General features: G+C 41.1%; 44 protein-coding genes and 1 tRNA gene (1 of these 45 running past the window's edge). 3 read left to right on the top strand and 42 right to left on the bottom strand.

From position 1 onward, the window contains the following. Nucleotides 1-329: transposase (locus F601_RS12885; RefSeq protein WP_155979157.1), on the top strand; the 329-nt coding region annotated here is incomplete at its 5' end. Here F601_RS12885 and sufB read toward each other — a convergent pair. The 8 genes from sufB to F601_RS0105090 all read right to left on the bottom strand — a co-directional run bounded on the left by sufB (nucleotide 295) and on the right by F601_RS0105090 (nucleotide 9,041). Continuing rightward, nucleotides 295-1,710, bottom strand: a complete 1,416-nt coding sequence (gene sufB, locus F601_RS0105125) for a Fe-S cluster assembly protein SufB (protein WP_018164596.1) — start codon at nucleotides 1,708-1,710, stop codon at nucleotides 295-297. The two genes, F601_RS12885 and sufB, sit on opposite strands and share 35 nt — an antisense overlap. A gap of 274 nt (nucleotides 1,711-1,984) precedes the next feature. Further along, nucleotides 1,985-2,419 carry a Fe-S cluster assembly sulfur transfer protein SufU gene (gene sufU / locus F601_RS0105120; protein ID WP_018164595.1) on the bottom strand — a complete coding sequence of 145 codons (435 nt, stop codon included), beginning with the start codon at nucleotides 2,417-2,419 and terminating at the stop codon, nucleotides 1,985-1,987. Beyond that, nucleotides 2,406-3,638: a cysteine desulfurase gene (locus F601_RS0105115; protein WP_026183114.1), complete on the bottom strand. Its 1,233-nt coding sequence runs from the start codon at nucleotides 3,636-3,638 to the stop codon at nucleotides 2,406-2,408. The genes sufU and F601_RS0105115 overlap by 14 nt, the downstream gene beginning before the upstream one ends. A 51-nt stretch (nucleotides 3,639-3,689) precedes the next feature. Next, nucleotides 3,690-4,952: a Fe-S cluster assembly protein SufD gene (gene sufD, locus F601_RS0105110; protein ID WP_018164593.1), complete on the bottom strand. Its 1,263-nt coding sequence runs from the start codon at nucleotides 4,950-4,952 to the stop codon at nucleotides 3,690-3,692. A 34-nt stretch (nucleotides 4,953-4,986) separates the two neighbouring features. Continuing rightward, entirely contained in the window at nucleotides 4,987-5,757 is a 771-nt protein-coding gene (gene sufC, locus F601_RS0105105; RefSeq protein WP_018164592.1) for a Fe-S cluster assembly ATPase SufC, read from the bottom strand. 198 nt (nucleotides 5,758-5,955) lie between these two features. Next, the gene (locus F601_RS0105100; protein WP_018164591.1) at nucleotides 5,956-7,113 is read right to left on the bottom strand and encodes a glycosyltransferase family 4 protein; all 1,158 of its coding nucleotides are present in this window, start codon (nucleotides 7,111-7,113) and stop codon (nucleotides 5,956-5,958) included. A gap of 1 nt (nucleotide 7,114) precedes the next feature. Further along, entirely contained in the window at nucleotides 7,115-7,867 is a 753-nt protein-coding gene (gene mecA, locus F601_RS0105095; RefSeq protein ID WP_018164590.1) for an adaptor protein MecA, read from the bottom strand. 334 nt (nucleotides 7,868-8,201) lie between these two features. Next, nucleotides 8,202-9,041, bottom strand: a complete 840-nt coding sequence (locus F601_RS0105090) for an undecaprenyl-diphosphate phosphatase (protein WP_018164589.1) — start codon at nucleotides 9,039-9,041, stop codon at nucleotides 8,202-8,204. A 281-nt stretch (nucleotides 9,042-9,322) separates the two neighbouring features. Here F601_RS0105090 and F601_RS0105085 point away from each other — a divergent pair, with 281 nt between their 5' ends. Both F601_RS0105085 and F601_RS0105080 read left to right on the top strand, forming a co-directional pair. Next, on the top strand, nucleotides 9,323-10,888 hold the full coding sequence (locus F601_RS0105085) for an ABC transporter substrate-binding protein/permease (protein ID WP_018164588.1): 1,566 nt from the start codon (nucleotides 9,323-9,325) through the stop codon (nucleotides 10,886-10,888). Then, entirely contained in the window at nucleotides 10,888-11,628 is a 741-nt protein-coding gene (locus tag F601_RS0105080) for an amino acid ABC transporter ATP-binding protein (RefSeq protein ID WP_018164587.1), read from the top strand. The genes F601_RS0105085 and F601_RS0105080 overlap by 1 nt, the downstream gene beginning before the upstream one ends. 123 nt (nucleotides 11,629-11,751) lie before the next feature. On the opposite strand, the gene F601_RS13085 is transcribed toward F601_RS0105080, so the two are convergent. From F601_RS13085 to F601_RS0104915, 34 genes are all read right to left on the bottom strand, one after another. Beyond that, nucleotides 11,752-11,946, bottom strand: coding sequence for a hypothetical protein (locus tag F601_RS13085; RefSeq protein WP_074485590.1), 195 nt, complete (start codon nucleotides 11,944-11,946; stop codon nucleotides 11,752-11,754). A gap of 39 nt (nucleotides 11,947-11,985) precedes the next feature. Further along, nucleotides 11,986-12,876, bottom strand: coding sequence for an SPFH domain-containing protein (locus F601_RS0105075; protein WP_018164586.1), 891 nt, complete (start codon nucleotides 12,874-12,876; stop codon nucleotides 11,986-11,988). Between the two features lie 367 nt (nucleotides 12,877-13,243). Continuing rightward, entirely contained in the window at nucleotides 13,244-14,494 is a 1,251-nt protein-coding gene (gene ilvA, locus F601_RS0105070) for a threonine ammonia-lyase IlvA (RefSeq protein WP_018164585.1), read from the bottom strand. Nucleotides 14,495-14,699: 205 nt separating this feature from the next. Next, on the bottom strand, nucleotides 14,700-15,722 hold the full coding sequence (ilvC, locus tag F601_RS0105065; protein WP_018164584.1) for a ketol-acid reductoisomerase: 1,023 nt from the start codon (nucleotides 15,720-15,722) through the stop codon (nucleotides 14,700-14,702). A gap of 119 nt (nucleotides 15,723-15,841) precedes the next feature. Continuing rightward, nucleotides 15,842-16,324 carry an acetolactate synthase small subunit gene (ilvN, locus tag F601_RS0105060; protein WP_018164583.1) on the bottom strand — a complete coding sequence of 161 codons (483 nt, stop codon included), beginning with the start codon at nucleotides 16,322-16,324 and terminating at the stop codon, nucleotides 15,842-15,844. Then, nucleotides 16,317-18,020 carry an acetolactate synthase large subunit gene (locus tag F601_RS0105055; protein ID WP_018164582.1) on the bottom strand — a complete coding sequence of 568 codons (1,704 nt, stop codon included), beginning with the start codon at nucleotides 18,018-18,020 and terminating at the stop codon, nucleotides 16,317-16,319. Before F601_RS0105055 ends, ilvN begins: the two co-directional genes overlap by 8 nt. Before the next feature lie 136 nt (nucleotides 18,021-18,156). Then, nucleotides 18,157-19,884: a dihydroxy-acid dehydratase gene (ilvD, locus tag F601_RS0105050; RefSeq protein ID WP_018164581.1), complete on the bottom strand. Its 1,728-nt coding sequence runs from the start codon at nucleotides 19,882-19,884 to the stop codon at nucleotides 18,157-18,159. 254 nt (nucleotides 19,885-20,138) lie between these two features. Further along, on the bottom strand, nucleotides 20,139-21,806 hold the full coding sequence (locus F601_RS0105045; RefSeq protein WP_018164580.1) for a DAK2 domain-containing protein: 1,668 nt from the start codon (nucleotides 21,804-21,806) through the stop codon (nucleotides 20,139-20,141). Continuing rightward, a complete protein-coding gene (locus F601_RS0105040; RefSeq protein WP_018164579.1) occupies nucleotides 21,806-22,171 on the bottom strand; it encodes an Asp23/Gls24 family envelope stress response protein in 366 nt (121 codons plus the stop codon). The genes F601_RS0105045 and F601_RS0105040 overlap by 1 nt, the downstream gene beginning before the upstream one ends. 154 nt (nucleotides 22,172-22,325) lie before the next feature. After that, nucleotides 22,326-22,514 carry a 50S ribosomal protein L28 gene (rpmB, locus tag F601_RS0105035; protein ID WP_018164578.1) on the bottom strand — a complete coding sequence of 63 codons (189 nt, stop codon included), beginning with the start codon at nucleotides 22,512-22,514 and terminating at the stop codon, nucleotides 22,326-22,328. Between the two features lie 214 nt (nucleotides 22,515-22,728). Continuing rightward, nucleotides 22,729-22,814, bottom strand: a tRNA-Leu gene (locus tag F601_RS0105030). Nucleotides 22,815-22,866: 52 nt separating this feature from the next. Beyond that, nucleotides 22,867-23,796, bottom strand: coding sequence for an alpha/beta hydrolase (locus tag F601_RS0105025; RefSeq protein ID WP_018164577.1), 930 nt, complete (start codon nucleotides 23,794-23,796; stop codon nucleotides 22,867-22,869). Nucleotides 23,797-23,856: 60 nt separating this feature from the next. Continuing rightward, the gene (gene pyrG, locus F601_RS0105020; protein WP_018164576.1) at nucleotides 23,857-25,461 is read right to left on the bottom strand and encodes a CTP synthase; all 1,605 of its coding nucleotides are present in this window, start codon (nucleotides 25,459-25,461) and stop codon (nucleotides 23,857-23,859) included. A gap of 201 nt (nucleotides 25,462-25,662) precedes the next feature. Further along, the gene (locus F601_RS0105015; RefSeq protein ID WP_074485576.1) at nucleotides 25,663-27,516 is read right to left on the bottom strand and encodes a proline--tRNA ligase; all 1,854 of its coding nucleotides are present in this window, start codon (nucleotides 27,514-27,516) and stop codon (nucleotides 25,663-25,665) included. 101 nt (nucleotides 27,517-27,617) lie between these two features. Continuing rightward, complete coding sequence (rseP, locus tag F601_RS0105010) at nucleotides 27,618-28,880, bottom strand: RIP metalloprotease RseP (protein ID WP_018164574.1); 1,263 nt, start codon at nucleotides 28,878-28,880, stop codon at nucleotides 27,618-27,620. Between the two features lie 121 nt (nucleotides 28,881-29,001). Further along, a complete protein-coding gene (locus tag F601_RS0105005) occupies nucleotides 29,002-29,796 on the bottom strand; it encodes a phosphatidate cytidylyltransferase (protein ID WP_018164573.1) in 795 nt (264 codons plus the stop codon). Between the two features lie 14 nt (nucleotides 29,797-29,810). After that, nucleotides 29,811-30,563 (bottom strand): undecaprenyl pyrophosphate synthase, encoded by a 753-nt coding sequence (gene uppS, locus F601_RS0105000; protein WP_018164572.1) that lies wholly within the window; start codon nucleotides 30,561-30,563, stop codon nucleotides 29,811-29,813. A 198-nt stretch (nucleotides 30,564-30,761) separates the two neighbouring features. Then, complete coding sequence (gene yajC / locus F601_RS0104995) at nucleotides 30,762-31,118, bottom strand: preprotein translocase subunit YajC (protein ID WP_018164571.1); 357 nt, start codon at nucleotides 31,116-31,118, stop codon at nucleotides 30,762-30,764. A 103-nt stretch (nucleotides 31,119-31,221) separates the two neighbouring features. Beyond that, nucleotides 31,222-31,566: a thioredoxin family protein gene (locus F601_RS0104990; protein WP_018164570.1), complete on the bottom strand. Its 345-nt coding sequence runs from the start codon at nucleotides 31,564-31,566 to the stop codon at nucleotides 31,222-31,224. Nucleotides 31,567-31,638: 72 nt separating this feature from the next. Further along, nucleotides 31,639-32,517, bottom strand: a complete 879-nt coding sequence (gene aguB, locus F601_RS0104985; protein WP_018164569.1) for an N-carbamoylputrescine amidase — start codon at nucleotides 32,515-32,517, stop codon at nucleotides 31,639-31,641. Between the two features lie 24 nt (nucleotides 32,518-32,541). After that, nucleotides 32,542-33,621, bottom strand: a complete 1,080-nt coding sequence (gene aguA, locus F601_RS0104980; RefSeq protein ID WP_018164568.1) for an agmatine deiminase — start codon at nucleotides 33,619-33,621, stop codon at nucleotides 32,542-32,544. Then, a complete protein-coding gene (gene nspC / locus F601_RS0104975; RefSeq protein WP_018164567.1) occupies nucleotides 33,621-34,748 on the bottom strand; it encodes a carboxynorspermidine decarboxylase in 1,128 nt (375 codons plus the stop codon). The genes aguA and nspC overlap by 1 nt, the downstream gene beginning before the upstream one ends. Further along, on the bottom strand, nucleotides 34,748-36,007 hold the full coding sequence (locus F601_RS0104970; protein ID WP_018164566.1) for a saccharopine dehydrogenase family protein: 1,260 nt from the start codon (nucleotides 36,005-36,007) through the stop codon (nucleotides 34,748-34,750). Before F601_RS0104970 ends, nspC begins: the two co-directional genes overlap by 1 nt. Beyond that, nucleotides 36,004-36,864, bottom strand: coding sequence for a polyamine aminopropyltransferase (gene speE / locus F601_RS0104965; protein ID WP_018164565.1), 861 nt, complete (start codon nucleotides 36,862-36,864; stop codon nucleotides 36,004-36,006). The genes F601_RS0104970 and speE overlap by 4 nt, the downstream gene beginning before the upstream one ends. A 303-nt stretch (nucleotides 36,865-37,167) precedes the next feature. Further along, the gene (locus F601_RS0104960) at nucleotides 37,168-38,622 is read right to left on the bottom strand and encodes an aminotransferase class I/II-fold pyridoxal phosphate-dependent enzyme (RefSeq protein WP_018164564.1); all 1,455 of its coding nucleotides are present in this window, start codon (nucleotides 38,620-38,622) and stop codon (nucleotides 37,168-37,170) included. 718 nt (nucleotides 38,623-39,340) lie between these two features. After that, a complete protein-coding gene (locus F601_RS0104955) occupies nucleotides 39,341-39,937 on the bottom strand; it encodes a P-loop NTPase family protein (protein ID WP_018164563.1) in 597 nt (198 codons plus the stop codon). 55 nt (nucleotides 39,938-39,992) lie between these two features. Then, a complete protein-coding gene (gene galE, locus F601_RS0104950) occupies nucleotides 39,993-40,991 on the bottom strand; it encodes a UDP-glucose 4-epimerase GalE (protein WP_018164562.1) in 999 nt (332 codons plus the stop codon). A gap of 503 nt (nucleotides 40,992-41,494) precedes the next feature. Continuing rightward, nucleotides 41,495-42,967 (bottom strand): UDP-glucose--hexose-1-phosphate uridylyltransferase, encoded by a 1,473-nt coding sequence (galT, locus tag F601_RS0104945; RefSeq protein WP_018164561.1) that lies wholly within the window; start codon nucleotides 42,965-42,967, stop codon nucleotides 41,495-41,497. Nucleotides 42,968-43,047: 80 nt separating this feature from the next. Beyond that, nucleotides 43,048-44,220, bottom strand: a complete 1,173-nt coding sequence (locus F601_RS0104940) for a galactokinase (RefSeq protein ID WP_018164560.1) — start codon at nucleotides 44,218-44,220, stop codon at nucleotides 43,048-43,050. 147 nt (nucleotides 44,221-44,367) lie between these two features. After that, complete coding sequence (locus tag F601_RS0104935; protein WP_018164559.1) at nucleotides 44,368-45,198, bottom strand: carbohydrate ABC transporter permease; 831 nt, start codon at nucleotides 45,196-45,198, stop codon at nucleotides 44,368-44,370. Then, nucleotides 45,179-46,072, bottom strand: coding sequence for a carbohydrate ABC transporter permease (locus F601_RS0104930; protein ID WP_018164558.1), 894 nt, complete (start codon nucleotides 46,070-46,072; stop codon nucleotides 45,179-45,181). The genes F601_RS0104935 and F601_RS0104930 overlap by 20 nt, the downstream gene beginning before the upstream one ends. A 94-nt stretch (nucleotides 46,073-46,166) precedes the next feature. Further along, nucleotides 46,167-47,471: an ABC transporter substrate-binding protein gene (locus F601_RS0104925; RefSeq protein ID WP_018164557.1), complete on the bottom strand. Its 1,305-nt coding sequence runs from the start codon at nucleotides 47,469-47,471 to the stop codon at nucleotides 46,167-46,169. 391 nt (nucleotides 47,472-47,862) lie between these two features. Then, on the bottom strand, nucleotides 47,863-50,874 hold the full coding sequence (lacZ, locus tag F601_RS0104920) for a beta-galactosidase, LacZ type (RefSeq protein WP_018164556.1): 3,012 nt from the start codon (nucleotides 50,872-50,874) through the stop codon (nucleotides 47,863-47,865). 12 nt (nucleotides 50,875-50,886) lie between these two features. Then, nucleotides 50,887-53,029 carry the 3' portion of an alpha-galactosidase gene (locus tag F601_RS0104915; RefSeq protein WP_018164555.1) on the bottom strand. 125 nt of this gene lie beyond the right edge of the window, so the window shows 2,143 of its 2,268 coding nt (coding positions 126-2,268); its start codon lies off the right edge, out of view; its stop codon occupies nucleotides 50,887-50,889.

Raw genomic sequence — 53,029 nt, 5'->3', positions numbered from 1 at the left:
AAGAAGGCTCTCGTATCTACGCCAAACGGAAAATCGATGTCGAACCCGTTTTTGGCCGATTGAAGAGTGTTTTTGGCGTTCGCAGAGTTCACGTTAGAGGTAATCAAGCCGTCCAAACGGAAGTCGGCTTCCTCTTCATGAGTATGAATCTCACAAAATTGGCCAAGAATCTAGGCTCAAAAACATCACATACTCAAAAACCACACAGTGATTCTTTCATCTTGATTGTTTTCGAGACGGAAATCACTGTGTGGTTTTATTTTGAAGCTAGTTTTTGCCCAGCCTCTATTCAAATTAGCCCACGCTCCCCTCCATTTCATAGGAGATGAGTCTGTTGAGTTCGACGGCGTATTCCATTGGAAGTTCTTTTGTGAATGGTTCTACGAATCCCATGACGATCATTTCTGTGGCTTCTTGTTCTGAGAGGCCACGGCTCATGAGGTAGTAGAGTTGTTCTTCTGAAATTTTTGAGACCTTAGCTTCATGCTCAAGGGCTACTTGTGAGTTGTGGATTTCGTTGAATGGGATGGTATCTGATTTAGAGATGTCATCCATGAGGATAGTATCACATTCAATATGACTGACTGATTTTTTAGAGTCTTTATTGAAGGTAACTTGTCCACGGTAGTCAACTTTTCCTCCTGATTTAGCAATTGATTTTGAAACAATTGAGGAAGAGGTATGCGGTGCGTTATGAATCATTTTAGCACCTGTATCTTGGTGTTGCCCTGCATTGGCAAAGGCAATAGAGAGCATAGTTCCACGCGCTCCTTCTCCGTCCAAATAAACAGATGGGTATTTCATAGTTGTTTTGGCACCAAGGTTTCCGTCAATCCATTCAACAGTAGCATCTTTAAGGGCACGCGCACGTTTTGTAACAAGGTTATAAACGTTATCTGACCAGTTTTGAATGGTTGTGTAGCGCATGTAAGATCCCTCAAGGGCAAAGATTTCAACGATTGCCGCATGGAGACTGTTTGAAGAATAAGTTGGGGCAGTACAGCCCTCAACGTAGTGAACACTTGCTCCTTCGTCAACAATAATTAAGGTGCGTTCAAATTGACCCGTATTTTCATTGTTGATACGGAAATAAGTTTGAAGCGGGATATCCACTTTAACACCTTTAGGGACATAAATGAAGGTTCCGCCAGACCAAACGGCAGAGTTTAGCGCAGCTAATTTATTATCCGTAGGAGGAACAAGTTTAGCAAAATACTGCTTGAAGAGGTCTGGATATTCTTTGAGGGCTGAGTCTGTATCCGTAAAGATGATACCTAGCTTCTCAAACTCTTCTTTCATGTTATGGTAAACCACTTCTGATTCATATTGGGCTGAAGCTCCGGCCAAGTAAGCACGTTCTGCTTCAGGGATTCCGATACGTTCAAAGGTTTCCTTGATTTTTTCAGGGACATCATCCCAGTCACGGGCTGGTTTATCAGATGCTTTTTGATAGTAAATAATATCATCAAAGTTGATGTCTGATAGGTCGGCTCCCCAGGTTTGCATTGGCATCTTTTTGAAAGCCGCCAGTGATTTGAGACGGAAGTCTAGCATCCATTCAGGTTCACCCTTGGCTGCTGATAATTCACGAACCACTTCTTCGCTCAAACCTTTTCCTGTTGAGTAGACAGGGGTAACATCGTCATGAAAACCAAATTTATATTCACCAAGGTCAATTGGCTTTGGTTCTACTTTTTCATTTTCTGACATATTCTGTTCTCTTTCGTTTTTTCTATTTCACAGTTGCTCTAACCAAGTCGGCTAGCTATGAACTGTTACTATCTATTTCTCTTAAGTTTAAAAGACTTCAATCTCTACTGCTGCTTTCGCTCCTGGTGCGATTACATCTCACTACGTTCCACTCTCCTCCTTCAGCGCTTGCTAAAGCAAGGCGTTTCAGGACGCTAGTTTCCAGTGAAACTAGCTCGGAGACTGACTAAGTCGCTTCAAGCAGTATAATCGACTGCTTTCGCTCCTGGCGCGATTACATCTCACTACGTTCGATGGATTTTTTGAGGGCATTCCAGGCAAGCGTTGAGCATTTGATGCGTTGTGGGAATTTTGACACGCCAGCTAAGAAGCTAGCTTCTCCTAGTCTTTTCTGACTGTCAGCTTTTTCACCTTGGACCATTTTAGAAAAAATGTCTGCTAATTCCAAGGCCTGGTCCTTTGTTTTGCCAATAACGGCATCTGTCATCATGCTGGATGAAGCTGTAGAGATAGTACAGCCATCACCCGCAAAGGCAATATCCGAAATGACATCACCGTCAAACTTAACAGACAAATTAATAACATCACCACAAGTAGGGTTATTTAGGTTAATTTGTTCAACATCTTCCAGAACCCCGTGATGGTGAGGATTTTTAGAATGATCAGCAACCACTGCCATATAAAGGCTATCTAATCTAGAAAGTGCCATTGAAAAACTCCTTTGTTTTTAAAATCGCATCAACAAGCTTATCACAGTCAGCTTTTGTGTTGTAAATGTAAAAGCTGGCGCGGGCAGCTGATGAGATTCCCAGATGATTAATGAGGGGCTGAGCACAATGATGACCAGCTCGAACAGCTACCCCTTCATAATCTAGGGCAGTCGCCACATCATGTGGATGTAAGCCATCAATGTTAAAAGCTATAACCCCTGCATGCTGGCTTGGATCTTGAGGGCCATAGACAGTCAATCCCTCAATAGCCTGCAATTTTGGCAAGACATAATTAACCAATTCTTGTTCATAGGCATGAATTTGGTCCATACCAAGTTCAGTAAGATAGTCAAGAGCAGCTCCCAAGGCAATGGCACCTGCAATATTAGGTGTGCCAGCCTCAAATTTCCAAGGTAATTCCTTCCAAGTAGCTTCCTGTTCATAGACAAAATCAATCATCTCGCCACCAAATTCAACAGGCGACATTTGATTAAGGATTTCTTCCTTACCATAAAGGACACCGATCCCTGTAGGAGCTAGCATTTTATGCCCTGATAAGGTATAGAAGTCACAATCTAGGTCTTGAACGTCAATAGCCATATGAGGGGCTGATTGAGCACCGTCAACTACCATGTAGGCACCAACGCCATGAGCCAGCTCTGCTATTTCCTTAACAGGTGCAATAGCACCTAGAACATTTGAGACATGGGCTAGGCTGACGAACTTTGTCTTTGGTGACAATTTGCTGCGCAGATCATCCACATCAAGGGCACCATCTTTAATGTAAGCATAGACCAACTTAGCTCCTGTCTTGCGACAAGCCTCTTGCCAAGGGATGATGTTTGAATGGTGCTCCATGATGGAAATGAGAACCTCATCACCCTCCTGCAAAATCTCTTCTGCGAACTTGGCTAGCCAGTTAAGACCTGTTGTAGTGCCACGCGTGAAGAGAACTTCCTTAGTTGACTTGGCATTAATAAAGCTACGTACTTTTTCACGACTAGCTTCATAGGCTGCCGTCGCACGCTCTGCTAGGGTATGAACTCCACGATGCACATTGGCATTGGTGGTGTGATAGTAGTCATTTAGAGCATCTAAGACCTGCTGGGGCTTTTGCGTAGTAGCAGCATTGTCAAGATAAACAAGAGGTTCGTCGTTGACAATTTGATCTAATATGAGAAAATCCTGACGAATTTTTTTTATATCTAACAATAAAATCTCCTCTTTCTTACTTTCTATTTTGACACACCTATTAGGTGTCCAAAACTATTAACGTTTATCTAATTTGCTATCTAAGACTGCAACCATTTCGTCACGAACATCTTTGACTGGAATTTCAGTAATAACTGATCCCAGGAATCCACGGATAACTAAGCGCTCTGCAGTATCCTTGTCCAAGCCACGGCTCATGAGGTAGTACATGTCTTCTGGGTCAACTTGACCGATTGAGGCAGCGTGTCCAGCCGTGACTTCATTCTCATCAATGAGGAGAATTGGGTTGGCATCTGAGCGGGCCTGGTCAGAAAGCATAAGAACACGACTCTCTTGTTGAGCATCTGCTCCTTTAGCTCCCTTGATGATATGACCAATACCGTTGAAGGTCAGTGTCCCACGCTCAAGGATAACTCCATGTTGAAGGATATGGCCCACAGAATTGTGTCCATAGTTTGTGACGCGCGTGTCAATCCCTTGAACCTGACGACCTGATGAAGCTGCCACAACCTTAAGGTTAGCATGGCTGCCATTTCCGATTAAGTCTGAATCAAAGTCCGCGATGACATTACCTTCATTCATAACACCAAGTGCCCAGTCGATGGTAGCATCATTACCATGACGACCGCGACGGCTGATGTAGGTTGTCACATTATCACCCAAACGGTCGATAGAAGCAAACTTAATTTGGCTACCATCCAAGGCGACAACCTCAACACCAATATTAGCAGTCGCTTTTTCCTGACCTTGACCAATGGTTTCAAAACGCTCCAAGTAGCTGAATTTTGAATGACGGCCAGCGATGATAAGGATATGTTTGTTCAATGGCACAGCTGATGAGCTATCTTGGTAAAAGAGACCTTCGATAGGCTGGTCAATTTCAACATTATCAGGGACATAGAGAACAGCTGCGCTATTAAAGTATGCAGTATGATAAGCAGCAAGTTTGTCTTCGTCAAATGGACGAGCAGATCCAAAATGCTTTTCAATGACCTCTGGAATTTCTTCCAAGGCTGAGTAAAAATCTGTGAAAACAACACCTTTGGCTAATAAGTCAGCTGGTACTTGTTCAAAGACAGTCTGTGTACCCACTTGAACCAATTTCAAGTTGTCTCCAGTTGCAGTAAAATCTGGTACATTAGCAGACGCTTCACTGTCAGCGATTGTCCCGTCACCAAGATTCCAGCGGTGGAACTTGACACGTTCAATAGTTGGTAATTCTAGCTCTGCCATTTTTTCAAAAGCCGCCAAACGACGATCTTGCAACCAAGCTGGTTCAGCGTGGGCTTGTGAAAAGTTTATGATTGTTTCTTTAGTCATAGGTCCTCCTTTATCTTTTAGAAGTCAATGACTTTTAAACTTCTTCGCTGTACTCAAGGCCAAGTTCTTCAGCCAATTTAGCGTAACCTTCTTTTTCCAAGCGAGCAGCAAGGCTAGCGTCACCTGAGAGAACTACACGACCATCCATCATGATATGAACCACATCTGGAGTAATGTAGTTGAGGAGACGTTGGTAGTGAGTGATGATCATAGCACCAAAGCCTTCACCACGCATGGCATTAACACCTTTTGAAACCACTTTAAGGGCATCAATATCAAGACCTGAGTCAATTTCATCAAGAAGGGCAAATTTAGGTTCAAGCATAAGGAGTTGAAGAATTTCATTACGTTTTTTCTCACCACCTGAGAAACCTTCATTGAGGTAACGCTCTGCCATTTCTTCTTTCATGCCAAGAAGTTCCATTTTTTCATCCAATTTTGTGATGAAATCCATAACTGAGATTTTATCCTCGTCTTCTTTACCAGCATTCATAGCTGCGCGGATAAATTCTGCATTTGTGATTCCTGGAATTTCTGATGGGTATTGCATAGCAAGGAAAAGTCCCAAGCGGGCACGTTCGTCAACTTCCAGGTCTAGGATATTTTGACCATCAAAAAGAATTTCACCTTCAGTCACTTCATAGTTTGGGTTACCCATAATAGCTGCTGAAAGTGTTGATTTACCAGTACCATTTGGTCCCATGATAGCCGCAATTTCACCAGTCTTAAGCGTCAAGTTCACGCCTTTAAGAATTTCTTTATCTTCGATAGACACATGAAGATTTTTTATTTCAAGTACAGACATTTGTACAACTCCTTTTTCATTTATAGCTGCACAGAGAACTCCCCGTGCGGTGTTTTTGGAAAAATCAGACAGTTTATACTGCTAAAAACTGTTAAATTTCTGATATCTAGCCCTCAAGCTCCCTTGATGAAGTAGCTGCTAGGATATCAGTACATTTAAAATTATAACAAAAAAAGCCTTAATAGGCTTTCCTTATGTTTACTTTTTCCTGGTTTTCCATTTGAGAAGAGTCGCCTGTCGATAGTCACTATTCCCAATGAATTTCAGAAGATTAAAGAGCGGTGTTCGTCCTACTCCCCAGATTTCTATACCCTCAATCAGGATTTCTATACCAAACAGAAGTCCCACCATAAGTAAGACACCACCAATTGGACTAGAAAGATTAAGCAAGAGAGATGTTAGGGAGAAAAGCATAGCGATTCCATAAACGACCAATACTGCTCCGCGATGGGTGAAGCCCATAGCCAAGAGACGGTGATGGAGATGCATTTTATCTGGTTCATAGAATTTCTGGCCAGATAAGGTTCTACGGATGATTGCAACACCGGTATCAATAATTGGGACTCCTAAAATAATAACAGGAGTTACAACTGCAACAGCGGTAGCATTTTTCAAACCCTGAAGAGACAAAACTGAAATCAAGAAACCTATCAAGAGGGCCCCTGTATCTCCAAGGTAGATAATAGCTGGGTTGTAATTATAAGGGAAGAATCCTGCAATTGAAGCAATCAGTACAAAGATTGTCAGCGTCAAAAAGAGGTTTGGCATAGGTAAAAAGAACTGGGAAACAATACCCATGGTCAGCAAGCTGATAATAGCAACACCACTAACCAATCCATCCAATCCATCCATTAAGTTAACTGCATTTGTGATACCGACAATCCAAATAATGGTAAAGATAAAGGTAAAGAAACCGTTAAATTCAAGCAAAGGTCCCCCAAACGGAATCTTAAAACTATCAAATCTAAAGTCTGTAAAGAACCAGATAACCAGAGCACCTACTACAATACCTAAGAGCTTCAGTTTAGGTGATAATTCTACAATATCATCAATCAATCCAGTTACAGCAATAATGACAGCCCCTACTGTTATAGGGAGAATAAAATCAAAATAGGTTTGCCCTAAAAAATTTCGTTCTGTCACAAAGGGCATGATAATCAAGGTACTGATTAAAAAAGAAATTAGAATCGCCAATCCCCCTGCAGTTGGCATAGGAACCTTATTAATACGTCTTGCATTCGGGTTATCAACAGCCCCAATTCGAAAAGCTAAGAATCTAACCAAAGGAGACAAAATCAGGGAAATTAAGAAAGCTCCTATCAAGACCAGGATATATTCAATGGTAAAAGAATTCATATTACACCAAATCTATCAATTGTAGTTTTTGAACAGCATCATCCATTAACAGCTGAACGCCATGTTCTTGGAGATAAGCGCGTGTTTTAGTACCAGGAGCTGCATGTTCTAACATACGAGCATACATGACATTAGCAAAATAACTTGGTTTATTAACTAAATTAAGCAAAACAGTCATATGATAAGCATCAGACTGTTTATATAACTCTGAAGCTTCAACAGGAAAATCAACCGTTTTAGAAAAAAGTACAGCATCTTCCAGACTAGCAAAATCCAACACATAGTGAACGTAGTCAGCTGGTTCCACTGCTTCCTCAGACTCTTCAACAGCCTGCTCATTCATAGCTTCGTCCGCGACAGCTTCCATTATTTCTTCGATTTTTTCAAGCTTTTCATGGGCATCCGTGTCACCTTTAGAGCGCATGCTTTGTTTCAATGTCTTGAAAAAATCTTCTGGGGACATATTTGATACATCACCAAGATCTGCTAAATCTTCAAAGTTTAAATCTTTATTAATTTCAGACTTAGTCACAAAGACATCAATACGATCTTTCCTTGGTGTCACGCGAAAACTGAGCATACCACTGTTTTTGAAATTATCAGGCAGATCAAGTTCATCCATAACGTTATAGAAAAACTCCTCAGTCTTTTCTTGAGGGATAAGGAAGTCCTTAAGCTCCATGCCATGTTCTTCCAAATCCTCCATGCTAATTGTTATTTTCAGTGTCGTCTCACTGATTTGTTTCATTTCCATACTAATTCACCTCGCACGAGTAGTTATTTCATTATACAGTAAATATGACCATATTTCAATTTCAAGGCTAGTCTTGGTAATAGCAGAGCTAGTAATAACCCGTTAATACTCTTTTAAAAACAAAATGATAGACGTCAGTTTCGACTTGCCCTACCCTAGTACTTTCGTCTTACTTCCTTGACTGATTTTGATTTTATTTGAGTATAAAACCACTTAAAAAGCTGTTTATCTTCTGTTAGAAATCTCCGATTTCAACTATTCTTTATAGTAAAAAAGACTGGACACAAGGTCCAATCCCTAAATAGTTTCATCAAGTAATGATAATGGAAGTTTCTTAAAAAATCCAAGTCACAAAAGAATAGATTAACAAGATTGTTCCAAGGACAATACGGTATTTCCCAAAGACAGTAAAATCGTGTTTTTTAACGTAATCTGTTAAGAACTTAATGGCATAGAGACTGACAACAAAGGCTGTCACACTAGCAACCAATAGGATAAGAACTTGTCCAAAGTTAAGGATATTGCCATCTAAAAAGAATTTAACTGCTTTAAGACCACTGTAACCAAACATTGTTGGAATAGCTAAAAAGAAAGTGAAGTCTGTTGCAACAGCACGACTAGTCCCAACAATAATAGCCCCCAAGATTGTGGCACCTGAACGACTCGTACCAGGAACAATTGCTAAAACTTGAAAAATACCAATCATGAGCGCTGTCTTATAAGACATACGAGCCAAGCTTGTTACTTTTGGTTCTGTGTCAGCATTGCGTTTTTCAATCCAAATAAAAGCAATCCCGTAAACAATCAAAGCAATGGCAATTGGTACCATAAAGTTAAAGTGAGCTTCAAACCAATCATCAAAAGGAAGAGCAATAATAATTGATGGAATACAAGCAATGGCAACCTTTAACCACAACTGCCAAGTCAAACGCACCTCACGCGCTGATTTCCCTGGCTGGAATGGATTTAAACGTTCAAAATAAATCACAATAACGGCTAAGATAGCACCCAATTGAATAACAATGTTAAACATGTCAATAAAATCTTGACTTTGATTAAGAGTCATAAACTCTTGTACCAAGATCAGATGTCCTGTACTAGATACAGGAAGCCACTCAGTGATTCCTTCAACAATCCCTAGAAAAAGAGCTTTTAATAATTCAATAATCAGCATGATATCTCCTCAAAAATATGTTCCCCTCATTATAACAAAATTTTGAATAAATAGACGGCTTTAACCTTAAATTTATATTTCTAAACTTATATACTTCCATACATTTTATAGAACAATGGGTAACCAGTATCTTTTACAAAAATATAAGCTAGCAACGATTGACTGATAATTGAATTTTTTACCAAAAAATGTCTAAATATTCCGATTCAAAGACCACTTATATTGAAATCAAGGCTCTTTTCCTGTAAAATATAAGCATATTACTAAATTAGGAGTTTTTAATGAAAAAAGTACTTTTAAGCTTATTCGCTGCTGTACTACTTGCCTTTGGCGGCATGTCAACCGTACAAGCAGACGAGTACCTCCGTGTTGGGATGGAAGCAGCTTACGCTCCTTTCAACTGGACACAGAACGATGATTCAAACGGAGCTGTTCCAATTGAAGGGACAAATCAATACGCTAACGGTTATGATGTTCAAATTGCTAAAAAAATTGCTCAATCAATGGACAAGGAACTGTTGGTTGTTAAAACATCATGGACAGGATTGATTCCAGCACTTACATCTGGAAAAATTGACATGATTGCTGCTGGTATGAGCCCAACTGAGGAACGTAAACAAGAAATTGCCTTCTCAGATGCCTACTACACTAGTGAACCAGTTTTGGTCGTTTCAACAGATGGGGATTTTGCTAATGCTAGCACAATTGAAGATTTTTCAGGTGCTAAAATTACTGCACAACAAGGTGTTTGGCACGTCAACCTTCTACCTCAACTAGTTGGTGCCAACGCACAAACACCGATGGGTGACTTCTCTCAAATGCGTCAGGCCCTTGCTTCAGGAATTATTGATGCCTACATCTCTGAGCGTCCAGAAGCTATGACAGCTGAAAGTGCCAACAAAAAATTCAAAATGATCACACTTGATCCTGGTTTCGAGGTTTCTGAATCAGATGCTGCCATCGCTGTTGGTCTTCGTAAGGATGATACTGAAAATCTTGTTAAAGTCAACGCCGTTCTTGAGACGATTTCAGAAGACGAACGTGTTGCACTCATGGATGACATGATTGCTAAGCAACCTGCTGAAAGCAGTGATGAGGAAGAGACACCAAACTTCTTCCAGCAAGTTTGGGCAATTCTTAAAAAGAACTGGAAACAATTCCTACGAGGTACAGGTATTACACTTCTTATCTCAATGGTTGGTACCATTGTTGGTCTCTTTATCGGTTTGTTGATTGGTGTTTATCGAACAGCTCCAAAAGCAGCAAACAAAGCGCTAGCTCTTCTTCAAAAAGTCTTTGGTTGGTTCCTTAATGTCTACATTGAAGTATTCCGTGGGACTCCTATGATTGTACAATCTATGGTTATCTATTACGGGACTGCTCAAGCCTTTGGAATTTCTATCGACCGTACACTCGCTGCGATCTTCATCGTATCAATCAATACCGGTGCTTACATGAGTGAGATTGTACGCGGTGGTATCTTCGCCGTTGATAAAGGGCAATTTGAAGCTGCAACAGCCCTTGGATTCACACACGGTCAAACCATGCGCAAGATTGTCCTTCCTCAAGTTATTCGCAATATCTTGCCTGCAACTGGTAATGAATTTGTCATCAATATCAAGGATACATCTGTGTTGAACGTTATCTCAGTTGTTGAACTTTATTTCTCAGGAAATACAGTGGCTACTCAGACTTACCAATACTTCCAAACCTTCACAATCATTGCCCTCATTTACTTCGTGCTCACCTTCACTGTGACTCGCATCTTGCGCTATATTGAAAAACGTTTTGATGCTGACACATACACAACTGGTGCTAACCAAATGCAAACGGAGGTCGTGAAATAATGTCACAAGCAATACTTGAAATTAAACATTTGAAAAAATCTTTTGGGCAAAACGAAGTTCTTAAAGATATCTCCCTCTCTGTTAATAAAGGAGAGGTGATCTCAATCATTGGATCATCAGGTTCTGGGAAATCAACTTTCCTTCGTTCTATTAACCTTTTGGAAGAACCAACTGCTGGTGAAATCCTTTTCCACGGTGAAAATGTCTTGGACAAAGGTTACGATTTAAACAATTATCGTGAGAAACTTGGTATGGTTTTCCAATCCTTCAACCTATTTGATAATCTCAATGTTCTCGAAAATGCAATTGTAGCTCAAACAACTGTATTAAAACGCCCACGTTCAGAAGCGGAAGCTATTGCCAAAGAAAACCTCAACAAAGTTGGTATGACTGAACAATACTGGAAGGCTAAACCTAAACAACTTTCTGGCGGACAAAAACAACGTGTGGCTATCGCCCGTGCCCTTTCTGTCAATCCAGAAGCCATGCTCTTCGATGAGCCTACTTCTGCTCTTGACCCAGAAATGGTTGGAGAAGTTCTTAAAACTATGCAAGACCTGGCTAAATCAGGCTTGACCATGATTATCGTAACCCACGAAATGGAATTTGCCAAAGACGTCTCTGACCGTGTCATTTTCATGGATCAAGGCCTTATCGCCGAAGAAGGCACACCTGAGCAAATCTTTGAAAACCCAAAAGAAGAGCGTACAAAAGAGTTCTTGAAACGTTTCTTGAAATAAGAATTACCCTAATAAAAAACAGCCTCCCAACAAAAACCGTTGGGGGCTGTTTTTTAGATTGTGATTTTTGTTAAGTATAACCTTAAAAATCCCAGGAAAGTTTCTCACTTTTCTGGGACTTCTTTATCGTCTTAATTTTTCGGGTTTTTCAACATAACTTCTGACAACTGTACCACATGAGGCACAGACATCCATGAATAATTTTTGACCACTACTGAAAACAGCTCCTCTCGGTCTGACGTTAGAATAGCCAGTTGTTTGTTCTGCTTCCAGCAAGTCACTTCCGCCACAATATGGACAGGTCTTTTCGTTTAACACAGCAATCACCTTCTATCTAGATTATTAAAATAATCTCTTCTATCTTGCCTTCAAAGCTGACAGAATCTGTGTGCGAATATCATCCACACCATTTGGTGAATTTGGCAAGAAGATTGTTTGGTTTCCACCTGATGCGAATTGGTTAAGGGTGTCTAGGTATTGGTTGGTCAAGAGAATGGACATGATTTGTTCTTCTGACATGCCAACATTAGCATCCTTGAGTTCTTGGATAGACTCTGCCAAACCATCAACAATAGCCTTACGTTGTTGGGCAATACCAACACCATGAAGACGATCTTTTTCAGCTTCTGCTTCGGCTGCAGTAACAATTTTAATCTTATCTGCGTTAGCCAATTCTTGAGCTGCAACACGTTTACGTTGGGCTGCATTAATTTCATTCATAGATTGCTTAACTTCAGCATCTGGCTCAACCTTAGTAATCAAGGTCTTAACAATGATGTAACCATAAGTAGACATTTCTTCAGCCACCTGATGTTGAACTTCAAGTGCGATTTCATCTTTTTTCTCAAAGAGTTCATCCAAGGTTAATTTAGGGACAGATGAACGCAAGGCATCCTCAATATATGATTTAATTTGAGCTTCTGGTTTCATCAATTTATAGTAAGCGTCTGTAACATTCTGTTCGTTAACACGATATTGTGTCGCAACATTCAAAGTAACAAATACATTGTCTTTGGTCTTTGTTTCTACGACAATTTCGCTTTGGAGCAAACGCAGTTGCACTCGCGCAGCAATTTTATCAATCCCAAAAGGCAAACGAACATGAATACCAGAGGTAGCCGTTTTTTGATAGCGACCAAAGCGCTCAATAATTGCGACAGATTGCTGGCGCACCACATAAAGCGTGCTGACAACAACACTTAACACGATAAGAAAAAGGAAAACAAGTACAATTATGGTTGTTAACATGAGTAAATCCTCCAAAAATCATTTGTCCTTATTGGAACATAAGCTAGAACCAATAGCAATGGCTGCACAAAACAAGATAAACCAAGTAGTGTTCATATTTATCACCTCTTGTTCGCTTTAATTAATACAACTTTACTCTTAATGAGAATAAAAGTCAACAATTTATCTGATATTTTAACGTTAAAATGGATTCATAAATATGAAAAAAGGAGTCTGCCCCTACAGTGACAAACTCCTCTGACTTCAATATTTATAAGATTATTATACAACTTTCCCCACCCCAGTCAAGAAAAAACTGTCATCTTAAAAAACATAAGTATCTAGTCATACCAAGGGTTAATGGATGAATCAACCTATTATTCTAGTCTCATACAAGCAGGTTATAAAGGCTTTCATTTCCATGTAAATTAATATAAGATGGGTCAAATTCAGACAGGCGAGAAATCAAAGTTGGATAGTCATTTTTATCGCCAAGAGTGATACCAATTAATACTGGCCCCGTTCCCTTATTAGCACGTTTGATATACTCAAAACGTGTGATATCATCATTTGGTCCCAAGATATTATTCACAAATTCTCTAAGGGCACCTGGACGCTGCGGGAAATTGACCACAAAGTAATGTTTCACCCCATCATAAATAAGGGCACGTTCTTCCATCTCTTGCATGCGGTTGATATCATTGTTACCGCCAGAAATGATACAAACGACTGTTTTACCTTTAATATCGTCCTTCATAACCTCTAAAGCAGCAATTGATGCTGCGCCAGCAGGTTCAGCAATGATACCTTGTTTAGAATACATATCAATTAAAGTCTCGGAAATCAAGCCCTCATCAACTCCAACAAGCTTATCAACATGGCGACGAGCAACTTCATACGTTGTGTCTCCAACTCTTTGAACAGCAATACCATCAGCAAATTTGTCGATTTTTTCGAGTTTTACAGGACGACCTTTGTCAAAGGCTGCACGCATGCTTCTAGCGCCACTTGCCTCAACACCAACAACTTCAATCTCAGGAGCCACATCTTTAATATAAGTTGAAACACCTGAAATCAAACCGCCTCCACCGACAGGAACAAAGATTTGATCAAATACAACCCCATCTTCTTGAGCTTGTTCATAAATTTCATAAGCAACTGTCCCCTGACCTGCCTGAACATTAGCATTATCAAAAGGATCAATAAAAGTCATACCTTCAGCTTTCGTAAATTCTTGAGCTGCTTGAGCAGAGGCATCAAAAGTGTCTCCAACCAATTTAATAGTTACAAAAGGGCCACCAAAAAATTTAACCTGACCAATCTTTTGTTGTGGTGTAGTTACAGGCATAAAGATAGTAGCTGGAATCTTCATCTCATGACAGGTAAAAGCTACACCTTGGGCGTGATTTCCCGCTGAAGCACAAACGACACCACGTTTCTTCTCTTCCTCTGTCAATTCATGAATAGCATAGTAAGCACCGCGAATTTTAAAAGAACGAACTTTTTGCATATTTTCACGTTTCAAATAAACTGTTGCCCCGTATTTTTCAGACAAGTATCGGTCAAAATCTAAAGGCGTACGTTCAACAACATCTTTTAAAACACCATAGGCACGCACAACATCTTTTGCTGTTATCATATATTTACCTTCTTTGTTCAAAATTTTCTGTCTATTTCTAATATTATAACATAATTTAATCCAACTGAGTCTCTGTTTTTTCTATTTTCAGCATTTTCCTGAAAACAGCATATCAATAAATGTAACTAAGATTCACCTCACAACAAAAAGGGCTTTCGCCCTTTTCTTATCCAATCCAAAATTAGGAATGGTTGTTTATTATCTATTAGTTATAGATTTTGAATGCATCATCATCGTTTTGACCAACGAATGGCATTGCTTTACGAAGTTCAGCACCAACTTTTTCAATTTCAAGGTCAGCGGCTGCTGCACGGTATGCTTCAAGTTTTGGACGACCAGCTTTGTAGTCGTTAACGAAATCATCAGCGAATTTACCTGATTGGATGTCAGCAAGTACACCTTTCATGTTTTCTTTCACTTGTTCAGTGATAACACGTGGACCTGAAACGTAGTCACCAAATTCAGCAGTGTTTGAAATTGATTGACGCATTTTCTTGAAACCACCTTCGTAACAAAGGTCAACGATAAGTTTCATTTCATGAAGAACTTCGAAGTATGCCAATTCTGGAGCATAACCAGCTTCTGTAAGAACTTCGAAACCAGCTTGGATAAGAGCAGTCAAACCACCACAAAGAACTGCTTGTTCACCGAACAAATCTTCTTCAGTTTCTTCTTTAAATGTTGTTTCCATCAAACCAACGCGAGCTGATCCAACACCTTTAGCCCACGACATCGCGATGTCTTTAGCATTTCCAGTAGCATCTTGGTAAACAGCGTAAAGTGCTGGTACACCAAAACCTTCTGTGTAAGTACGACGAACAAGGTGACCAGGACCTTTAGGAGCACACATGAAGACGTCAACAGATTCTGGAGCTTTGATATAACCAAAATGAATGTTGAAACCATGAGCAAAACCAAGTGCATTACCAGCTTCAAGGTTTGGTGCAACTTCTGCTGCATAAACGTCAGCTTGGATTTCGTCTGGAGCCAAAATCATGATAACGTCAGCCAATTTAGTAGCTTCTGCTACTTCATAAGTGTCAAAACCATCTTCTTTAGCTTTGTCAAATGATTTACCAGCACGTACACCGATGATGACATCATAACCTGAATCACGCAAGTTTTGTGCGTGAGCATGTCCTTGTGAACCGTATCCGATTACGGCAATTTTTTTGCCTGCAAGTGCATCAACTTTAACGTCTTTTTCGTATTCCATTGTTACTGCCATAGTATATGTATCTCTTTTCTAATAAAATATATTCTACTCTTGAAAAATCACCCGATAGGTAAATTCATAAGTATTAAAATCTGCCATTAGGGCAAGGATTAACTAAAATTAGGGGCGGATTAAGAGAAATCTCTCGAGAATCCAGTTGCTCCAGTACGAGCTAAGTTTTGGATGCCGTAAGGTTTGACAACTCGAATCAGAGCTTCAATCTTATCGGCGTCACCAGTCACCTGAATAGTGATTGATTTTGGTGCAACGTCAACAACGCTTGCGCGGAAAGGCTGAATGACGGCCAAAATTTCTGCACGTTTGCTTGTTGGAGCGGACAATTTAACCAAAATAACTTCTCGTTCCAAGTGAGGAATATCGGTAATATCGCGAACTCGTATAACATCAATCAAGCGATTAAGCTGTTTGATGATAAGTTCTACCTCTTCCAAAGTATCGACATCAATAATGATTGTGATACGTGAAATATCAGGATCAACCGTATGTCCAACCGAGATAGACTCGATATTAACTTGACGACGAGAAAGAACACCCGTGAAACGGTTCAATACACCTGTTGAGTTTTTCAGTTTTGCTGTTAACATTCTACGCATTAAACTTCACCCCCAACATTTCTGCATTTGATTTTCCTGATGGTACCATCGGATAAACATGTTCACGGTTGGAAATGTTAATCTCAATCAGCATTGGTCGATTTTCAGTAATAACTTTAAGGTCTTCTTCCAAAGTATTTGGATTTGAAAACTTATAATGAGCAATTCCATAGGCTTCTGCCATTAATTGGAAATTTGGTTCATCATCAAAAGTAGATTCTGAACGATGCTCATCATAGAAAGACTCTTGCCACTGACGAACCATACCAAGTGAGTGATTGTTTATCAAAACAACCTTGATTGGTACACCATAACCATTGAGAATCGCTAATTCTTGGTTAGTCATTTGGAAACCACCATCCCCTACAAAGAGGATAACTTCCTTATCGGGATTAGCTAGTTTGGCACCGACTGCTGCCGGAATACCAAATCCCATAGTTCCAAGACCTCCAGATGTGACAATCTGACGTTCATACTTGTATGGATAGAATTGGGCAGCCCACATTTGATGTTGTCCAACGTCTGTAACAACGATAGCTTCACCGTCTGTAATCTTACCAATTGTTTCAATAGCGTGTTGTGGTTTGATGATGTTTTCATCAAAGTCATAACCAAATGGAGCTTTTGCCTTATTAGCCAAGACATGTTCAGTCCATTCTCCATGACGTGTTTTAACAGTTTCAGTCTCAAGTAAAATTTGCAGAGCTTTCTTAGCATCACCAACGATTGGAATTTGTGTTTTGACAACTTTACCAATTTCAGCTGGATCAATATCCACATGGGCAACTATTGCATGTTTAGCAAAGGTTGCTGGATTTCCTGTCAATCTGTCCGCAAAACGTGAACCAAAATTAATCATGAAATCAGCTTCGCTCATTGCCATATTAGCCGCATAAGAACCGTGCATACCACCCATTCCTAGAGATAATGGATGTTCAATAGGCATCACACCGAGACTTAATAGAGTTGATACTACTGGAATGTTATAACGTTCCGCAAATGCAACCAACTCCTCAGAAGCACCTGAATAGTTAGCACCACCGCCGGCAATGATAACCGGCTTCTTAGACTTCTTAAGTTGAGTCAAAATTTTCTGAACCTGAAGAGTGTTAGGCTCAACTGTTGGCTGATAACTTGGAATGTTGACCGTAGGGTCGTTATAATGAGTCGTTTTAGCTTCAGAAACGTCTTTTGGAAGGTCAATAACAACTGGACCAGGACGTCCTGTTGTCGCAATATGAACAGCTTCAGTAATAATACGAGGAATGTCAGTGACATGACGAACTTGATAGTTATACTTGGTAATTGGCATTGTGATACCAATGATATCCGCCTCTTGAAAGGCATCTTTACCAATACCAGGAGTCGTCACCTGACCTGTGAAAACAAGCATTGGAACGCTATCGCTCATACCATCTGTAATTCCTGTAATAGCGTTTGTTGCTCCCGGACCAGATGTTACCAAAGCAACACCAATTTTACCAGTTGACTTAGCATAGCCTTCTGCTTCATGGACCGCACCTTGCTCATGTCGAGCTAAAATGTGGCGAATACCTTTAAAGCTATAAATGGCATCATATAAAGGAAGGACACTACCACCAGGATAACCGAAGATTGTTTCAACACCTAAATTTGCTAAAGTTTCAAGCACTAGGTCTGATCCTGTTTTTGCTTCTTTTAATTTAATCTGCTTCACAAGCTCCTCCTTTTCAATTATATTTCGAATTATCAAAAAATTCAAAAAGCTTGTATCTATGATAACATTTTTTAAAAATAAAGCAAGTAGATGAAGGCATTAATCTTCATTATTACTTGCTTTTTTATTTATTATTTTATTTACTAGCTTTTTCTGCAGCTTCACGCTCAGCTTTGCGTTCTTGGAATTCTTCTTCTGTCATCATTGAGCCACCGAAGTTAGCTGATGAAGCAAAGTGAGTATAACGACGTAGCCAGCCACTTGAAATTTTAGACTTAAATGGTTTGAGACCTTTGCGACGCTCTGCCAATGTCGCATCATCAACCATCAAATCAATGGTACGGTTTGGAAGGTCGATAACAATTTCATCGCCATCTTCAATAAGAGCGATATTTCCTCCCTCAGCAGCTTCAGGCGAAACGTGACCAATGGCAATACCACGTGTAGCACCTGAGAAGCGTCCGTCTGTGATAAGGGCAACATCTTTACCAAGACCACGACCTACAATCTTAGATGTCGGTGCAAGCATTTCTGGCATACCAGGTCCACCTTGAGGGCCTTCATAACGAATAACCACAACGTGTCCCTTTTGAACAGTTCCATTGTCAATCAACTCAAGAGCTTCATCTTGAGAGTCACAACAGATAGCCTTACCACGGAAAGTTGTTACTGATGGATCAACTCCTCCGACCTTGATAACAGAACCATCTTGGGCAATGTTACCATAGAGGATTGACAATCCTCCAACTGGTGAGATTGGGTCTTCAATTGGATGGATGATTTCTTTATCTTTGATTTCAGCGCCAGCCACATTTTCCTTAAGCGTCTTACCAGTTACCGTAATGCGGTCACCCTTGATAGAACCCTTTTTAATCAATTGGTTAATGATAGCTGGAACACCGCCTGCTTCATGAACGTCATGCATGGTGTAAACACTTGACGGCGCAATTTTAGAAAGGTAAGGTGTTTTCTTAGCAATTTCGTTAATGTCTTTAAGATCGTATTCGATACCAGCTTCACGCGCGATGGCCAAAGTATGAAGAACAGTGTTTGTTGAACCACCCATAGCCATATCAAGGGCAAAAGCATCATCAATAGCTTCTTTAGTGATGATATCACGTGGTTTCAAGTCATTCTTGATATTATCCATCAAATGTTTTGCAGCTTGACGAACCAATTCGCGACGAGCATCAGAAACAGCCAAAGTTGTTCCATTTCCTGGCAAGGCCAAGCCCATCACTTCCATGAGACAGTTCATTGAGTTGGCAGTAAACATACCTGAACATGAACCACAAGTTGGACAGGCATTTTGCTCCAAGAAGTCTAGTTCTTGTTTAGTCATATCACCAGCTTGGTAAGTACCCACAGCTTCAAAGAGGCTAGAAAGGGTTGCTTGGTGACCAGTCATGTCAACTCCACCCTTCATAGGCCCACCTGAACAGAATACTGCAGGGACATTGGTACGCATAGCTGCCAAAATCATACCTGGTGTGATTTTGTCACAGTTAGGGATGTAGAAAACACCGTCAAACCAGTGAGCATTGATAACAGTCTCAGCAGCATCAGCGATGATCTCACGAGATGGAAGACTGTAACGCATCCCAATATGGCCCATGGCAATACCATCATCTACACCAATTGTATTAAATTCAAAAGGAATACCACCCATCTCACGGATAGCTTCTTTAGCAATATCTGCAAGCTCACGCAAGTGTACGTGACCCGGTACAATGTCAATATATGAATTACAAATAGCAATAAATGGTTTTTGCATATCGCGAGCTGATTTTACTTGACCAGTTGCATACAGCAAACCACGGTGAGGTGCCTTATCAACACCTAATTTGATCATATCACTTCTCATCGTTTTTTAACTCCTCACACATTCAATCTTACACTCTATGTTAACATTTTCTGAGCCAAAGTCAAGAAATTTTCAGAAAATTTCGTATATAGATTTTATTGTGATAATTGCAGCTTTTGAACCTGCTTTCTGTTGATAATTTAGGAAAAATAGCAGAGCTAAATACTCTCAGAATTAATGTTTTCAAACTCATGCTTCTAGAATTAAAAAACCGCCTCAGCTAAAAAACTGAAACGATTTCTTCTATTATAATGTTATTCAACACTCATCAAGTAAGGGTAGACTGGTTGATCTCCTTGGTGGATTTCAGCTTCTACGTCGTCATAAGTATCTTCAAGATAGTCAGCGATTTCTTGAGCCAAGTCTTGGTCTCCATCTTCACCAACGTAGATTGTTACGATTTCGCTGTCTCCATCAATCATCTTAGCAAAAGTTTCTTTGAGAGTAGTCGTCATATCAGGGTTTGATACCACGATTTTACCGTCAACCATACCAAGATTATCATTTTCATGAATATCCAAACCATCAATAGTTGTATCACGAACTGCAAGAGTTACACTACCACTTACGACATCTGATAGACTTGCAGTCATAGCTTCAAAGTTTTCTTCAAGACTGTTTGATGGATCAAAAGCAAGTAAGCTTGTAAATCCTTGAGGAACAGTACGTGTTTCAACTACTGCAGCTGGAATGTCCACTACGTCAGCAGCTGATTGAGCTGCCATAAAGATATTTTTATTGTTTGGCAAGATAATGACATTTTTAGCATTTACAGCTTCAATTGCTTTGACGATATCTTCTGTTGATGGGTTCATGGTTTGACCACCTGAAATGATGTAGTCAACGCCTTGTGACTTGAAGATTTCAGCAAGTCCATCCCCTGCAACAACAGCAATCAAACCAAAGTCTTTTGCTTCTTGAACTGGTTCTGGAGCGCCAGCTTCTTTTTCAAGAACGGCTTCGTGCTGACCACGCATGTTGTCAACTTTAACCTTGATTAGGGCACCATATTTAAGACCTTCTTGCATAACAAGACCTGGATCTTCTGTATGGACGTGAACTTTTACAATTTCATCGTCATTGACAACGAGAAGTGAGTCCCCAAGTCCAGACAAATATCCTTGGAATTCTTCATAGTTGAACTCTTTAACATAAGTTGGGCCTTGACCAAGTGCAACCATGATTTCTGTACAGTAACCAAATGTGATATCTTCTGTTGCAACGTGACCTGCCACTGACTTGTGGTGTTCAGCGTTAATCATTTCGGACATAACAGCTGGTGTTACTTGAAACTCTTCTGAAGCGATGTACTCTCCAGTAAGAGCTGACAAGAAACCTTCATAAATGAAGACAAGTCCTTGGCCACCTGAATCGACAACACCAACTTCTTTCAAAACTGGAAGCATATCTGGTGTTTTAGCCAAAGCACGTTTAGCACCTTCAAGTGCTGCACGCATAACTTCTGTAGCGTCATCAGTTTCTTCAGCTTTTTTAATGGCAGCTGTTGCAGCACCGCGAGATACTGTCAAGATTGTCCCTTCAACTGGTTTCATGACTGCTTTATAAGCAACTTCAACACCAGACTGGAAGGCATGAGCTAGGTCTTTACCGTCTAACTCAGTCTTATCTTTGATAGATTGACCAAAACCACGGAAAAGTTGTGATGTAATAACACCTGAGTTTCCGCGAGCTCCCATCAAGACACCTTTAGACAAGATTTGTCCCACTTGACCAACTGTATTAGCTGGTTTGTCTGCAACTTCTTTAGCACCATTGTCCATGGTCATGCTCATGTTAGTTCCAGTATCTCCATCTGGAACTGGAAAGACATTAAGCGAGTTAACATATTCTGCCTGTTTACCAAGACGGGTAGCAGCTGCTTGCACCATTTCTTGGAATAAACTTGTTGTAATATTTGACACTAGTTTTCTCCTACAACTTTAATATTTTGAACGTAAACATTCACCATATCAGCAGTTAGGCCGAGCTGATTTTCAAGATTAAATTTCACGCGTTCTTGGATGTTTTTTGATACTTCAGAGATTTTAACACCGTATGACATCACTGTATAGACATCAACAGAAATCCCTGTTTCAGTTGCTTTGACAACAACACCTTTAGCATAGTTTTCACGGCGCAATAGAGCCTGAACATTATCTCGAATAGCACTTTTACTTGCCATACCGACAACGCCAAAAATTTCTGTTGCTGAACCACCAACGACAGTTGCAATAACGTCATCTGATAGCTCAATCTGACCATCTTTTGTATTAATTTTTACAGTCATAGTTGACTACCTCTCAAGTTTTTATCACTCTATTCTATCATATCTTAGCCGTCTTGTAAAAAAATATAGGCATTTGAAAGCGCGAACCCGTTATTTTAACGTTTTCATATTTTTTCAAAACAAACAAAAAAGCCTGTTGAGAGGCTTTTGGTTTTTATACGCGTTCTACTTTACCAGATTTAAGCGCACGAGCTGATGCCCAAACTTTTTTAGGTTTTCCATCGATAAGAACAGTTACTTTTTGAAGATTTGGTTTAACTGTACGTTTTGTTTGGTTCATTGCGTGTGAGCGGTTGTTTCCTGATACAGTTTTACGACCTGTAAAATAACAAACTTTAGCCATGATTATCTGCGTCCTCCTGCTTAGATTAAGGGTGTATAACACCACATACCATAAAATTTTAACACATTAAACAGGAATAAGCAAGATAAATCTATCAAGAAAATCAAATAAACTTTGCTTCTTCCTCTAAAATGCTAAACCTGCCTGAAAATCATATTATCTGAATTACTATCAGGCATTAAAAAACCGAGCCCTTGGCTAGGCTCGGTTACGATGCGGAGAGTGGGACTTGAACCCACACGGCCTAAAGCGGCCACAGGATCCTTAGTCCTGCGCGTCTGCCAATTCCGCCATCCCCGCTGTTCCTTAACAACATAAATTATTATATCAGGTGGTAGGAACGATGTCAACACTATTTTTCACTTTTTTTCAAAAAATTTGAAATTGTTTCTCGGTAGGTTTCAGGGTCTGTTTCAAAGGATTTGGCATGTTTTGCACCTTTAACAATATAAAGCTCTTTGTATCCTTGTGTAGCTTTATAATTATCATAAACCATGTCTGTTGGAACAAACTTATCTGCATCACCATGAATGAAGAGAACAGGAAGATTATTTTTCTTTAATTGCTCTACGCTACTTGCTTGACCATATGAGAAACCTGCTCTAATTTTTGATAGCGCAGATACTTCATAAAGAATTGGGAAAGCTGGTAGATCATACATATCTTTAGCCTGGTACTTCAGTTCTTCCCAGACGCTGTTATAGCCACAATCTTCTATTATATTGACAACTTGTTTAGGTAGTTCTTTCTCCCCACTTGCCATCATAACAGTTGCTGCTCCCATTGAAAGACCAAAAAGTGTGATTTGGCTTGAAGGATTTTTATCTACTAATAGCTCTGCCCATTTTACAAGATTCAAACGGTCATTCCAACCGTATCCAATGATACGACCTTGACTGTCTCCATGAGCCATATTATCTGGCATCAGGACATTATACCCCAAATCATGGAAAAGCCATGCATAAGGTTTCATATCTTCCTTGCTACTGACAAAACCATGAACAACAATAACAGTCTTGTCTGTTTCTTTATCAGCCGGCACATACCAAGCAACTTGATTTAGGCCTTGGTTAGTCATTTGAAGAGTTGTTTTTTCTAGACTGTCAAAATATTGCTCATAAACATAGAGCGGGTTGTCTTTCTTTCTTGATGAGCTGTTGATAAAGGATTTGTCTTCTCGGATTTGAGCAACACGGAAGAAGTAAAAACTTGCGCCAAGAGATATTAAAAAGGCAATCAAAATAAGAAAAGGTATTAACTTTGATAATCGAATCTTTTTCATACCCTGTATTTTACAGCAATTTATTAAAAAAAGAAATAGCCTAAACTATTTCTTTCTTAATTATTTATGATTTTCGACTGCTGCAGTAATAAATGCCGTGTAGAGTTCTTCTGGACGATTTGGACGGCTATGAAGCTCTGGATGATATTGTGCAGCTACAAAGAATTTCTTATCTGGTAACTCGACAACTTCCATCAAGCGATTATCGGGTGAAACACCTGAGAATACAAAACCAGCTTCTTCAAATTGTTGACGGAATTTTGTATTGAATTCATAACGATGGCGATGACGACGTTGTACAACTTCTTGGTTATTATAGGCAGCCGCCACCTTAGAACCTGGTTTCAATTTACATGGATAAAGTCCAAGTCGGAGTGTTCCTCCCATATCCTCAATATCAATTTGATCACGCATGATATCAATAATTGGGTAGTTGGTTTCAGGATTAAGTTCTGCTGAATTTGCACCTTCCATGTTAAGCACATTGCGGGCAAATTCGACACAGGTTAATTGCATTCCTAGACAAATCCCTAGCATAGGAACATCATTTTCACGTGCGTAGCGAATTGCTTGAATCTTTCCTTCTGTACCACGTTGTCCAAAGCCACCTGGGACAATAATTCCATCTGCATCGCTTAGAAGCTCTGCTGCATTTTCCTCAGTCACATCATTAGCATTAACCCATTTAAGGTCAATGGCTGAGTTATTAACGTAACCTGAATGTTTAAGTGCCTCTACCACTGACAAGTAAGCATCAGGCAATTCGACATATTTACCTACTAAGGCTATTTTTGTTGTCTTTTTGAGGTTAAGTACTTTATCAACCATTGCTGACCATTCTGTCATATTTGCTGCCGGCGCATCCAATTTCAAGTGATCACAAACAATTTGGTCCATCCCTTGTGCCTGCATATTAAGCGGTACTTGATAAATATGCTCAACATCCATTGATTCAATGACAGCCTCTGGAGCTACATCACAGAATTGTGCCAATTTATTTTTAATCCCTTGATCTACGGGTTGCTCGGTACGAATAACCAACATATTAGGTTGAATTCCTAAACCTCGTAATTCTTTAACTGAATGTTGCGTAGGTTTCGTTTTCATTTCGCCTGCTGCTTTCAAATATGGAAGAAGCGTAGTGTGGATATACATGACATTTTCGGCACCAACATCAGCTTTCATTTGACGGAGCGCCTCCAAGAACGGCAAACTTTCGATATCACCAACTGTTCCCCCAACTTCAGTAATAATAACATCAGAGTCTGTTGTTGATGCTGCTCGCTTGATTTTGTCTTTCAATGCATCTGTAATATGAGGAATAACTTGTACCGTTGCTCCTAAATATTCTCCTTTACGTTCTTTTCGGAGAACTTCACTGTAGATTTTCCCTGTCGTTACATTTGAATACTGATTAAGATTGATATCAATAAAACGCTCGTAATGTCCCAAGTCAAGGTCAGTCTCTGCACCATCGTCTGTCACATAGACTTCACCATGCTGATAAGGGCTCATAGTCCCCGGATCAATGTTAATATAAGGATCAAATTTTTGAATTGTTACTTTAAGACCTCGATTTTTTAGCAATCTCCCCAGGCTCGCTGCCACAATACCTTTACCGATAGATGATACTACTCCGCCTGTTACAAAAATGTATTTTGTCATATTGACCTCCATGATTCGTGGCTCGGATAAAAGCCACATTCTTCAATTTAAATCTGGGAGAAAAAACAAAAATAGCTCCCTGTTTCCAGGAAGCTTTTTAATCTGACCTCGAATGAGGTGCCCAAACAAAACTATAAACTAAGTTTATCAATTTGTCAAATATTATTTTTAATCATTTGGACAGCCTTCACTCAATCATGTTTAGTTTTTTGTTAAGATTTCTAATGTTTCTAGAAGGTTTTCTGCGTTAACTTCAATACTGTCGCCAGTTGCTTTAATTTTAACTTCGACAATACCTTCGTTTGCTTTTTTACCAACGGTAACACGAATTGGAAGTCCGATAAGATCGCTATCAGAAAATTTAGAACCGACACGCTCGTTGCGATCGTCTGTCAACACTTCATACCCTTTAGACATCAAGTCAGCTTCGATTTGAGCTGTCAATGCTTGTGCTTCATCATCTTTAGTGTTAACAGTAATCAAATGTACATCAAATGGCGCTAATTCTTTAGGGAAGTTAATACCCCATGCAAATTTGAAGTCACCTTTTGGTGTTTTGTTAACAAAGAGGCGGGCGTGTTGCTCGATAACAGCTGACAAGATACGACTTACTCCGATACCATAGCATCCCATTACCATAGGAACAGCTCTGCCATTTTCATCAAGAATAGTTGCTCCCATGCTATCTGAATAGCGCGTGCCCAATTTGAAGATATGACCAATTTCAATACCGCGAGCAAATTTAAGAACTCCTTGACCATCTGGAGAGATTTCTCCCTCTTTAACTTCACGAATATCAACATATTCTGCTTGGAAGTCACGTCCTGGGTTAACACCAGTCAAGTGGAAGCCGTCTTCATTAGCACCAACAACTGCATTGGCAATATCTTGAACTTTACGGTCCGCAACAATGCGAATATCCTCAGAAAGTCCAACTGGTCCAAGTGAACCGAAGTTAGCACCGAAGACTTTCACAGCATCTTCTTCACTTGCTGGATCCAGGAAGTCTGCTCCCAAGAAGTTTTTAAGTTTAACATCATTAACTTGATCATTACCAACGAGGAGGGCAACAACTGGTTTTTCATCAGCGATGAAGAGGAGGGTTTTAATAGTTTGTTCTTCAGAAACATTTAAAAATTCAGCAACTTCATCGATAGTCTTACTGTTTGGTGTTTCAACTTTGACTACTTCTTCTTGAGCGACAACCTTAGTTGAAGGTTTGTACTCATTTGTAGCCATTTCTAGGTTGGCAGCGTAGCTTGATTCTGTTGAATAAGCAACTGTATCTTCACCTGAAACTAGCCATGCATTAAGCTCAGCTTTAATTTGATCAAGTACTTCTGTTGGAATCTCTTCAACTGAAGCAATTGATTTATCAAGGACAAGCCAACGATCAAGGTCTGTACGATCTGGTGTGATAGCCATAAATTCTTGAGAATCTTTACCACCCATAGCTCCGCCATCACCGATGATACCTTTGAAATCAAGACCAGCACGAGTAAAGATAGCTTCGTATGCTTTACGATAATCTTCATAAGTTACATCAAGATCTTGATAATCTTTATGGAAGCTGTAACCATCTTTCATGATAAATTCACGTGTACGCAAGAGTCCGTTACGTGGGCGCTTTTCATCACGATATTTAGATTGGATTTGGTAAAGGTTAAGTGGCAATTGTTTGTAAGACTTAACAGCATCACGCACCAACATCGTGAAAGTTTCTTCATGAGTTGGACCAAGGATGAAATCTGATTGATCACGGTTCTTAAGTTTATAAAGGTCTTCGCCATAAGTTTCGTAACGACCTGATTCACGCCAAAGATCTGCAGTTAAAAGTGCTGGTGCCAGCATTTCAACTGCACCGATTTTGTCAAATTCTTCACGCATAATCGTTTTGAATTTTTCAATAACACGGTTTGCCAATGGTAGGTAAGCATAAATACCTGCTGAAACTTGACGGACATAACCAGCACGCATCATAAGGGCGTGACTAATTACTTGAGCATCGCTTGGCATCTCGCGAAGCGTTGGAATAAGCATTTTACTTTGCTTCATTATTATTACATTACAAGGTTAATCCTTTATAACCCTGTATTCCTTTCATTTCAATTAACTATTTTTAAAAATTATTCTTACTTTTAGTGTTTATCAAAGATTTAGAAGAAAACTCTCATAATATCATTCCAAGTCACAGCTATCATCAAGACCACCATGATAACAACACCAAATAAAGTGATGTAAGTTTCTGTCTCTTGTTTAAGTGGTTTGCGACGGATAAGTTCGATGAAATTAATCAAAATCTTACCACCGTCCAGAGCAGGAATAGGAATGAGGTTAAAGATACCCAAGTTCATAGATAACATAGCCATCAACATCAAAACATCTTCAATACCATTCTGTGCTGCTTGATTTGACATTTGATACATAGCCACTGGGCCACCTAATTTATCTAAACTAAATTGGGCAATGAGATTCTTCAAGGCAGTGATAATTGCAGTTGCAGAACGCCATGCATAAACAAAACCACCAGTTACTTTATCCAAAAAACCAGTTTTAAGCCCCGGCATGACACCAACATAGAATCTACCTTCTTGCTCAATAGGCTTCACACTCAAGGTTTTACTGGTCCCATCTGATGTTTCAACAACAACTTCTAGTTCATCCCCTTGTGAAATATCTGCTGTCGCTTTATCAACAGCTTCAGTCAAGTCAGCCCAGTTTGAGACTTTATAACCTTCAATCTCCAGAACACGATCACCTGATACCACACCAGCTGCCGCCATAGCTCCATCATTCGTAACCTGAACAGCGTTGGTTGTCTCATCTTGAACACCGCCTTGTAAGAAGACTAGAAGGATAAATACAAAGGTCCCGAGAATGAAATTATTCATTGGACCAGCAAAGTTGGTAATCAGACGGCCCCAAATAGTTGCATTTTGATATTGAACATCTAGTGGAGCTATACGAATCTCTGTACCATCTTCTTCTACTATTGTAGCATCATGACTCACAGGAAAGGTCTTTGTCTCATCAATAACAAGACCTGTAATTTCAAGTGTATCTTCTAAGTCATATGTCAGAACATTCATCGGAAGACTAGTCATATCCAGCTGTTTTTTAGACAAGTTTATCCGAGTAACTTGTCCTTCTGCATTCAAAGACAAACTAGCAGGCGTACCGGTCTTAATTTCAGTGGTGTCATCTCCCCATCCTGCCATACGAACATAGCCACCCAAAGGGAGAATACGTACTGTATAAACTGTACCTTCTTTATCAGTATGAGAGAAAATTTTAGGTCCCATACCAATTGCGAATTCTCGCACTAAGATACCTGATTTTTTAGCAAAATAGAAGTGTCCAAATTCATGGACCAGCACTAAAATTCCAAATATAATGATAAAGGTTAAAATACCTAGCATGAATTTCCTTTCCAGTATTTAAACAAGCAATTATTGTCACATTTTTCCGAGCTTGCCTAATACACTCCAATCAAAGCATTGCAGAAAAATTCACCTTGCAATACTTTCGTAGGCTGTTAGCTTAAAACAGGCCAAATAGATGCATAATTGGGAAAACAAAAATCATGCTGTCGAAGCGATCTAAAACGCCACCATGACCTGGTATCAATTTTCCAGAATCTTTGACACCAAAATGACGCTTAATGGCACTTTCAACTAGATCACCAAATTGACCAAAAACACTAAACAGCGCTACCAAGACTAACATTACAAGGAAATTATGAGGAGCATAAACAGTTTTATCGAAAGCCATAAAGATAGCCCCTACGACCATAGCTGATAGGATTCCTCCTAAACTTCCCTCAATAGTCTTATTAGGTGAAACACTTGGCAATAATTTATGTTTACCAAATTGCTTACCAATCATGTAGGCACCAATATCAGTCGCCCAGACAATAAAGAGGGCCAAGATAACCTTATTCAAGCCATCCATGCGTGCAGTCACCAAGTTATGGAAACCAATTCCCACATAGAGACTAGCTGCAATTGGAAAGCTAGCATCATCAAATGAATAAGCACTGCTATTGATAACAGTTCCAGCCAAGAGTAAGAATACTACCAAACCAAAAGCTGCAAAACTAGAATCGATAGGAAGGAAAGTTAAGTAATTGTCAAGCGGAACAGTGAGCACAAATGCCCCTAGCATAGCTAGAACACCTTCAAATGAAAAGAATTCTAAGCCTTTCATGCGTAGCATTTCAGCAACACCAATCATAGCTAGCAGCCCTACAAAAAATTGAAACGATAATCCTCCCAAAATCAAAAAGGGAAGGAAAACAGCGAGGGCTATCGCACCCCAAATCACACGTTGTTGCATAAGTTTCCTCTTTTCTAGACCCCACCAAATCGACGGTGACGGCGGTTGTACTCCGTAATAGCCTCAATTAAGCCGTCTTTTTTGAAATCAGGCCACAATGTAGGTGTAAAGTAGAACTCACTGTAAGCCGATTGCCAAGGGAGAAAATTACTGAGACGTAGTTCCCCACTAGTACGAATAATCAGATCAGGATCACGATACAGATATGGGAGACTGTGAGTCATTAGATAATTGGCAATGAGGTCCTCTGTAATATCACCAGGATTCAATTTGGCATCTAAAACATCTTGGGCAATCTCTTTAACCGCACTCGTAATTTCAGCACGACCGCCATAATTCAATGCAAAGTTAAGGATGAGACCAGAATTATGCTTCGTTTTCTCACGCGCACGTTCCATAGCCTCAAATGTATCCTTAGGAAGACGACTTGTCTCTCCAATCACTTGGACACGGACGTTATTTTTATGAAGCTCAGGAACATATTTATCAAAAAACTCAACAGGTAGGTTCATGATAAACTTGACTTCATCTTGCGGTCGAGTCCAGTTTTCTGTTGAGAAAGCATAAACGGTCAGCACTTTAACACCTAACTCTGATGCTGCAATGGTTACTTCTTGAAGAGCATCCATCCCCGCTTTATGTCCCATAACACGTGGCTGCATCCGTTTCTTAGCCCAACGACCATTACCATCCATGATAATACCGATATGATTTGGAATCTTGTCCAAAGTCACGGATTGCTCTTTTTTCTTAAATAAATTTAGCATAAAAATCCTTAAAAAGTTACTATTCTCTTTATTTTACCACATTTTAATGTCAAATAAAATAAATTTTATAACAGTCTAACTCTGCTTGAACGTGAAAAAATCAGATGGCTAACCACCTGATTTCACACCTAAATGTTTCTATATTAAAATGAAAACCAAAAAGAGCTACAGATGCTTGATTTTGATTTTCAGATAGCCCTAGTTTTCTTCAATTGCTGAATCTGAAGAATCATCTGCTTCAACAGATGCATCTTCCTGAACCTCAACAACTTCTTCTGCAACAGTCGTTACAGCTTGGTCCGCTTTAGTAACAACAGTTTTAATTGCTGATAACTCAAATGTCAAATAGACACCGTCAACGTCCAAGACAATCTTTTTAGCCGCTACATCCACTTCGTCAACGATGGCATACATTCCACCGATCGTGATGATTTCATCACCTTTTTGAATAGCATTTAATTGATTTTGACGTGTTTCAGCTTGTTTTTTTTGCTGACGTTGCATGAACCAGATCATTCCACCCATAACAACCAGCATAATTAGCATTGATGGCATTTTAGTCTTCCTCCAAATTTTTAAAAGTCAAATCTTACTATACCAAAATTAGGCTTAGATAGCAAGAAAAGACTGATAAAATCAGCCTTCTCTGCATTTATAATTAAGATATAAAGTCTTCAATGTCATCTAGCGACAAGGAAGAATCACAAACAACTTTAGCAGCGCCATTTTCAGCCACGAAAAGTGCTGGGACAGTGGCAATCCCATAACGTTTACGAAAGACTTGAATATCCTCAGCCTGACTCCAATCTTGACTGTTAATATAGGCAATTTTTGCGCCTGATTCTTTTGCTACAACACTTAGTTTTGGAACAAAGCGTTGACAAAATGGGCAAGTAGGATAGCCCATAAAAAGGATAAATTTAGCTTCACTAGCAATACGCTCACGCGCTTGAGCAACTGTAATTGGTTCAAAACCACTAACGGCTTCTTCATATCTTGTCATAACTCACCTCAACTGTAAATAATAGCTTAATCATACACAATTTTTAGAGAAAGCTCAATTTTCTGATAGGACTTATTTAGTGATAGCGCTGTACATATGAGGCCTGCGATCTCTAAAGAGACCCCAGTTGAGGCGCTCTGCCGCTCCCTTATCCAGGTCATAAGTGCTCTGAAGAATAACTTCTCCTTCTCGCCCTGCTTCCTCGATAATGAGGCCTGTTTCATCAGTCATGAAAGATGAACCATAGAAGTTGAGGCTTGAAGTCTGGCCACCATTTTCCTCAGAAGGAGATACCTCCTCCAAGCCGAAGCGGTTGGCCGCAATGACTGGCATGATATTGGCCGCAGAATGGCCCTGCATGGTCCTTTGCCAATGCCCCATGCTATCAGTATCTAAGATAGGCTCGGAACCGATGGCTGTTGGGTAAAAGAGGAGCTCCGCCCCATTCAGAGCTAGGCAGCGGGCTGTTTCTGGGAACCATTGGTCCCAGCAGATGCCAATTCCAATCTTAGCATATCGGGTCTCCCAGACCTTGAATCCGGTATTTCCAGGGGTAAAGTAGAACTTCTCTTGATAATAGTGGTCATCAGGGATATGAGTCTTGCGATAAACTCCCAAAAGCTCCCCATCCGCATCGATGACGGCAACTGAATTGTAAAGGACATTGCCATCTTTTTCATAAAAGCTGATTGGCAGAACCACTTCCAATTCCTTGGCGATAGGTTTGAAGTGCTTAATGGCAGTGTTGTCTTCTACAGACTGGGCATAACTGTAATAGTCATACTGGCGTTCTTGGCAGAAATAAGGCCTTTCAAAGAGCTCTGGCAGGAGAATGATTTGAGCTCCTTGACCAGCAGCCTTACGAACCAATCTTTCTACCGTCTTGATATTATCAGCCACTTGGGCTGAACACTGCATCTGAATAGCAGCAACAGTTACATTTCTGGACATGATTCTCACTTTCTAAAGAATTTTCTATAACGGAATCTGTTGGGTGATGCAGTGGATATTTCCTCCACCTAGGAGGATGTCTCGGGCTGGAATCCCAACGATACGGCGATGGGGGAAGAGTTCCTGCAAGAGGTCACGCGCAGGCTTATCCTGTGGGTCGTCGAATTGTGGCACCAAGACAGCATCATTGGTCACGTAAAAGTTGACATAGGAGGCCGCTAAGCGCTCACCTAGAGTCCGCTCGTCCTCTCCTTGGGCAAAACGGTAGCCCAGCAAATCATCTTCTTCAACCACCTGGGTCTTGTCCGGAATAGGCACCTTGTAAACGGTCAATGGCCGACCCTTGGCATCTGTCTCAGCCTCAAGAACCTTGAGGTTGGCAGCCGACATGGCATATTGAGGGTCGGACTCATCATCGGTCCAGGCCAAAACCACCTTGGCCGTGCCCACAAAGGCCGCTACATTGTCCACATGCTCATTGGTCTCATCCTCATAAATCCCGTAAGGCAGCCAAATAACCTTGTCCACTCCCAAAAAGTCCTTGAGTTTTTGCTCAATCTCCTCCTTGGTCAAATCCGGATTGCGACCTGGGCTAAGAAGACAGGATTCTGTCACCATAAGGGTCCCTTGACCGTCCGTGTGAATAGCTCCGCCTTCCAACACAAAAGGTTTGGCATCGTAGACTGGAATCCCAAGTTTTTGAGCAAAGGCTGACGCTAGCAAATTATCATCCTCATAATCCTGATAGAGGCCGTCATAATCCCCACCCCAGGCATTAAATTCCCAGTCCATAGCCAATTTTTCTCCCTGGGAATTAACCAGAATGGTCGGCCCAGTATCCCGAGCCCAGGCGTCGTTGCTAGGAATATTAAGATAAATGACTTCTTCACCCAAGTAGGTTTTTGCTTCTTCAATATGGTCTGGAGCTACGAGAAGATAGACCTCTTCGCTCTTGGCAATTTCAAGTATGATCCGGCTAAAGGCCTCTTTGGCAGCCTTGCCATCATAGGTCCAGGAACCTGGCCTGGTCGGCCAAATCATGAGGGTGCCATAATGGGGGAAGTATTCTGCAGGCATGGCATAGCCCATTTCTTTAGGTGTCATTATGATAACCTCCCTTTGAAATCCTCATAGCCAAAGGCTTTAATCAGCTGACAGTCTCCATCTTCCTTCATAAAATAGAGGCTAGGGAGGCCAATGCCATTGAAGGTATTGTTTTTAACAAAGGAATAGATAGCCATGTCCTCAAAGTAGAGCCGGTCACCAATTTCTACGGGATTTTCAAAACTGTAATCTCCAATCACATCTCCAGTCAAACAGGTATTGGATGACAAACGATAGGTATGAGCCTTCTCTCCGGCTTCAAAACCGTCTCGAAGAGGGGGGCGATAAGGCATTTCTAGCACATCTGGCATATGGCAGGTAGCCGAAGCGTCCAAAATCAAGGTTTCAATGCCGTTCTCCACAATATCCAGAACTTCAGTCGCCAGATAACCAGCATTGAGGGCAATAGCCTCACCTGGTTCAATGTAGACCTCTAGGTCATAGGTTTCTTTAATCCGCTTGATTTCAGAGATGAGTAGGTCCAGTTGATACCCTTCCCGAGTCACATGGTGGCCACCACCCATATTGAGCCATTTGACCTGATGGAGATAGGCCCCGAACTTGTCTTCTACCACTTTTAGGGTGGCTGCCAGGTCATCAGCATCCTGTTCACAGAGGGTGTGGAAATGGAGGCCATCGACTAGGGAGACTAATTCTGGACTGACCTTGTTCAGGGTTACTCCGAAACGTGAGCCGGGGGCACAGGGGTCATAGAGGGCATGGTCACCTTGCGTGGAATGCTCTGGATTGATACGGAGACCCACGCTGATTCCAGCTGCCCTGCATTTTTCCAAATGCTTACGCAACTGGCGTTCAGAATTAAAGACGATGTGATCAGAGACTTCTAGGACCTGGTCGATGTCGCTATCCTTAAAGGCCGGGGCAAAGACATGGACCTCGTCGCCAAACTCTTCACGACCAAGGCGAGCCTCGTAGAGGCCGCTAGCTGTGGTACCAGATAGGTAGGTGCTGATGAGGGGGTAGGTGGCATAGAGAGAGTAGGCCTTCTGAGCCAGAAGGACCTTACAGCCTGCCTCTTCTTGCACTCGAGCAAGGATTTTGAGGTTGTTTTCCAGCCTTGCTTGATCGATGACATAGGCTGGTGTTGGTACGTGTTCTAGTTTCATTAGTCCACCATTTGAGGATTTTCAACCACCTGCCATGGAAGACCGTACTTGTTGAGGGCCTCCATGAATGGGTCTGGATCCAATTCTTCCAAGTTAAAGACGCCGGGTTGCTTCCAAGTGCCGTCCATAACCAATTTGGTACCAATCATGGCTGGTATACCAGTGGTGTAAGAGATAGCTTGTGAGCCAACTTCCTTGTAGCACTCTTGGTGGTCGCAGACATTGTAGATGTAGATGGTCTTTTCAACCCCATCCTTGACACCGGTAAAGATACAGCCAATGTTGGTTTTCCCTACGGTACGTGGGCCAAGGCTGGCTGGATCTGGTAGCAGGGCTTTTAGGAATTGGATTGGCACAATTTCTTGACCGTTAAAGTTAATGGCATCTGTGCGCAAGAGGCCTACATTTTCCAAGCACTTCATGTGAGTCAAATAAGATTGTCCGAAGGTCATGAAGAAGCGGATGCGTTTAACACCTGGAATATTTTTAGCCAGAGATTCAATTTCTTCGTGGTGGAGGAGGTACATGTCTTTTTGACCAACTTGCGGAAAGTCATACTCACGCTTGATAGACATGGCTTCAACTTCCACCCACTTGCCATCTTCCCAGTAAGAACCCGGTGCAGATACTTCACGGAGGTTGATTTCTGGGTTAAAGTTAGTCGCAAATGGATAACCGTGGTCACCACCGTTGCAGTCTAGGATATCGATGTAGTGGATTTCATCGAAGTAGTGTTTCAGGGCATAGGCAGAGAAAACGCTGGTCACACCTGGGTCAAATCCTGATCCCAAAAGGGCTGTCAGCCCTGCTTTTTCAAAACGCTCCTTATAAGCCCACTGCCATGAGTAGTCAAAGTAGGCAGTAAAACCTAGCTCCTGACAACGTTTCTCGTAGATGGCGCGCCATTCTGGGTCCTCCGTATCCTCAGCCTCATAGTTGGCGGTATCAATGTAGTCAACGCCAGTGGCCAAGCAGGCATCCATGATGGTCAAATCCTGGTAAGGAAGGGCCACGTTTAGAACCGCCTGAGGTTTGTAGCTCTCGATAAGGGCAATCACTTCCTCGACCTTATCCGCATCAAGGGCTGCTGTCTCAATCTTAGTCTCAGTCTGCCCCTCAAGTTTAGCCTTGAGGTCATCACATTTGGCCTTGGTCCGGCTGGCAATCATAATCTCTTTAAAAGTATCGCTATCCTGACAAATCTTTGAGATAGCAACCTGGGCAACGCCCCCACAACCAATAACTAGCAAACGACTCATAGTTTTCTTTCCTCTTCTTCTAAAATATCTTCCACATACTTAGGTAGCATGAAGGCTCCAATGTGGAGGTTGGCAGTGTAGTATTCGGTAAAAAGCTTGCGCTCTTTCCACTTGTCTTTCTTAAAATCTTCAATGGGGTGATACTTTTTGGAAGCAAAGCCAAAAAGCCAGTAACCAGCAGGGCTGGTCGGAATATGTGCCTGGTACACACGGGAAATGGGGAAGGACTGGGTTGCCTTCCTATGCATGCTGCGGCAGGCGGACTCATCTTCATCAAAGAAGGGAGAGCCGTGCTGGTAAATCATGATGCCATCGTCCTCGAGGGCCCGGTAGCTATTGCCATAAAATTCTTTGGTGAAGAGTCCTTCTGTATGACCAAAGGGGTCTGTGGCGTCATTGATAATGATGTCATAATCATTCTCACAATTACGCAAGAAGCGCAGACCATCCTGATAATAGATATGAACACGGGGGTCATCAAGTCCGGCCGCAAAATCAGGGAAATACTGGCGGCAAACCTCCACCAACATTTCATCAGGTTCCACAATATCAATGCGTTCCAATTCGGGATAGAGGGCCAAAACTTGGGCAACACCTCCGTCTCCACCTCCCAGAACCAAAACCTTCTTGGGATTTGGGTGGACTGCCATGGGAACATGGGCCACCATTTCGTTGTAAACAAAGTCATCAGCGTCTGAGAAAAGCACATGACCGTTGAGGGTCAGGATTTTCCCAAAGGCTGGGGTGTCCAAAACCGCAATGTCCTGCCACTCACTCTTACCAGAGTAGAGTTGCTGGGCTGTCCGCAGGGACAGTTTGACATCTGGGGTATGGACTTCTGAGAACCAAAGATCCACTTTTTTCTCCTTATGTTAATAATGTTATTTTTTCCAGTCGTCCTGATGTGCTTGGCACGCAAGCAACCGCCTATGGCGTTTCATTGCTAAACTGAAAGCCTTAGGTCTTTCAGTTTGCCTGTAACCTAACCAAAGGTTAGGCTACTAAGAGCACGGCGGCGACTGGGTGTCTTGGCGACTGCGCCGCCTAGTAGCTCGCTTCGCTCGTTTTGGCAGGGCTACTTGTTTGATAAGCTATACGTCTGATACGACTTCAAGTAAGTCACTAACCTAACCATAGGAGATTAACTTTTTCCAATATGATTAACTCTCCAAAATCACTTTTAGGTTATTGACTTCTGGGTCCTCTGTTCCTTGGAGGGAGCAACCTTTGTCTTTGGCGAATTGGACGAAGTCAATAATTTCTTGAGTCACTCTTTCTCCCGGTGCTAGGATGGGAATTCCTGGCGGGTAACACATGACCACTTCTCCTGAGATGGCCCCTGCTGATTCAGAGAGAGGAATAATTTTGCTCTGGGCATAGAAGGCCTCTTGGGGAGATAGGACAACTTCTGGCTGAATGTACTCGCCAGTAATCAGGTCTTTCCCATCTCTTGAATAGAGGCGTTTGATGTCAGCTAGGGCGCCAACAAGGCGTTCGATATCTTGAATACGGTCACCGATTGAAATGTAGGCCAGAATATTGCCGATGTCTCCAAATTCAATTTGGATATCGTATTCATCTCGCAAGAGGTCATAAACCTCAATCCCAGTCAAGCCAATCCCTTGGGTATAGATGGATAACTTGGTGACATCAAAATCATAAACCGACACACCATCAACCAATTCTTTAGAATAGGCATAGTAGCCACCAATGGCATTGATTTCTTGACGGGCATACTCTGCCATTTTGATGACTTTTTCAAAGGATTCTTTACCTCTGAGGGCAAGATTTCTTCTTGAGACATCTAAACTTGACATAAGCAGGTAGGAAGCTGACGTTGACTGGGTTAAATTGATGATTTGGCGAACATATTCCGCATTCATTTGGCTGCCCAGCAGGAGAATGGAACTCTGTGTCAAACTTCCCCCAGACTTATGCATGGACACAGCAGCCATATCAGCGCCAGCATCCATTGCCGAAAGGGGCAGCTGGTCCGTAAAATGAAGGTGGGCACCATGGGCTTCATCAACCAAAACTTTCATACCTGCTGCATGGGCCATTTCAGTCAGCCCCTTGAGGTCCGAACAAATCCCATAATAGGTGGGATTGTTAATCAGAACTGCTTTAGCATCTGGGTGCTCCTTGATAGCTTGGGCTACTCGGTCATTCTCCAACCCTAGGGCAATGCCAATCTGAGGGTTGACGCTCATCTCAATGTAAATGGGAATGGCTCCGCAGAGGACCAAGGCGTTGATAGCCGATTTATGGACGTTGCGGGGCAGGATGATCTTATCCCCAGCCTTGCAGGTAGCCAAAATCATGGACTGAACCGATGAGGTTGTCCCGCCAATCATAAGAAAGGCATGGGCTGCGCCAAATGCTTCTGCTGCCAACTCCTCAGCTTCACGAATAATAGAAACTGGATGCCCCAAATTATCCAGTGGCTTCATGGAGTTAACATCAATGCCAACACATTTTTCCCCCAATAATTCAACAAGCTCCGGATTTCCACGACCTCGTTTATGACCTGGAACATCAAAAGGAACAATCCTTTTTTTCCGTAAGTTCACCAAGCCTTGATAAATTGGGGCTTGATGTTGATCTAATTGATACACGACAGACTCCTTTAAGGATTATATTTCCAGAATATTCTGGATTTTATCTTTGGCAATCTCCCTCTCGTCTAGGAAAACGACCTTGAAAAGCGGCTTATTCTAGACTTGATATTTGATAATACTGAGATTTCCAAAGGTCTCACCTATGAAAAAAGAGCAGGTTTTCACCTGCTCTACAATCTACTGACGTTTATTAGTTTGTTTCTGTTGAGTATGTCTGTTCCGGATGTTTCCTAACTCTCTAGTTGCAAATATTACGTACTTTATTGACCGTTTCACAAGATGACGTGTGCTTTCACCACACTAATTTTGATATACGAATTAGGAACCAGGTCCTAATATCAACTTATAAAATGTAGGCTTTTAACCCTATCAATAATGTGCCAGTGAGAAAACTCACTTCAAAGAATAGCTTCTTCTCTGATTTCTGAAGATAAAATGCTCTTAGACTAGGAAAGGCGATGAAGCCAGTACTTGTGGTACGGCAAAGAGCCTTTGACGACGTATAAGAGTATTTTAGCCAGAAATCGGCACGCTTCGGCATTCAACCCAGCCCGTCCATGGCTTTTTTTACTCGGGTTTATATTTGCTAGAAAACATCTGGTTTCTAAGCTCTATTAATATAACATGATTCAAATATATTGTAAAGGCTTTTTTCGGAAAATAGCAGAGCTTCTCCAAATTAATGAGATGAAAAGGTTTGATTTCCGTACGTTTATCACTTTTCTTCAGCTAACATTTGACGGATTAAATCCGCAGTTTTCTGACCTACTTCTTCCCTTGATAGGCCATTTGTATCAAGGAAAATAACATTTTCTTTTTCCGCAAACCATTTTCTTTTCAGAGGTAATAGTTTTTCCAGCTGAAAATCAAAGAAGTTTCGACTGCGTGTTTTGTCAGAAGCTTTGCGTTGTTGGAGCACCTCATCTTCTGCTTCTAAAAAAATGATATGATCTGGAAGACAATAGCTTAGCTGCGTCAGCTCATTTTCCAAAAAAGGAAGAGGATTCCAGTCGTAACCAGCTGCCTGAGGGCAAAAACGGGTATAAAAATCGATTTCCTCCGCACCAAAATCCATGAGAACTAAGGGAAAATCCCTAACTTTCTGATAACGCTGAATTTCATGAGCAATCCAGAGTTTCTGGATTTCAAGATAATCTTCAAATTTGTTCTTATCGAGCGCCCTCTCCTTGACCTCCGATACTATGGGAGTAATATCTTCGTAGCTAAGAACCGCCTTAGGAATAGCATCCTTCAAATAGGTTACCAAGGCTGTCTTGCCAACTGCCATTGAACCTTGAATGGAAATAATCATAATCACTCCTTAATAAGATATAAAAAGCTGGATTTTTCAATCCAACTTCCATCATTTATCTATCATTGTAGCCATTTGGATGGCTTGAGTGCCATGCCCAGGCTGAGGCAATGATTTTTTCAATATCATCAAATTCTGGTTTCCAACCAAGCACCTCACGCGCTTTTTCAGAACTTGCAATAAGGGTATCTGGGTCACCAGGGCGACGATCTGCCAACTCAGCAGGAATTTCTTTACCAGTTACCTTACGAGTTGCTTCAAGGATTTGAAGGTTTGAGAAACCTGTTGAAGAACCTAGGTTGAAAGCTGCTGACTCATTGCCAGCACGAAGATAGTTAACCGCAAGCAAGTGGGCATCTGCCAAGTCAAATGGGTGTACATAGTCACGGACATTTGTTCCATCTGGTGTGTTATAGTCATCACCAAAAATCATGATTTTTTCACGCACACCTTGAGCTACTTGAAGAATAATCGGAAGCAGGTGTGTCTCAGGACCATGATCTTCACCAATAGAACCGTCTGGTTTAGCACCGGCCACGTTGAAATAGCGCAAGGGCACAAATTTGATGCCGTAGGCTTGGTCAGACCATTTCATGATGGTTTCCATCATGAGCTTGCTTTCACCGTATGGATTAATAGGACGTTGCGGTGTTGTTTCCTTGATTGGAATTTCATCAGGAATACCATAAGTTGCTGCAGTTGATGAGAAGACAATGTACTTAACATCAAATTCATTCATGACTTCAAGCAGCTTAACCATACCAGCAGTATTGTTATCAAAATATTTAAGCGGTTTTTCCATTGATTCAGCAACCAAAGAGTAGGCCGCGAAATGAATCACAGCATCCACATCAGGATTTTCAGTGAAGACCTTGCGCATGAAATCTTGATCTGCCAAGTCTCCTTCATAAAAAGTCGCATCAGGATGCACCGCAGCACGGTGACCAGTCACCAAGTTATCAACAACGACAACCTTTTCCTCACCCTTTTCAATCAAACGATCAACCATGTGAGAACCAATATAACCAGCCCCACCCAAAACTAAAATAGACATAAACTAAGACACCAAGGGCCCGAAATGCAAAGTAAAAATAGGGACTCTGACAACGAGGCAAAGCCTCTAGGAAGAGGCATCTTTTTTACACAGCATTTAGCCCGGGTTCAATTCCAATTTATACAATTGGTATCGAACCTCATCCTTTCCTTATTTTTTCAAAAGGTCAATCAGAATAAGACCGAGTTCAAGTTCTTGAACTCAAACCTTATCCTTTCTTTTAATTTCTACCTCTTTTGCAAACCAAATTAGAAAGAACCAAAACACAAAGCAAAGATAGGAACTCTTGCGAAGACGCTTGCGTCTAGAAAGAGTTATCTTTTTTGCACAGGCCTTAGGGCGGGTTCAATTCTAGCTTCGAAAACTAGAACAAACCCTATCCTTTCTTTATTTTTTCAAAAGGTCAGTCAGAATAAGACCGAGTTCAAATACCTGAACTCAAATCTAGTGCAGGGAATAGCTAGTTGCCATAGCGACTAGCACAATGAACCTGCCTTTCTTCTTTACTCCACTCCAACACTCTCTACAAAACGCACGAAGGCCGCTTGACCTTGTTCATCACCCTTGTAGACACCTGCGTCTTCCAAGACACGGACAAAAGTTTGCCCAACTGCTTGTTTGACGATTTCTGAAACAGTTTCCTGATTAGCATCTGGGTGGTCAGCCTTGATGGCATCGGCCCAGTCCTTATGGTAATCTGCCATTTCATTATACTGGTTTAAAACATATTTTTCAACTTCCACCAGTTCGTCTTTTAGGCGAGGCGGCAAAATAGCTAAGCCCATAACCTCAATTAGCCCTATATTTTCTTTTTTGATATGCTGCACGTCAGCGTGGGGATGGTAAACACCGTCAGGATGCTCTTTCGAAGTATGATTGTCACGAAGAACAATATCCAATTCAAAGAGACCATTACGTTTACGGGCAATTGGAGTAACTGTGTGATGTGGCGTATCGTCTGTGTAAGCCAGAACATCCACTTGGACATCCGAGTAATCACGCCAAGCTAGGCGAATGACCTCAGCTAATTGAACCAAACGAGACTTGTTCTCTCCACGAAGTCTGATAACAGACATAGGCCAGTTAACAATGCCTGCAGTCACATCTGGGAAGTCTTTAAAAGTAAATTGTTGTGTCAGCTCTGCCATTTCCATAGGGAAAACATGACGGCCACCTTGATAGTGATTGTGGGTCAAGATGGAGCCTCCAACAATCGGTAGATCAGAATTAGACCCTGCGAAATAACCTGGGAAGATGTCCACGATGTCCAGTAGCTGGGCAAAAGTGTCCTGACTGATAACCATGGGCACATGTTGGGTGTTGAGGACAATGCAGTGCTCGTTGAAATAAGCATAAGGCGAGTACTGGAAGCCCCACTTTTCATCAGCTAAATCCATGCGGATAATGCGGTGGTTGGCACGGGCCGGATGATTAATGCGACCTTGGTAACCTTCATTTTCCATGCAAAGTTGGCACTTAGGATAGGAAGAAGCCTTGGCCAACTTAGCAGCAGCAATGGCTTTAGGGTCTTTCTCAGGTTTAGACAGGTTAATGGTAATTTCCATATCTCCATAGTCCGAAGGTGTGGTAAAAGCAATATTTTTGGCAATAGCTGCCACCTTAATATAGTCATTACGCTTACTGAGGTCATAGAATTCTGAGATAGCTTTTTGAGGAGATTGTGCATAAGTTTCCCAGAAATTCTTGTTGACCTGACTTGGGATTGGCGTCATGAAGTTCATCAATTCTGCTCCCAAACAATCCTTCTCTTCTGCTAGCTCACCAACCTTGCCATTTGCAACAGCTAAGTCAACTAGCTCATCTTTTAGAGCAATCAGCTCCGTTTGAGCAGTTTCCTGTTGAGCATTATCCTCCCCAACAAGAGCAAGGATGCGATTTGTCAGGTAAAAAATGTCATCCTTTGTGTAGTCGCTGCTTTCAATAACTTTTGCGACGAAAGTATCTAATAGTTTCATAGGAATTTCTTCTATTCTTTGGATCTATTTTTAAAGGTATTCATGCCCGAATACCTTTAAAGCGCTTGTTCTGACTTAGCTTACTTGCGTGACAAGACGCGACTTCCACCTGCAATTTCAGCAATGTAGAAGGCTGGTGCGTAGCCGATTTTTTCTGTGTAGACTTTTCCAACATTTTCGGTGAAAGCATCGACTTTATCTTTGGCAACAATAGCGATACCACAACCACCAAAACCAGCTCCTGTCATACGGGCACCAAGAACACCTTCTTGTTCCCAAGCTGTATGTGCCAAAGTATCCAACTCAAGCCCAGTCACCTCATAGTCATGTTCCAAAGAAACATGAGAGGCATTAACTAGACGACCGAACTGCTCTAACTCACCTGCTTCAAGAGCTTGACGGGCTTGAAGGGTACGTTGATTTTCCCAAATGGCATGACGGGCACGTTTGATGCGATTTTCATCTTTAATCAGGTAGCTATATTCGTCAAAAGTCTGAGCATCAAGTTCACCTAGAGTTTTAATATCAAGGAGGACATTGAGTTCTTCAACTGCTTTTTCACATTCAGCACGGCGCTCATTGTATTTAGAATCGGCCAATTCACGACGTTTGTTAGTGTTCATGATAACAATAACATTATCACCCAAATCTAGTGGCACAAGGTCATATTCTAAAGTGTTGGTATCAAGATAGATAGCTTTTTTATCAGCCCCCATTCCGATAGCGAACTGGTCCATGATTCCTGAATTAACACCAATAAATTCATTTTCAGTTTGTTTACCAATTTTTACCAAATCAAGGCGTTCTAGCTTCAAACCAAACAATTCTTCAGCCACAATCCCCATAAGAAGTTCAAGGGATGCTGAGGATGATAGGCCAGATCCGTTTGGAATATTTCCAAAAACATAGAGGTCAAAGCCGCTGTCAATCTTATGCCCTGCTTCTTGCAAGAATTTAACAACACCTTTTGGATAGTTAGTCCAGTTGTCTTCCTTAGCAAAGACAAGATTATCTAAAGCAACTTCAATAATGCCCTTGTCTTCAAAATTAGCAGAGTAGAAACGCATGAGCTTATCATCACGTTTACGGGCAGCACCATAAGTTCCTAGCGTAATTGCAGCAGGAAAAACATGTCCACCATTGTAATCTGTGTGTTCACCAATGAGATTAATACGTCCTGGTGAGAAGAAAGTTGCATCTGCTTCAGCACCAAAAATTGCTGTAAAAGCTTGATTAAGTTCAGTTGTATTCATGAGGGTCTCCTTTGAGTTTTATTACCTTAATTATAAGACACTAAAGTAAAAAAATCAATATTTATTGGTAAATATTTTACTATTTTTACCATATTTTTACCTTTTTTTACCAAAAAGAAAAAGAATCCGAAGATTCTTTTGTAATATCTACTTATTAGCCCCCAACATTCCTGCAACGAATTGTTTTTGAAGAACGAAGAAAATAACTAAAGTTGGTATTGTTGCAACCAAAACTGCTGCCATAATCATACCATAGTCAGGCGAATAGCTTGATCCCAATTGAGAAATCAAAAGTGGCACTGTTTGTTTTTCCGTTGATTGAACAACAACCAAAGGCCAAATATAGTTGTTCCAACTGTTCATGAAGGTAATGATGGCCGCTGCAGCATAGGTTGTCTTCATGGTCGGCATATAAATTTTAAAGAAGAGCCCAACTTCTGACACACCGTCAATGCGCCCTGCTTCCAGCAATTCCTTAGGAAACATTTTGGTATTTTGGCGGAAATAGAAGATCAGAAAAGCCGTTGCGATGTAAGGTAAGAAGATTGAGGCATAAGAGTTGATACCAATCATCGGACTAATAGATGACATCTTACCGAACAAACGAAAGAGAGGAATCATAATAGCCGCAAAAGGAACCATCATGGAGAGGAGAATAATATTGAAAACAATATCTTTTCCTTTGCTCCGGTAAATTTCAAAACCATAACCAGCAGCAGAACCAATCAAGAGAGCCAAAATCGTTTGAAAGAGAGCGACAACAGAAGAGTTTTTCAAGGCAGAAGTCATAGCAGTCTGACTGAAAATGTTTTTCAAGTTATTAAACAACTCACCACCAGGCAACATACGTCCATTAGTGACATCAATACTTGAATTTGTCGCACTGACAATCAAAAAGTAAAATGGAAATGCAAATACTATAGACATGATGACCAAGAAAACATAGGTCGCAATTGTCTTATTTCGATTTCTTTTCATCTCTGCCTCCCAATCTTGTTTGAAGAATAGATAAAATTACTACCAAAGCAACGATAGCATAAGATACTGCCGCAGCATAACCAAAATCTGGTGTATATTTAAAGCTTAGGTTGTAAATGTATTGTGAAATGGTTGTTGTTGCATCGCCAGGACCACCTTGGGTGATATTCATAGGCTCATCGAACAACTGCAAAGTACCAATTGTTGATGTAATCGTCGTAAAGAGAATAACTGGTTTCAAGAGTGGAACTGTGATATTGAAGAATTTCTTACCAGCACTGGCCCCATCAACATCTGCAGCTTCATAGATTTCTGGATCGATATTTTGAAGAGCTGATAGGAAGAAAATCATATTATAACCTGTCCAACGCCAAGTAATAGCTATGATGATGACAATCTTTGCCCAAAAGGCATCTGACAACCAAGCCATTGGCTCCTGAAGAATATTCAAGGAAAGAAGGATTTTGTTGATAATACCATCATTTGAGAACAAATATTTAAAAACAATAGAATAAGCAACCAAAGAAGTTACTGATGGCAAGAAAACAATAGTCCTAAAGAGCCCCTTCAATTTCAAAGCCTTGTTATTAAGCAAGACCGAGAAGAAAATGGCTAAAATAACCATGACTGGCACTTGAACAATCAAGAAGAGCAGGGTATTTTTTAGGGCATTGATAAAGACAGGGTCACTGAACAAACGCTTATAGTTGGCAAGACCAACAAAGCTCAAGTTATTACCCTTACCAGATGACAGAGACAATTTAAAGGCCTCTACCATTGGATAAAAGTAAAACAAGGCAATCAATAAGGTTGGAACGATGACAAACAGCCATCCCATTATTTTTGATTTTAAAAATGGATTTATCTTTTTCATTCTAATCCTCTATTCTCTCACTAAAAAACCAAATAATTTAGTTCTGACAGCACAAGGACAATCAAGCAACTAAATTATCTGGTTAAACAACTGCTTATTTCAGTTGATTTTCTGCTTCTTTTTGTGCATTTTCTAAGACTTTATCCAAATCATCACCTTTCAAGTAGTTTTGCATAGCTTTGATAAGGATGTCTTCAATAGCGTAAGTATTTTCACCGTAGTTTACTGCTGGAATTTGTGTTGACCATTCCGCAAAGTCTTTGTAGATTGTTTGTCCGCCGAAGTATTCAGCTTCAGTATCATAAACACCTGCTTCGGTCGCTGGAATGTATGATCCAATTGCTCCAATATTTTCTACCAGTGTTTTATAAAGGTCTGTACTTGATCCGAATGTATCTTTCAAGAATTCAGCAGCTGCTTCTTTACCATCAACATTCAAGACGTAAATTGAAGCACCGCCAAGGTTTGAAGCGTTGACTGATCCATCAAGTTCTTGACGTGGGAAGGATACAACTGCCCATTTACCAGCCTGATCTTCTTGGGCTGTAATAGATGGTGTAATCCAGTTACCTGTAGGAACTGACCAAACCACTCCGTTATTAAAGTCGCTCAGCCATTGGCTCCAGTCACTGTTATCATCAACAAGTTTGGCATCATACATCGCTTTAACGTCCTTGAAGGCCACCTTCAAAGCTTCGTTGTCAGCAAGTGTCGGTGTCTTACCGTCTTCTCCAGTGTACCAAGAACCTGTTGAGTTAATCATAGAACGAACAAGTCCAAGGTCATTAACATCAAGAGAGATGAGCTTTTTACCTGTTTTTTCAGAAACAGCTTTACCGATTTCGATGTATTTTTCCCAAGTAATATCTTTCAAATCGTCAACTGTGTAACCAGCTTCTTCTAGGATATCTGTACGAACATAGAGCCCTGTTGAACTTGTATCAAATGGCACAGCATAATTTTCACCATCTACAGAAGTTGCTTCTACCTTGTAGTCTGTGAAATCATCTGCTTTGATAACATCTGTCAATGGGAAGAAGCTATCTGGGTAAGCTTCTAGGAAACTCTTGGCACGGTAGTCTTCGATAAGCACAATGTTAGGAAGACCATCTGTAACACCTGAGCTCAATGAGGTATTCAATTTTTGAATAATGTCATCCTGTGCATTTTCAACAATCTTCAAGTCAACTGTATCTGGAACTTCTTTGTCATAAACTTTTTCAGCTTCTTCAAAAGCTCTGACATTGTAATTAGCATCCCAAGCCCAGACAGTCAATTCTGTAGCTCCAGAATCACTTGTTGAGCTTCCGCCACCATTTGAACTTGAACCACAAGCTGTCAACAATAGACTTGAAAATAAGGCACCTGCCAATAGAGCACCAACTGTTCTCTTTTTCATAGAGATACTCTCCTTTTAAACGTTTATTTTTGATGGTTTTATTATATAATAAAAGCGTTTTCATTGCAAGTGTTTTTACTTATTATTTTAGTAATTTTTACTTATTTTATAAGTTATTTATTTCACGAACTTTCTAAACCGCGATAGACCAACCTTTGTCATTACTTGCTTTTGTATCTTATACGCTAAGTTATTTTTTTACTTATTTAATTTTAAATTGTCGAAATATTCAAAAATAGAGAGGCTGTTATCCTCTTCATTTTTTGTTTTCAATATTATTTTACTATTTTTTACTATTATAGATCAGATAAATAAGGCCTGGATAACTTCCAGACCTCACTTTATATTTTCTCTTTACCTGTTTCCACTCCTAAGATGGCTTTGCTCAACTCTATTTTACCTTAATTTTAAAGCTAATAGTCTGTCTGTCTTGACTTGGTAGTTGGTAAATTTCTTGAACAGGAGCTCCCCATGAATCATCTCCTCCAACACCCATTTGAGCTGCTAATACGCGCACCCAAGTAAAGTGGGATGGAGATAGCTCTTCTTGGTGGCTGGCATTGTCTAATTCATAAACACTATGCGGCAATACGCTGGTTTCAAAAGGTTTTCCAACCGCTTCAAAAATCAGACCCGCTCCAAGACTATCCGTCACTTCAAGCCAGCGCACCCCACAACGATTTCCTGTTTCTTGAGGGACCAAATATGAGGCCTCATTGGCTTGCGCTGTTGTTTCAAAGATACCTAGTCGAGCACCCTCTTTACGGTCAATATAGTTTTCATCTGGACCATAACCATAGAAACGAACATTTTGGTAGGCAGATTTCAATTTGAAATCCATACCATAAGCTGGCAGAGAAGGGAGATTGTCATAACCTGGATAATCCAGACTTACCGTTACGTCCCCTTGACTGTCGACCTTATAAGAAACACTATGGAAAAGTTGACCCGGAGCTGCTAATTGATACTTGAAAGTCACAGTGACTGCATTTTCTGTTTCTTCCAAGGTCATATCAACATGTTTTTGATAAAGCCCTGCTGTTAGCCACATGCCGCGGTCAAAACCATGCTTAGCTCCACGGTCATTATCGGTCACAGCACGCCAGAAACTGGTCTTAGGTGTTCTTGTGATGTATTCTCGCCCATCCTTAACCAGTGAAATCAAGCCACCTTCCGCAATCGAAAGAAGGACTGAGAAATTCCAGCCATGGATGCCGATATTAACATCCCCACGCACCACACGGAAGGCCTTATCTTTCGGAGTAACTTCTTCAACGTGACCAACTGTTTCAACAGCTTGACCAAAGGTCAATTCGTAGCCCGCTTCTGCCCAAAGAGTCGCTTTTTTCTGATGCTGAGTCACTTCATAAGTATACTCTCCTGCTTTTTCAGCTGCAGGGAAATCAATGGTAAACGTCTCACATTCACCTGCCGGTACAAGAAAATCATAAGATTGCTCCCAAATTGAAATACCATCACGTTTCAAAGTAGCTTTAAAATAGGACGCACTGGTATCAATGAAAAGATTTTGGTTATCAATCGTCACCCCTTTCGAAGTCACTTGTAGCTTGACATTTGAATAGAGTTGTTTGACTTCTTGTGCTTTAGGTGATGGCACACGATTAGCAAAAACAATCCCGTCCCCACAGAATTCATAATCTGTAGCGCGATCGTCCCAATCACCACCATAAGTCAGAACATCTTGACCAAACTCATTATGCTTGAGGATAGATTGGTCAATGTAGTCCCAGATAAAACCTCCCTGATACTGGTCATATTTCTGTTCAAGGTCTGTATAGAGACTCATACCGCCCAGAGAATTCCCCATGGCATGCATGTATTCACAGGAAATGTAAGGCTTAGCCGGCTTGCTTTCCAGATAGTCAATAATACCTGCTGGTTTGGCATACATACGGCTTTCCATATCGGAAATCTGGTCAAAATCACGATTCCAGAAGACACCTTCATAATGGACCAATCGGCTTGGATCAACTTCATGGAAGAAGTCTGTCATGGCTAAAATGTCTTCGCCCGCATAGGATTCATTACCACAAGACCAGATAATGACAGAAGGGTGATTTTTATCACGCTGGAACATACTATTGGCGCGATCAAGAACATTTTCCTTCCATTCTGGCAGACTGCCAGGAACATTCCAAGAAGGTTCAAGCTGTCCCAGTTTCTGCCAAGAACCGTGACTCTCTAAATTGGTTTCATCGATGAGATAAATGCCATACTGGTCACAAAGCTCATACCAGCGCGTCTGGTTGGGATAATGGGAAGTTCTGACAGCATTGATGTTGTAGCGCTTCATGAAACGAATGTCCCAAAGCATCTCTTCTTCAGTGATGGCACGGCCACGCTCATGGTGGAACTCATGGCGGTTAACACCCTTGAAAACAATTCGCTTACCATTGATAAGCATGACGCCATCTTTCATTTCAAAAGTTCTGAAGCCAATCTTTTGTTTGACAATTTCAATTAAATCCTCACCTCGTTTGACGTAAAGTTCCAGAGTATAAAGATTCGGCTCCTCAGCACTCCAAGCCGACACCCCTTCTAGAAGAATCCCTTGTTCTAATTCATCCAAGGTCCCTTGGTAAACTGCTTTCTGGTCTTGGTTCAAAAGCTGCGCAGTGATCTCAACCCCTTCTAAAGCGCCAGCTATTTTTGCAGAAACCCTTAAATGACCATCCTTATAGTCATTGACCAACTCTTGCTGGACAAAGAGGTCTTCAATGTGAACATCAGGTACTGCAAAGAGGTAAACATCTCGGAAAATGCCAGAGAAACGCCAGAAATCCTGGTCTTCAATCCAGCTGGCACTTGAACGTTTGTAGACTTCGACAGCCAGCTTGTTATCTCCTTCCTGAAGAAAATCTGTGATTTCAAACTCTGTCGGAGTAAAGGAATCCTCGCCGTAACCAAGGAAGTGACCATTGAGCCAGACATAGAAGGCCGTCTCTACCCCTTGGAAAGAGATAAAGGTCTTTTTGCCAGCTAGGGCCTCATCCAGCTTGAAATGTTTAACGTAGGACCCAACTGGGTTGTAGCTTTTGGAAACTTGAGGCGGACGCAAGGCTTCCTGACCATCCCAAGGATACATAGTGTTGATGTATTGGCGCTTATCATAACCCTGATTTTGGATATGACCCGGCACCTGAATAAAATCAAAAGATGACGTATCAAAGTCCATCTGATAAAAATCAGCCAGACGCAGACTTGGATTAACCGCATAAGCGAATTGCCAAGTTCCATTCAAAGACTGCTTGAGCTCCGTCTGCCCCAAATCCGCTTCAGCTTGACTGGCAAAATAGGCATGGTCGGAATGAGCAGGAATCTTATTCACTGCAAAAACTTCTGGATTCTCTAACCAATCCAAACTTGGAAGAATAGTTGTCATAGAAAACTCCCTTTATTTTTTCATTTTAAAATAGTAAAGATGTGTCACAAAATCACGACGAACAACAGGATCATAAATCCCCATATTCATCAGTTCATCGCCAGACAAAACAGCCCCCACTTCAAGTGGCCGACTAGCATAAATCGACGTAAAATAACCAACCCCCTGGTCCTCTCCCTCCTTGAAAAGAGCCACATGCTCATAGTCAGCATCTGGATTCAGACCAACCATTTTTGTTTTTGTCAACAATGGCTGAGCTCCTGCCAGAGTTTGAGCAGTGAAGAGGAGACTTTCAGTCTTATCCTCAGAAACAAACTGCCAAGCTGTTGCATTCCCATCGGAAGGTGATTTAAGGCGATAGAATTTCCCATACTGAACTAGGGGACGAATCGCTTTATAAGCCTCAACCTCTTCCCTGACTGCCTCTTTCTCCTCATCAGACATGGAAGTCAAATCCAATTCATAACCCAAAACACCGCTCATAGCTACATGGGCACGAGTGTCTAGAGGCGTTATGCGTCCCGTTTGGTGATTGGGAACCGCTGAAATATGCGAAGTCATCATAGAAATAGGATAGACAAGAGAAGTTCCATACTGGATGGTCAAGCGTGAAATGGCATCGGTGTTATCACTGGCCCAAGATTGAGGCATATAGTATGCCCAACCTGCATCGAAGCGGCCACCGCCTCCTGAACAGCCTTCAAAAAGAATCTGAGGATAAGCACTTGTAATCCGCTCCAGCAAGTCATAAACACCCAAGACATAGCGATGACTAGTCTCACCCTGACGATGGGCAGGTAAATCAAGTGAGTAGATGTCTGACAAATGGCGATTCATATCCCACTTAATATAGTCAATGTAGCCCTGATCTAAAATGTCTTTGACTTGATTAAAGATATTATCTCGAACCTCTTGCCTCCCCATATCAAGAACAAATTGAGAGCGAGATGGGCTCGGCTGACGACCCGGAACCTGCATCAAGTAATCCGGATGATTTCGGAAAAGATCAGAATCCATAGAAATCATCTCAGGCTCAAACCAGAGACCAAACTTGAGTCCTTGCTGGTGAACATAGTCCGCAAAACCTTTGACTCCTTGAGGAAATTTCTCATGATTGATAAACCAATCTCCCAGAGATGATTGATCATTATTGCGATAGCCAAACCAACCGTCATCAAGGACAAACATCTCAATTCCCAGCTGCTTAGCTTCATCAACAATAGGGCGAAGCTTTTCTTCAGTAAAATCAAAATAAGTTGCTTCCCAGTTATTAACCAGGATAGGACGTTCTTGATTCTTAAATTGGCTACGAACCAAATGCTGACCAATAACCTTATGAAATTCTTGGCTCATCCCGTTCAAGCCCTGATTAGAATAAACCATAAGAACTTCCGGAGTTTGAAAAGCATCTCCTGCCCCCAACTCCCATTCAAAGTTTTCATGGTTAATACCAACAAGCAAACGTAGCTGAGCTAATTGATCTTTTTCAAGTTCGAAAGCATGATTTCCAGAATAAACCAGACTAAATCCATAGGCATCACCAACAAACTCATCGGTCTTCTTATCAACTAAGGCTAAAAAGGGATTCATTTGATGGCTTGAGGTTCCACGGCGGCTAGCAAATCTTTGAAGACCATAGCCAACTGACTGGCGTTCCATATGACGTTCATTGGCATGGGCTCCTGGAAGACTGATTGTTTCAAAATCTTTTGCAACAAAATCAAGCTGTAAAGAGGCTACTTTTTCCAGCATAATAGACTGAGAACCCTGATTTCTGACCTGAACCGAACGTGCCACAAGGTCACAATCTCTAAAAATACTGTAAAGCAAATCAAGCTCGACTTGGCTTACCTTATCTTCCAAAGTAATAACCAAAGTCTGAGCTTCAGCCTTATCTTGGACAAAAGAGGCAGGCAATCCTGAAAGTCCAGGTTTGCCATCTTGGATGTGATAATCTTTAAAAACAAAGGCATTGGAACGACTGCCATCTCCGTGTTTAATAATCAAAGCTGGCTGACGGTAATCACCAGAGTCGCTCCCACTGTATTCTTGAGGAAGGGTATCTTTGGACAAGCCACGATCAAGGTTATCTAGGACATTTCCAGAAAAACCACGATCAATCCTAGGATAAGATAAATGGTTATGGTAGCGCTTT

The sequence above is a fragment of the Streptococcus henryi DSM 19005 genome, from assembly GCF_000376985.1.
In the GTDB taxonomy this organism is placed as follows: Bacteria; Bacillota; Bacilli; order Lactobacillales; family Streptococcaceae; genus Streptococcus; species Streptococcus henryi.
The sequence above is the reverse complement of the archived record's forward strand: the minus strand, read 5'-3'. Positions and strand labels throughout refer to the sequence as shown.

What these genes read in the sequence shown, in the direction of transcription:
- galE (WP_018164562.1), bottom strand. Translation starts at nt 40,991, where the DNA reads ATGTCTATTTTAGTTTTGGGTGGGGCTGGTTATATTGGTTCTCACATG.
- F601_RS0104935 (WP_018164559.1), bottom strand. Translation starts at nt 45,198, where the DNA reads ATGAAAAGAAATCGAAATAAGACAATTGCGACCTATGTTTTCTTGGTC.
- yajC (WP_018164571.1), bottom strand. Translation starts at nt 31,118, where the DNA reads ATGCCATCAATGCTAATTATGCTGGTTGTTATGGGTGGAATGATCTGG.
- F601_RS0104940 (WP_018164560.1), bottom strand. Translation starts at nt 44,220, where the DNA reads ATGAATACAACTGAACTTAATCAAGCTTTTACAGCAATTTTTGGTGCT.
- F601_RS0105005 (WP_018164573.1), bottom strand. Translation starts at nt 29,796, where the DNA reads ATGCAACAACGTGTGATTTGGGGTGCGATAGCCCTCGCTGTTTTCCTT.
- ilvC (WP_018164584.1), bottom strand. Translation starts at nt 15,722, where the DNA reads ATGGCAGTAACAATGGAATACGAAAAAGACGTTAAAGTTGATGCACTT.
- lacZ (WP_018164556.1), bottom strand. Translation starts at nt 50,874, where the DNA reads ATGACAACTATTCTTCCAAGTTTGGATTGGTTAGAGAATCCAGAAGTT.
- ilvN (WP_018164583.1), bottom strand. Translation starts at nt 16,324, where the DNA reads ATGCGTAGAATGTTAACAGCAAAACTGAAAAACTCAACAGGTGTATTG.
- F601_RS0105090 (WP_018164589.1), bottom strand. Translation starts at nt 9,041, where the DNA reads ATGCTGATTATTGAATTATTAAAAGCTCTTTTTCTAGGGATTGTTGAA.
- sufB (WP_018164596.1), bottom strand. Translation starts at nt 1,710, where the DNA reads ATGTCAGAAAATGAAAAAGTAGAACCAAAGCCAATTGACCTTGGTGAA.
- F601_RS0104970 (WP_018164566.1), bottom strand. Translation starts at nt 36,007, where the DNA reads ATGAGTCGTTTGCTAGTTATTGGTTGTGGGGGCGTTGCCCAGGTTGCT.
- F601_RS0105040 (WP_018164579.1), bottom strand. Translation starts at nt 22,171, where the DNA reads ATGACTGTAAAAATTAATACAAAAGATGGTCAGATTGAGCTATCAGAT.
- mecA (WP_018164590.1), bottom strand. Translation starts at nt 7,867, where the DNA reads ATGGAAATGAAACAAATCAGTGAGACGACACTGAAAATAACAATTAGC.
- pyrG (WP_018164576.1), bottom strand. Translation starts at nt 25,461, where the DNA reads ATGACAAAATACATTTTTGTAACAGGCGGAGTAGTATCATCTATCGGT.
- rseP (WP_018164574.1), bottom strand. Translation starts at nt 28,880, where the DNA reads ATGCTAGGTATTTTAACCTTTATCATTATATTTGGAATTTTAGTGCTG.
- rpmB (WP_018164578.1), bottom strand. Translation starts at nt 22,514, where the DNA reads ATGGCTAAAGTTTGTTATTTTACAGGTCGTAAAACTGTATCAGGAAAC.
- aguB (WP_018164569.1), bottom strand. Translation starts at nt 32,517, where the DNA reads ATGTCCAGAAATGTAACTGTTGCTGCTATTCAGATGCAGTGTTCAGCC.
- F601_RS0105085 (WP_018164588.1), top strand. Translation starts at nt 9,323, where the DNA reads ATGAAAAAAGTACTTTTAAGCTTATTCGCTGCTGTACTACTTGCCTTT.
- sufD (WP_018164593.1), bottom strand. Translation starts at nt 4,952, where the DNA reads ATGACTAAAGAAACAATCATAAACTTTTCACAAGCCCACGCTGAACCA.
- sufU (WP_018164595.1), bottom strand. Translation starts at nt 2,419, where the DNA reads ATGGCACTTTCTAGATTAGATAGCCTTTATATGGCAGTGGTTGCTGAT.
- aguA (WP_018164568.1), bottom strand. Translation starts at nt 33,621, where the DNA reads ATGACACCTAAAGAAATGGGCTATGCCATGCCTGCAGAATACTTCCCC.
- F601_RS0105015 (WP_074485576.1), bottom strand. Translation starts at nt 27,516, where the DNA reads ATGAAGCAAAGTAAAATGCTTATTCCAACGCTTCGCGAGATGCCAAGC.
- F601_RS0105080 (WP_018164587.1), top strand. Translation starts at nt 10,888, where the DNA reads ATGTCACAAGCAATACTTGAAATTAAACATTTGAAAAAATCTTTTGGG.
- F601_RS0105025 (WP_018164577.1), bottom strand. Translation starts at nt 23,796, where the DNA reads ATGAAAAAGATTCGATTATCAAAGTTAATACCTTTTCTTATTTTGATT.
- F601_RS0104990 (WP_018164570.1), bottom strand. Translation starts at nt 31,566, where the DNA reads ATGACAAGATATGAAGAAGCCGTTAGTGGTTTTGAACCAATTACAGTT.
- ilvD (WP_018164581.1), bottom strand. Translation starts at nt 19,884, where the DNA reads ATGAGAAGTGATATGATCAAATTAGGTGTTGATAAGGCACCTCACCGT.
- F601_RS0104955 (WP_018164563.1), bottom strand. Translation starts at nt 39,937, where the DNA reads ATGATTATTTCCATTCAAGGTTCAATGGCAGTTGGCAAGACAGCCTTG.
- uppS (WP_018164572.1), bottom strand. Translation starts at nt 30,563, where the DNA reads ATGCTAAATTTATTTAAGAAAAAAGAGCAATCCGTGACTTTGGACAAG.
- F601_RS0105100 (WP_018164591.1), bottom strand. Translation starts at nt 7,113, where the DNA reads ATGAATTCTTTTACCATTGAATATATCCTGGTCTTGATAGGAGCTTTC.
- F601_RS0104930 (WP_018164558.1), bottom strand. Translation starts at nt 46,072, where the DNA reads ATGAAAAAGATAAATCCATTTTTAAAATCAAAAATAATGGGATGGCTG.
- sufC (WP_018164592.1), bottom strand. Translation starts at nt 5,757, where the DNA reads ATGTCTGTACTTGAAATAAAAAATCTTCATGTGTCTATCGAAGATAAA.
- galT (WP_018164561.1), bottom strand. Translation starts at nt 42,967, where the DNA reads ATGAAACTATTAGATACTTTCGTCGCAAAAGTTATTGAAAGCAGCGAC.
- ilvA (WP_018164585.1), bottom strand. Translation starts at nt 14,494, where the DNA reads ATGATAACAGCAAAAGATGTTGTGCGTGCCTATGGTGTTTTAAAAGAT.
- F601_RS0104925 (WP_018164557.1), bottom strand. Translation starts at nt 47,471, where the DNA reads ATGAAAAAGAGAACAGTTGGTGCTCTATTGGCAGGTGCCTTATTTTCA.
- F601_RS0105075 (WP_018164586.1), bottom strand. Translation starts at nt 12,876, where the DNA reads ATGTTAACAACCATAATTGTACTTGTTTTCCTTTTTCTTATCGTGTTA.
- nspC (WP_018164567.1), bottom strand. Translation starts at nt 34,748, where the DNA reads ATGAAACTAGAACACGTACCAACACCAGCCTATGTCATCGATCAAGCA.